This is a genomic window from Pseudomonadota bacterium (assembly GCA_034189865.1).
Taxonomy (GTDB): Bacteria; Pseudomonadota; Gammaproteobacteria; order UBA5335; family UBA5335; genus JAXHTV01.
The window spans coordinates 1-57,671 of record JAXHTV010000007.1 but is presented as its reverse complement, the minus strand read 5'-3'; the positions used below and the strand labels follow the sequence as shown (position 1 = coordinate 57,671).

Sequence of the window (57,671 nt, the reverse complement as noted above, 5' to 3'; positions counted from 1 at the left end):
TCTTGGCGCCGGGTGGGCAGGAACGGATGTATTCCGTTCTAAGTGGCTTGATTCGTCTTGAAGACACGGCCGAGTCCGGCGACTGGGTGTTGGTTCACGATGCGGCGCGTCCCTGTCTTCACCGCACCGATCTTGAACGGTTGTTGGCTTCCGCGGCGCCGGGTTTCGCCGGCGGCCTGTTGGCCGCACCGGTGGTTGACACGTTAAAACGCGCGGACGACGAGGGATGTGTCCGCGACACCCTGTCCCGCACTGGCATCTGGAGAGCTTTTACCCCTCAGATGTTTCCCTACGCCGAGTTGCGCGATGCATTGGAACGTGCCGTCGACGAACAATGGACAGTCACCGACGAAGCCTCGGCCATGGAACAAGTTGGCGGTCGACCTCATTTGGTGCCAGGCCGGGCGGATAACATTAAAATCACTTCCCCGGCCGATTTGGTGATGGCCGAGGCGATACACCGCAGCTGGGCTCAGCGGGGGGAACACTAAGTGCGTGTTGGTCACGGTTATGATGTCCACGCCTACGGGCCGGGTGACTGCGTCATTGTGGGCGGAGTGCGCATTCCTTACCCCCGAGGTGTTGTCGCCCATTCCGACGGGGATGTGGCCATTCACGCCCTTTGTGATGCTCTGCTCGGTGCTGCGGGGCTGGGCGATATCGGTAGCCATTTTCCGGACACCGATCCCAAGTGGCAGGGCGCTGACAGCCGGGATTTGCTCCGGCACGTGGTGTGGCTGATTGAGCAGCTGGGGCTGCAGGTCGGTAATGCAGATATCACCGTCATCGCCCAGGCGCCCAAGCTTAAGCCCCATATCGAACAAATGTGTGCGCATTTGGCCTCTGATCTCGGGGTCAGCACGACCCGTGTCAACCTCAAGGCCACCACCACCGAGCGTTTGGGTTTCATCGGCCGGGAGGAAGGTATCGCGGCGGAAGCGGTGGTGTTGCTCGTTGAGACCGGCAATGTCCGCTGAGTCTCCGGTTTCGGTTGTTGGGGGCGGCTCGCAGCCGTTGGCCTATGCCTGGGGCGGTCCGGTGGGACGAGGCGTGACACGACAGGTGCCGGAAGACTTTCTAGTGCAGGAAGTCTTGGCATTCGAGCCGGCGCAAAGCGGTCAGCACGTACTGCTCTTTATTCAAAAGCGTGAAGCGAATACCACTTGGTTGGCGGCCAAACTGGCCCGTGTGGCTGGCGTGCCGAGCGCTGCGGTGGGTTATGCCGGGCGGAAAGACCGCCACGCGGTGACCGAGCAGTGGTTCTCAGTTGATTTGGCCGGCCGTCCTGCGCCCGACTGGCACGCGGCTTTGTCCACGGAGACCGAAGGCTGTGCTCAAGTGTTGCAGGTTTTTCAGCACAATCGAAAGCTCAGGGTAGGCGCCTTGCGCGGCAATCGGTTCAACTTGCGTATACGCGACCTGGCCGCCGATGGCATCGCGTTGCAGCGGCGCTTGGAGATGATTAGCAAAGAGGGCTTTCCCAACTACTTCGGGCCCCAACGGTTCGGTCGTGACGGCAGCAATCTACAGCAGGCCCGCGCGCTGACCGCGCAATCTCGCCGTCCACGTCGCGCTGGACGGGGAGAGCGAACGATGGCCCTTTCGGCGGCCCGCAGTGAGATTTTCAACGCCGTGCTCGATGCCCGCGTGCGCTCCGGAAGTTGGAATCAGTCTCAAGCCGGCGATATCTTGCAGCTGGCGGGGCGGGGCAGTCATTTTCTGTTCGATTCTGAACAGGATGGCGAAGCGCTGGCACGACGGACCGCTGCGGGAGAGTTAAACGTCACCGGGCCCATGTGGGGCGCGGGTGAGCCACCGACAGACGGTGCCGTGAAGGAACTCGAACGTGCCGTGGCGGCTGATTATCCGGAATTGTGTGCGCTGCTGGCCGGCGAGGGAATGGCGCATCAGCGGCGCGCCTTACGCGTTTATCCCTCGGATTTGAAGTGGCAGATCGTCGATAGTGACGAGATGAATGTGTCTTTCTTCCTGCCCGCCGGCGCTTATGCAACGAGTTTGCTTCGCGAGTTGTTGGACACCGGCGAGCCGACGTTGGAGCGCGGTGAGGCGAAGGGTTTATGAGCGCCGCTTGAGCAGAACGTAAACGGCGCCAGTACCCCCATCGTGGGGGCGCGCGGAACAAAAGGCCAAGACCGCCTCGCAATGGGTAAGCCACGTGTTGAGCTTGTGCTTCAAAATAGCGCGTTGTTGCGGTGAGCGCAGTCCTTTGCCGTGAATGATACGAACGCAGCCCATCCGAGCGGTACAGGCCTCGTGCAGGAATTCGTTCACTGCTTGGCGCGCTTGGTGGCGGTTTAAGCCGTGCAGATCGAGCACGTCCTCAACCACGTATTGACCGCGACGAAGTTTTCGCAATGCGGTGCGTCGGATCTCAGGCCGGGCAAAAAACAATTCCTCGCCGGACTCCAGCTCGATATCAGTGGGCCCAAGTAGAGATTCCCGCAATGCGGCGGCTTCATCTTTGCGCGTAAAATGGGGCTCGGCGGTGGGCGGCGTGCGTCGAAGTGAGACGCGATCGTGTTTCAGTACACGAACATCCGACATCGCCTCGCGAAACAATTCGGCGTCTTTTGAGGACAGGTCGTTTTCGTCGTTCATGGACAATGCCTGTTTGCGTCTGTCGCCATGACGGCCGCCTGGCGATCTGATGCCATTCGACAAAACTAGGTGACTCGCGACCGGTTCGAGTATAGTTTTGCCTGGGCGACCCGGTGAAATTTCACGCCGCGCAGGACCTTATCATGCGCAGTCCCAGACTGTTCTGACCGGCGCGTTGACAGAAGGTTTCACGGTCAGCCAAAAGGTATCACGCTTCAGCTGGATTCAAAAAAGGAACACCGTGCGGATCTTGCTCAGTAACGATGACGGTTGCCAAGCTCGCGGGCTGCGGGTGCTGTGTGAGGGTTTGTCGGAAATCGCCGATGTGATCGTGGTGGCGCCGGACCGAAATCGAAGTGGTGCCAGTAACTCCCTCACCCTGAATCGACCCCTGCGCGTTCACGAAGGCCCGAATAACGTCAGTTGTGTGGACGGCACACCGACGGACTGCGTTCACCTCGCCATCACGGGCTTACTCGATGAGTTGCCCGACATGGTGGTCTCCGGCATCAATGCCGGTGCGAATATGGGGGATGACGTGCTCTATTCCGGTACGGTGGCTGCCGCCGTAGAGGGGCGGTTCCTGGGTCTGCCGGCCATTGCGGTTTCGCTGGTCTCCGAGAACCCATGTCACTACGAGACGGCGGCCGAAGTTGTGAAAAAGCTGGTGCTTCGCTTGCGCGTCAATCCGCTGCCGGCCGATACCATCCTCAATGTGAATGTGCCCGATTTGCCGATGGATCAAATTCGCGGCGTGGTGGCGACTCGCTTGGGACGCCGACACCGCGCGGAGCGCGTGATCAAGAGCCACGACCCGCGCGGCTTACCCATCTACTGGGTGGGTCCGGCCGGCGCCGAAGCGGATGCCGGGCCGGGTACCGATTTTCATGCCGTTGCCGACGCTGCCGTTTCCGTGACCCCGGTTCAGGTCGACCTGACCCAGTACACTGGTTTGGAGGCCGTGGCGGGTTGGCTGAAAGGGTTTGAGTTGTGAGCGATATTCGCTTGCAAGGGGTGGGGATGACGTCCCAGCGGACTCGGGCCCGTATGGTGCGACGCCTGGCCGAACGGGGAATCGGCGATGAGCGGGTGCTCGAGTTGATGGGGAACATGCCACGTCATTTGTTCGTCGACGAAGCGCTGGCCAGTCGGGCCTACGAGGATGTGGCGCTGCCCATCGGTTACGGTCAAACCATCTCCCAGCCCTATGTCGTGGCGAAGATGACAGAGACTTTGTTCGCCGGACATGCGCCCGAGCGGGTGCTCGAGGTGGGTACCGGATCGGCGTATCAGTCCGCGATTCTCTCTCAGCTTGTGCCTCGGGTCTTTACTGTAGAGCGGATTCCGGAGCTGTTCACGCAGGCGAAAATTCGCTTGAAGCGATTCGGCATCCGTAATGTGGTTTGTGGTCACAGTGATGGTCACTGGGGGTGGGAAGAAAATGCCCCCTACGATGGCATTCTGGTGACTGCGGCGCCGGAAGATCTTCCGCTCGCGCTGCTCGAGCAACTCACCGTGGGTGGCCGTTTGGTGATTCCGATTGGTGGAACGCAGGAGCAACAGTTACGGGTTATTCATCGCACTGGGGGGGCGTACGAGGAAGAAGTCCTTGAATCCGTCAACTTTGTGCCGCTAGTCGAGGGGTATTGATGAAGCTGTTTACCGGGTTGTACGAATGGACCGTACGTGCGGCGGGACATCGGCACGCACCGTGGTATCTCGGCGGGGTGAGTTTCGCCGAGTCTTCTTTTTTCCCCGTACCGCCGGACGTGATGCTGATCCCCATGGCGCTGGCGAAACCAAATCGGGCGTTACAATTCGCGTTGCTCACCACCATCGCGTCGGTGGCGGGCGGTCTACTGGGTTATATCCTCGGCCATTTCGCCTTCGACGCCTTGGCGCCATGGATCGAACGTATGGGGTACACCGAGAAACTGGAGCTCGTCCAAGAACTGTTTCGTACCTGGGGCGTTTGGGTGGTGTTCATCGCCGGATTCTCTCCGATTCCCTACAAGATGTTCACCATTGCCTCCGGATTTATGGGTATGGCGCTGTTACCTTTCATCGTGGCTTCCTTTATCGGCCGTGGCGCCCGGTTCTTTCTGGTGTCGTTTATCGTCGGAAGATGGGGAGCTGCGGTCGAGGGTTATATCAAAGACTACATGGAATTCATCGGTTGGGGCGTTGCGACGGTCCTGGTCGCGATGTATTTCGTGCTCTAACGGCCTCCGCTTGCGGTGGTGGCGAACTCGGGCCGCATCAGGCGTTGGATCACCGGCCTCTATCGTCCCGCCGGACTGATCGGTCTGTTCGCGCTGGTTTCGGTGGGATGCAGTACGGCATTGAATTGGCCCGATTCGCCCGGTCGCCCGCCGGCCCATCAAGGCCCGAGACCTGAATACCACACTGTCCAGAGCGGTGAGACGCTCTACGCCATCGCTTGGTACTATCAGTTGGACGCGCGCGATCTCGCGGCATGGAATTCATTGCACAATCCAGATCTGATTTATATCGGGCAACGTTTGCGCTTGTCGCGCCCTTCCGCTTCTTCCACCACCCGTCCCAGTTCGCCGAAAGCCAAGGCATCGTCGAAATCCGCTTCGGGAAGCACGTCCGTTGCGGCATCTTCGCCGGTGTGGCGTTGGCCGGCTCAGGGGCAGGTCGTTGAACGATTCAGTCAGGGGCGGGGCAACAAGGGCATTGATATCGCTGGTAAGGGCGGCAGTGCGGTGAGCGCGGCGGCCGACGGGCGTGTCGTCTACAGCGGTAGTGGACTAATCGGTTACGGTCAGCTTATTATCGTGAAACATAACAATCATTTTTTAAGTGCGTATGCATACAACCGCAAGTTGTATGTGGAGGAAGGAGACAAAGTGGTCGCTGGGCAGTTGATTGCCGAAATGGGGCTCGGCAACAATCAACAACCCATATTGCATTTCGAAATACGCGTGGATGGAGCCCCCGTTGATCCGCTGCGTTATCTACCGGCTCGTTAAACCATCGGGCTACTTGAGACCACTCATAATGTCTCTGCCGTAAGTCGTGACGCGGATATTCCGTGGACGGAGGACTCGACCGGGCGGAGCAGATTTTTAAAAAAATCTCGTATGTGTTGGCCGTCGTCGATCTATGGCGCTGGTCCTTCGCCTTTTCGTTTCGCCTTCACTTCTGTGGGTATCCCGTCCTTGTCAACGGAGAGGTTCGTCCTCAAGGAGCAGGCAATGACGGCGGGCAGGCCAGAGAAACTGACAGTCGATATTTCGGGAAACTTGGGCGAAAGCTGGGACGACAAAGAACAGCCCAAATTAGAAAATGAGGATTCCGGCAGCGGGAGCGGCGATTCGCCGGATTTGTCGGCGGAATCGGGCAGTGATTCTGAACAGAAAACGTCTTCCTGGGCGAATGAGATGGACGTTCAGATGGACGCCACTCGCCTTTACCTCAACGAGATTGGCTATTCGCCACTGCTGACGGCGGAAGAAGAAGTTTACTATTCCCGGCGAGCAAGACGCGGGTGTGAGGCATCCCGCCATCGCATGATCGAGAGTAATCTCCGTTTAGTGGTCAAGATTGCCCGGCGTTACATCAACCGCGGTTTGCCGCTGCTTGACCTGATCGAAGAGGGAAATTTGGGGTTGATCCACGCTGTGGGCAAGTTCGACCCGGAATTGGGGTACCGATTTTCCACTTACGCCACCTGGTGGATTCGCCAAACCATCGAGCGCGCATTGATGAATCAAACGCGCACGATTCGATTGCCAATACACGTGATCAAAGAAATCAACGTGTATCTGAGGGCCGCCCGAAAGCTCAGTCAAACTTACCATCGTACAGCGACCCCTGAAGAGATCGCCGAGATGGTGGACAAACCCCTCGACGATGTAAAACGGATGCTGACCCTCAACGAGCGTACGGCGTCCGTCGACGTCTCTCTGGGGGTTGAGGACGATCGCCCGGTGCTCGAGTCACTCGCCGACGAGAACAGCTATGATCCGTCCGAAGAGATACAGGATCACGATCTTCGCACCGTCTTATCCCGTTGGTTATCCCGGTTGCCCAAGAAACAAAAAGAAGTCGTGGAACGCCGGTTCGGTTTGAACGGCCGAGAGCGGGAAACATTGGAGCAAGTCGGCCGCGAAATCGGATTGACCCGCGAGCGGGTGCGCCAGATTCAAGTCGATGCCTTGAAAAGACTGCGGCAAATCATGGAGAGCGAAGGCCAAAACCAGGATATCCTGCTTGGCTGAGATGATGAAACATCAAGCGGGTGGTTCTGCCCGTCCCGATCGCGCTGTAGTTATTATGAAAGAATCAGCGCGGCAGTGACGTTCCGGCCTTCGGCCAACAGGATGTTATAGGTGCGGCACGCGGCATCGGTGGTCATGAGTTCAAACCCGATTCCGGCTCGATGAAATAGGGGAATGAACCGACAGGTGGGTGGTCGGGCTGTGATTCCCGCTCCCAAGATGACCACTTCCGGTTCCAGCGCCAAGATCGGGTCCATATCGCTCGCATCGATTGCGTCAAATGTTTGTGGACGCCAATCGGCCAGTAGGGTGTCGGCGTTGACGATCAACGAGCGACGGTAGACGGTCTCGCCAATGCGGATTTCACCGGGTGCGTAAGCGTTGACCCGGTGGCTGATGGTTCGGCTGTCCGAGTGCAGTTTCATCGTCATTCACAAGTTGACTGGATTACCCACAGTATAACGCCGGGCGATTGACAGTGGGTTCGACTCTTTGTACTTTGCCCAGTTTGCATCCCGATCGCTTCGTGAATGATCGGGATGTTGTTTGATCCACATGATCGGACGAACCCACCTTGATACACAGATTTCAACGCATACAACGTCTTCCGCCTTATGTTTTCAACATTGTCAACGAGCTGAAAGCGGCCGCCCGCGCTCGTGGTGAAGATATTGTCGATTTCGGAATGGGCAACCCGGATCAGCCCACGCCGCGGCATATTGTCGACAAATTGATCGAAGCCGCTCAGCGCGGGGACACTCACCGATATTCGCAGTCTCGCGGTATCCTCCGTCTGCGGCGGGCGATTTGTCATTGGTATCGAGACCGCTATCAAGTGGAACTGGATCCCGAATCCGAAGCTTTGGTAACCATCGGTTCCAAAGAAGGTCTGGCGCACCTGGCATTGGCAACAGTCGGCCCGGGTGATGTGGTCTTGGTGCCCAATCCGGCCTATCCGATTCATCCTTATGGATTCGTGATCGCCGGTGCCGACATCCGGCATGTACCCATGATTCCGGGCGGCGATTTTTTTGCTGAGCTCGAGAAAGCCATTCGAGATTCCTGGCCCAAGCCCAAAATGTTGGTTCTCAACTTTCCCGGCAATCCCACCACGGACTGCGTCGAGCTGGATTTCTTCGAGAAAGTCGTCGCCATTGCCCGTGAGCACAGCATCTGGGTTTTGCACGACATCGCATACGCCGATTTGTGTTTCGACGGTTACACCGCGCCGTCGATATTGCAGGTGCCTGGTGCGAAGGAAGTGGCGATCGAGTCCTACACGCTTTCAAAGAGCTACAACATGCCCGGTTGGCGGGTAGGTTTTATGTGCGGCAATCCCGTTTTGCTCCAGGCGCTCGCCCGTATGAAGTCCTATCTGGACTACGGGATTTTCACGCCCATCCAGGTGGCGGCCATTGCGGCGCTGGAAGGCCCGCAGGACTGCGTCGCTGAGATCCGAGAGATGTATCGTAAGCGCCGGGACGTCCTCTGCGAGGGCTTGAACCGGTTGGGCTGGGAGTGCGAAAAGCCCAAGGCGACTATGTTCGTTTGGGCGCCCATTCCCGAGCGTTTTCGGGAGATGGGGTCGCTGGAGTTCAGCAAAATGCTGCTCAAAGAGGCTAAGGTGGCGGTCTCGCCCGGCATCGGGTTCGGCCAGTATGGCGATGATCACGTTCGATTCAGTTTGATCGAAAATGAGCATCGTACCCGTCAGGCGTTGCGTAACATGCGTCGAGTACTCCGTTAGTCTCTACCCTGACGCTAATGATGGCTCGCGACTTGAGTTTTGTTCATTGAGGAGATTGGGCTTTTGCAGGCAGTGAATATCGGCCTACTGGGTCTTGGCACCGTCGGCTGCGGAACCGTGGATTTGCTTACGCGCAGCGCACAGGAAATCGAACGTCGTGCCGGCCGTCGGGTCATCGTGAAGCGCGCATCGGTCAGAGATCTGAACAAACCGCGTACTTGCACGATCGATGGGGCCGCATTGACCGAAGACCCCTATGCCGTCATCCGAGACCCCGAAATCTCGGTGGTCGTGGAACTGATGGGAGGGCTCGAACCCACGCGCACGCTTGTTCTTGAGGCCATCGCCGAAGGGAAACACGTGGTCACCGCCAACAAGGCGCTGATTGCGGAGCATGGCAACGAGATTTTTCAGGCGGCGCGGGATCGGGGCGTGATCGTCGCCTTCGAGGCGGCGGTCGGTGGCGGTATCCCCGTCATCAAAGCGATACGCGAGAGCTTGGCGGGCAACCACATTCAGTGGCTGGCGGGCATTATCAACGGGACGACTAACTTTATCCTGACGGAAATGCGGGATCGCGGCATGGATTTTTCCGATGCCCTCGCTGAAGCTCAGGCTCTGGGTTACGCCGAAGCCGATCCCACCTTCGATGTCGAAGGCGTTGATGCCGCCCACAAGCTGACAATCCTGGCGGCGATCGCTTTCGGTATCCCACTCCAGTTCGATCGCGTTTATACCGAAGGTATCGGTGCGATCGGCTATGAGGATATCGAATATGCCGCGGAGCTGGGCTACGCGATCAAGCATTTGGGCATCGCTCAGCGAACCGAAAGCGGCGTTGAGCTGAGGGTCCATCCCACCCTGATACCCCGCAAAGGTCTTTTGGCCAGTGTGGATGGGGTGATGAACGCCGTCTTGATTCATGGTGATGCCGCAGGGGACATGTTGTTCTACGGAGCCGGTGCCGGCGCGATGCCCACGGCATCGGCGGTGGTGGCGGATCTGGTGGATGTGGTTCGGGTTCTCAGTGCCGATCCGGAACATCGAGTTCCTTATTTGGGATTCCAGGATCATGCGATTTCACATACCGAGATTGTCCCCATGGAATCGGTGGAGGCGGCCTACTACTTGAGGCTGCAGGTTGAGGATCACCCGGGCGTGATGGCGGATATCACCCGCATCTTGGCCGAGCATGCCATCAGCATCGAGGCGATCCTGCAAAAACCATCCCAGAGCCCGGGTCAAGCGGAGTTGCCGGTCATCTTGTTGACCCACGTCGTTCGAGAAGGCCGCCTAGACGAAGCATTGAAGCAAATCGCGCAGTTGGTTTCGGTGTCCAAGCAAATTACCCGCATTCGGCTGCACGCGTTTCAATAACGGCGCCGACGGACTCACGTTTACGATCGGAGAACCACCCCATGGAATTTCATCCTCGCTACACTGGCTTGATCGAGCGCTATCGGGATCGGCTGCCACTGGCTGAGGATGTTCGCCCTATCAGCCTCGGAGAAGGTAATACCCCGCTGATTCGTTTGGACAACATCGAGCGCGATTTGGGTGGGCAACATCATCTTTACGTGAAATTCGAAGGTCTCAATCCCACCGGTTCATTTAAGGATCGAGGTATGACCGTGGCGGTCACCCAAGCGGTGGCCGAAGGAAGTCGCGCAATCATTTGCGCTTCCACCGGCAATACCTCGGCTTCGGCGGCGGCCTATGCCGCCCGCGCCGGGATCACTGCATTTGTCATTATTCCCGACGGCAAGATTGCCATGGGCAAGTTGGCGCAAGCGATGGCCCACGGCGCGGTGGTGATGCAGATTAAGGGGAACTTCGATGTGGGTATGCGCCTCGTCAAAGAGTTGGCGGATACCGCGCCGGTGACGGTGGTCAATTCCATCAACCCCTACCGGCTCCAGGGCCAGAAAACGGCCGCGTTCGAAATCGTGGAAGAGCTGGGCCGGGCGCCCGATTACCATTGTCTGCCGGTGGGTAATGCCGGGAATATCACGGCCTATTGGATCGGCTATACGGAACTCATGACCTCTCCCGGGCATAAAACCACCGAGGCCTGCGCCTTTTGTGGGGGGGGCTGTCAATTGACTCACGTGCCCATGGTGCAACATCGCCCCAGAATGGTCGGTTATCAGGCCTCGGGCGCTTCGCCCTTCGTCCAGGGGCATATGATCGACGCGCCGGAGACCGTAGCCACCGCCATTCGTATTGGCCATCCTCAAAGCTGGACGCAAGCGAACCTCGCGCAAACGGAATCCGGTGGTTGGTTCCGGGATTTCTCCGACGACGAAATCGTCACAACCCAGAAGTACCTGGCGGACCGGGAAGGCGTGTTCTGCGAGCCGGCGTCGGCCACATCCGTTTGCGGTGCGATCTCGGATATCAAGGCGGGTCGCATTCCGCCGGGCAGCACGGTGGTTTGCACGCTGACCGGACACGGCTTGAAGGATCCGGACATCGCCATCAACCGGTTGCAAAGTGAGATCTTGGACGTGGAGGCGAAACGCGAGGCGGTGGAAAGAACCATCCTCGATCGATTGGCCTAGAAGCGAGCCTCAGTCCATGGATGCACATCGTGTTGATGCCGCTTCGGTGAGGTTCCATCTCCCAGGCGTCTCCAGAATAGCAACGCCTCGCGCACGCTTGGTGTGTTTCGCCGGTTGTCGCCCGGTCATCGTGATATCGGGCCGAGATTCCGGCGTTCACGCCGGAATCTGAAGGGCGGCGCAATGGCGATCCATCTCACCGTTCTCGTGCCTGGCATCCTCGGTCCCGTCCGCGGCGTGCCGCAGGCTCATCTGCCGCTCGCGGAAGTGTTGCCGGCGCTCAGTCCCTGTTTGTGTCGTGCCAAACGTGCCGAGTTCCGGCCCCGATTGCTGGAGCCGGCCCTGTTCAAGTTGTTCGGCATCGGCTCCGGTGTGCAAGATCACTTGCCGGTGGCCACCTTGAGTTATCTGGGGGATTTTGGGCGAGCGGTGCCCGGCCCCGTGCTGCGTGCAGACCCCGTCAATCTTCAGGCGGGAACCGAAGGGATGGTGCTGTTTGACGAGACCGCGTTGAACTTGCAGGCAGCGGAGTCGCGGGCACTGGTGGAAAGCTATAACGCGGCGTTCGAGGGCGCCGGATATCGTTTGGAGATGGCCACGTCGGGGCGCTGGTACTTACATCTTCCCAGGCCCTTCCGCCTGGCAACCGAAAGTCTTTCCGCCGTCGTTGGTGATCGAATCGATCATTCGCAGCCCGCGGGCGAAGACGCCGTGATTCTTCAGACCATGCTCACGGAATGCCAGATGCTGTTCCACGACCATCCCGTGAACCGACTCCGCGCGGAAACGGGCCAGCGGGAAATCAACAGCCTGTGGTTTTGGGGTGAGGGTGAAGTTGGTCCGGCACCCCAGAAACGCTGGTCTCACGTCATCGGACCGGGCGGTTTCCTGTCCGGATTGGCGGATTTCACCGCCTCGTTGTGGCGTGAACCGCCCGCCGGGTGTGCCCAACTGAACTTTGATGACCTGGACGGCAGCGTCTTGTTGCTGCTGCCCCAGGTGAACCGGTTGGCTGCCCATGGCGATCTTGACGGCTGGTACGAGGCAGCTTCGTCCCTGGAGGAAACCTGGTTGATGCCATTGATGGCCCGGCTTCGCTCCGATCACGTCAAACGGCTGACCCTGATTCCGCTGGATGGCTATCGATATACCTTCCAGCGACGTCACTTAAGCGCTGTCTTGCGGCGCCTCGGTCTGTCCGACCGCTTGTTGAAGTTTCCCTGAATCGGCTGCTAACGCCCGTCGGCTGAGTTAAACTACGCGACTATTTTGACGTCGGCTTGTCGAATCGGCCGCCCGCGTCGATTGCGTAGTGACTGTTTCGAGGACTGACATCATGGAGCTTGCCGGCGTTAAAACAAGCTTGAAAGACCTGTCGCAACGTTTGCACGACCTGCGGAGGTATCTTTGACTACGATGCCAAGAAAGAGCGTCTGACTGAGGTCGAACGGGAACTCGAGGTGCCGGACGTCTGGTCCGACGCCGAACGGGCCCAGGCGCTGGGTCGTGAGCGCGCTCGACTGGAACACGTAGTGCTCACGCTTGAGCGGCTCGATGGCGCACTGAACGACGCCGGAGAGCTGTTGGAGCTCGCCGAAGTCGAAGATGATATGGCCACGGCGGGGGAGGTTGCCGCCGACGTCGAGGGGCTTGAGCGAGATATTGTCGGGCTGGAATTTCAGCGGATGTTTTCGGGCGAGCTGGACGACTCATCCTGCTTTCTGGACATCCAGGCCGGATCTGGCGGTACGGAAGCGCAGGATTGGGCCGAGATGCTGCTACGCATGTACCTGCGCTGGACCGAGAAGCACGAATTCAAAGCGGAGCTGCTGGAAGTTTCCGCGGGGGATGTAGCCGGCATTAAAAGCGCCACCGTGCGGGTTGAAGGACCTTATGCTTACGGCTGGCTTCGCACCGAAACCGGGGTTCATCGTTTGGTTCGAAAATCGCCGTTCGATTCCGGAAACCGTCGCCACACCTCCTTCGCCGCCGTTTTTGTGGCGCCTGAGGTGGACGACGATATCGAGGTTGAAATCAATCCGGCGGATTTGCGGATAGACGTCTATCGTGCCAGTGGCGCCGGCGGTCAGCACGTTAACCGTACCGAGTCGGCGGTTCGAATCACTCACCTTCCCACTGGCGTGGTCGTGCAGTGTCAAAACAACCGCTCGCAGCATCAAAACAAAGACACGGCCATGAAACAGCTCAAGGCCAAGCTCTACGAGTTGGAGCTGCAAAAGCGCCAAGAAAAGGCCCAAGTGCAAGAGGATTCCAAGGCGGATATCGGTTGGGGCAGCCAGATTCGGTCGTACGTACTGGATCAGTCGCGCATCAAAGACTTGCGTACCGGGGTGGAGAACAGTAACCCCCAATCCGTTTTAGACGGTGACTTGGATCCATTTATCGAAGCCAGTTTGAAACAAGCGCTTTAAAATCAGAGCACTCGAGACATCACCATGACCCAGGAATCGCAAGACGAAAACAGCCTGATCGCGCAGCGCCGGCTCAAGCTCCAGCAATGGCGGGAAAACGGGCAGGCATTTCCCAACGACTTCGAGCGGAACGCCCTATCGGGCGATCTTCTCCGCCGCTACGGCAGCTTGGAGAATGCCGAACTCGAAGCGGACCCGGTTCAGGTTCGCGTGGCCGGCCGGATTATGGCCAAACGGGTCATGGGGCGATCCAGTTTCGTTCACGTGCAGGATATGGCCGGCCGCATCCAGTTGTTCTTCCAACAGAACGCGTTGGGCGAAGCGGTTTACCGGGATTTCAAAACCTGGGATATGGGGGATATCGTCGGCGCGGAAGGGACCTTGTTCAAGACCAAAACCGGGGAATTGTCGATCCGTGTGTCCCAGGCGCGTTTGCTCACCAAATCCTTGCGGCCTTTACCGGAGAAATTTCATGGGCTGACCAACCAGGAGACGCGCTACCGTCAGCGCTACTTGGATCTGATCATGAATCCGCAAACGGGCGCTTTGTTTCGAACCCGCAGCGTGATCATTAACTTCATCCGGGCTTTTTTTGACGATCATGGGTTTATCGAAGTGGAAACCCCCATGATGCAGGTGATTCCCGGTGGCGCCACCGCCCGGCCCTTCATCACCCATCACAATGCCTTGGATATTCCGCTCTATCTTCGAATCGCCCCGGAGCTGTTCCTCAAGCGCCTGGTGGTCGGAGGATTCGAAAAAGTCTACGAGATCAACCGAAATTTCCGTAACGAAGGGGTCTCTGCGCGGCATAACCCCGAATTCACCATGTTGGAGTTCTATCAAGCGTACGCCGACTATCGCGATCTGATGGATCTGACCGAAGAGCTGCTGCGCGGTTTGGCATCGGTGGTCGTGGGTGGTTTTCAATTCGAGTACCAGGGGATGAGAATCGATTTCGGGCAGCCGTTTCGCCGGATGAGCGTCGCCGAAGCTGTTGCAGAGTTTAATCAGGATCTGGATATCGACCGGTTGCGGGACCGCGACTATTTGGTTTCAGCGTGTGATCACTTGGGCATTTCCGTCAAGCCCAACGTCGGCTGGGGTAAGTTACTGGTGGAGATCTTCGAGCACACGGTGGAGTCGCGGCTGGTCGATCCGACATTCATCACTGATTACCCGACTGAGGTTTCCCCGCTTGCGCGGGCCAAAAGCGCTGATCCTGAGGTCACCGAGCGTTTCGAGTTTTTCGTAGCCACCCGTGAACTCGCCAACGGTTTTTCGGAGCTGAACGACCCGGAAGACCAGGCCGAGCGCTTCCGGCGGCAAGTTGAAGAAAAGGCCGCCGGCGATGAGGAGGCGATGTTTTACGATGGCGATTACGTCACGGCCTTGGAATATGGTCTGCCGCCGACCGCCGGGGAGGGTATCGGGATCGACCGGCTGGTGATGTTACTGACCGATTCGCCGTCGATTCGGGACGTCCTGTTGTTTCCGCATATGCGCCCCGAGAGTTCTTGACGCTTCTCTAGGTTTTTATTCAGCCGAATAGGGTAGGTTTCCCACAACGATGGGCAGGCCGTTCGGAGACCCCGTGACGAGGTCGCTTCGGTTTGCGAGATCGATCTGCAAGACCGCCAGTATTTCGTGCCCACCATCGGGATGGGGTTGAGAGTCGATCACCTGTCCGACGGCCTGATCCTGGCCTGCCAAGTAGACCGAATCGGCAATTTTCGGCTGCTTGGTTCCGCGAACATGGGCCCGAATCATACGCCGTTTTAAGCCTCCCAAGTGTTTCACCCGGGCCACGATTTCCTGGCCTGGGTAGCAGCCTTTTTTGAAGCTCACGCCGCTGAGGGCGTCAAGGTTGAGCATCTGTGGAAGAAAACGCTCGGCGGTTTCGGGGTACACCGTCGGCACACCGCCCAGCACATCCAGCAATTTGTAGGGTGCCGGGCCGATGGGGGCGCAGCGGACATTCAGGCGATCCCAGACTTTTTTCATGGTTTCGAGTTCACCGAAAGCCTGAAATCGGTGATGAAGTCCGGGTATCCGCAACACACTCACATCCTCAAGCGTGGTCACTTGGTCGATCTCGCTGGGAATGGGGCTCACCGCGTGGCCGAGTTCCACGTCCATACTGGGGCCCGACATGCCGACCCGGACAAAGGCGTCCGAAGCATCTTCCAGCGTGACGTCGGCACGGAGAACATATTTGCGGAGGCGTTGTAACACCGGTTCCAGGTTTTGCCGGGGCAGCGCCATGTAGTACGTGTCGCCTCGCTTGAATAGCCGGAAGCTTGCCAATACGCGCCCTTTCGGGTCGCAGTACGCGCTGAGTTGGCTTCGGGTCTCGTCGACCATGCTGAGGTCGTTGGTGAATTGGCCTTGCAGGAAGGTCAGTGCGTCTTCACCGTAAGCGCTAATCAACCCCAAGTGAGAAAGGTCGCAAAACACATTACCCGTCATGACCATCCGGCGTTCGCGCTCGGGATTGCCGTAGTGGACGATGCGGTCATCTTCGAATTCCGCGCCGGCATCCACGAGAAACGTTTTCCAGTTTGGTTTCATGTATTCAGAACCTCTCCGAAATCGCGGGTCCATCGGGTGAGGGAAAACTCAACGGTACGAAGCACCATCTTAGGGTAACCGGGCCTTGGTGTCAGCCCGCCGGTGAGCGGTTCAGGTCGCTTCCAGGTTGCGCGCAATAGGCATATTCAGTATAAAAGGCGCCTGTGATTCCACGGGATGGATGATGGAACGACGCGACCCGCCACCGTCTGATCGGGGTCGAAAAAACCCGTCGGGCGAAAGCAAACAAAGGGCGGCCCAAAAGCCGAAGGAAATCGGTGGCCCACAGGGGCTGGAGCCGACGCGATACAGCGACTGGGAACGAAAAGGCCGCTGTATTGATTTTTAATCCGCGATTGCCTCGGTGGTAGGTGTGCAGGTCCCCCCGCTCAATGGACCTTATTCCCCGGGCAGCGGAAGATGACTCCTCGTTTCGGAACTTCTCGCCGTGGTTCTTGAAATCGCGCGAACGGACGTTCGCCCAGTCCCGAGTAATTTAACCTGGAGGTAAGCTGAATGGCTTCCGACAACAGGCCTCTTTCTCCCCATCTGCAGATATACCGTTGGTCATTGACCATGCTGCTGTCGATTCTGCATCGGGCAACCGGTGTGGCACTGACGGTCGGTACGCTCGTTCTCATCTATTGGCTGTGCGCATTGGCAGTTGGTCCGGAGGCTTATGCGACTGCGCAAGGCCTGCTGAGTTCGGGGCTGGGACAACTGTTGTTGTTCGGCTGGTCGGTTGCGCTTTTCTATCACCTCAGCAACGGCGTGCGCCATTTGGCCTGGGATTTGGGGTTTGGTTTCGAGAAAGAACAGGCCCGGCAGAGCGGAGTCGCCGTGTTGATAGCGACCGGAATCCTCACTTTTCTGGCCTGGACGTTAGGCCTCACCATCGGAGCGTAGTATGGACTCTCGGACGCCGATTTCCCGAGTCAACCATCTCGGTTCAGCCAAAGAAGGCGCGCATCACTGGTGGTTACAGCGTTTGAGTGGACTGGCGCTGGTTCCCCTGTTGCTATGGTTCGTCGTGGCCCTGGTCTCCGTGGCCGGTGCCGATTATCCGATCGTGGTTGAGTGGATTTCTCGGCCTCACGTGACGGTGTTCATGGTGATACTGATCGCCTTGGTTTTCTACCACGCTCAGCTCGGTGTGCAAGTCATTATCGAAGACTACGTTGACATCGAGTGGATCAAAATCGCTTCTTTGATCGCAGCCAAGTTTGCGCTGACTCTGCTCGGCGTGGCGGGTATTTTGGCCGTTCTTAGAGTTGCTTTCGGAGGCTGAAGCTTCATGACCAGTGCCTACAAGATTATCGAACATCAATACGACGTCATCGTTGTGGGGGCCGGGGGAGCGGGACTCCGAGCCACCTTGGGAATGGCGGAGAAAGGCTTATCGACGGCTTGTCTGACCAAGGTTTTTCCCACCCGCAGCCATACCGTGGCAGCGCAGGGCGGTATGAGCGCCGCGCTGGGGAATATGGGCGAGGACGACTGGCGCTGGCATATGTACGACACGGTCAAGGGTTCGGACTGGCTGGGAGATCAGGACGCCATTGAATACATGTGCCGTGAAGCAGTGCCGGCGGTCGTGGAACTGGAGCACTACGGGGTGCCGTTCTCGCGCACCGAAGACGGCAAAATATATCAACGACCCTTCGGCGGGATGACCACGCGGTTCGGCGAGGGCACAGCCCAACGAACCTGCGCCGCCGCCGACCGAACCGGGCACGCCATCCTACACACGCTTTACCAGCAATCGCTCAAGCACCACGCCGAATTTTTCATCGAGTATTTTGCCCTTGACCTCATCATGGACGAAGAAGGTGTCTGTCGCGGCGTCACGGCATGGAACTTGGCAGACGGCACCATTCATCGATTCCGCGCCCATATGACGGTCTTGGCCACTGGCGGTTACGGTCGTAGCTACTTTTCTTGCACCTCCGCGCACACCTGTACGGGCGACGGCAACGGCATGGTCCTTCGAGCCGGACTGCCGCTTCAGGATATGGAGTTCGTGCAGTTTCACCCCACCGGCATTTATGGCGCGGGCTGTCTGATCACGGAAGGGGTTCGCGGCGAAGGCGGTTATCTGACCAATTCCCAAGGCGAGCGTTTTATGGAGCGCTATGCTCCGAACGCCAAAGACTTGGCTTCCCGCGATGTGGTCAGCCGGGCCATGACCATCGAGATTCGAGAGGGCCGAGGTGTGGGCGCGGAGAATGACCACATTCACCTGCATCTGGAGCACCTGGGTCCGGAAGTGATCAACGAGCGGCTACCGGGGATTGCCGAGTCGGCAAAGATCTTCGCCGGAGTGGACGTCACGCGTGAGCCGATCCCTGTGCTTCCTACCGTTCACTACAACATGGGCGGTATTCCGACCAACTACCACGGGGAAGTGGTGACCTTGAAAGATGGTGATCCCGACTGCGTGGTGCCCGGGCTGATGGCCATTGGCGAGGCGGCCTGTGTGTCCGTTCACGGTGCCAATCGTCTCGGTTCCAACTCGCTGCTGGATATCGTCGTGTTTGGCCGGGCCGCAGCGCTGCGTTGTGCCGAGTTGATCAAGCCCGGGCAGCCCCATAAGACCCTGCCGGCGTCGGCCAGCGAACTGGGCATCGAACGGCTGGATAAGATGCGGGACGCCAAAGGCGAGCGCCCGACGGCCGATCTCCGGTTGGAAATGCAACGGGTGATGCAAAACTATGCGGCCGTGTTTCGAACGGGCGATGTTTTGCAGGAAGGCGTGGAGAAGATTGCGGAAACCTGGAAGGGTTTTGATCAGATCGGCGTGAGTGATCGTGGCCTGATCTGGAATACCGATCTGGTCGAGACGCTTGAGTTGGAGAACTTGCTGGGGAACGCCGTGACGACCATGAACGCGGCCAGCAACCGGCAAGAGAGCCGCGGTGCACATGCGCGGGAAGATTTTGCCGAGCGTGATGACGAAAACTGGCACAAGCATACGCTCATTTGGCAGGAGGGTAACGGTCAGACCCGCATCGATTATCGGCCCGTTCACATGTACACCTTGACGGACGATGTGGACGTGATTCCACCCAAACCCCGGGTGTATTGAGGCGATCAAACGAACCGTATCCGTAGGGTGGGCGCTGCAGGCCGGCGCCCACAAAGGTCCTGAACTTCCGGGACGAAGGCGAGGTTGATTAAGAATGGCGCAATTCAAGCTTCCTAAAAACTCTGTCGTCGGCAAAGGCAAACACCATCCGGCCCCGGCGACGGCCAAACGGACGAAGCAGGTACAGGTATATCGATACGATCCCGAGGACGGGCACAATCCCCGTGTCGATACCTACGAGATCGATCTCGACGATTGCGCGCCTATGGTGCTTGATGCGCTCATCAAAATTAAAAACGAGATCGATCCCGGATTGACCTTCAGGCGTTCCTGTCGCGAGGGCGTGTGCGGCTCCTGTGCCATGAACATCGATGGGACCAACACGCTGGCATGTACCAAGCCGATCGATGAAATCGAAGGGGTCGTCAAAATCTATCCGCTGCCGCACCTGTCGGTGATCAAAGACCTGGTGCCGGATCTGACCCATTTCTACGCCCAGTACGCGTCGGTGGAACCTTGGATGAAGACCGACACGCCGGCACCGCCGGATCGAGAGCGTCTACAATCCAAGGAAGACCGTGCCGACCTCGACGGGCTATACGAGTGTATCCTGTGTGCGTGTTGCTCCACCTCGTGTCCCAGTTATTGGTGGAACGATCGCTACTTGGGTCCTGCGGCGCTGTTGCAAGCCTATCGCTGGATTGCCGACAGCCGCGACGAGGCAGTCGGCGAGCGTTTGGACGCCTTGGAAGATCCGTTCAAACTGTATCGCTGTCATACCATCATGAACTGCACCAACACCTGTCCGAAAGGGCTGAATCCGGCGAAAGCCATCGCCGAGATCAAAAAGCTGATGGTGCTTCGCCGCTAAACGGCGATTCTCTCGCAGAGTTCGTATCATGGCCGATCACCGGGCGCGCATGCGGTGGCGTTGTCGACGGGGGATGAAAGAGCTTGATCACTTGTTACTCGAATTTCTCGAGCGGCATTTGGATGAGCTGTCCCCGCCCGAGCAATCCGCGTTTGAATCGTTGCTAGAGCTCCAGGACCCGGAGTTGGTGGGCTATCTTCTCGGCGCAGAGCAACCTACCGACCCGGTTATGGCTGATGTCGTTAGACGGATTCGCGGCGACGCGTGATTTCTATCTTCGTCCTTCGCGCTGGCTGACTGTGGGGCTTGCCGGTGGGTACGGTCTGGCGCTGATATCAGCCTGGGCCGTTTTGCCTTTCCAGGTCGCTTTTGTGGTCTCGTCGCTCATCCTCGTGAGCGCGGGCTTGTTTCTTCGTAACCATTGGATGAGTGGCCGGGTCACACGTTTGACCCATCTTGAGCGTGGTGAATGGTCGCTGACACAAGCCGCCGGTCGGCAATGTGTCGGCCGGCTGATGCCAGGTGCATTTATTACCCGGGGACTGGTCATTTTGCGATTCCGGTGTGGTTTGACCAGCCGCCATGTCATCGTTCTTCCGGACAGCCTGCCTTGGCCTTTGCGTCGTCGCTTGATTGTTCGCGTGCGTTTTAGCTGACGCCGCCGGGGCGGACCTAAGGCCGTTCGCTCCACCATGTGGTGGTGTGGCGGGTTCCGGCAAAGTTCTCCGGAATCAGGACACTGATTTGGGGGGCATCACTGGGTTCGCGGTAGTCCAGCGTGTAATGCAAGCCACGGCTCTCACGCCGGGATAACGCACAGCGCACGATGAGATCCGCCACTTGCGCCAAGTTCCGAAGTTCCAGTAAGTCACGGCTCACACGGAAATTACCGTAATAGTCCGCGATTTCGCTCCGGAGCAGCTGAATTCGGCGCTGTGCCCGCTGCAGTCGTTTGGTGGTTCGGACGATGCCGACATAATCCCACATAAAGGTGCGCAGCTCGTCCCAATTGTGTGTCACCACCACTTCTTCGTCCGAATCGGTGACGCGACTTTCATCCCATGGTTTAAGGGTCGGTGCCGGCGCGATGTTCCGCAGGTGTCGGCCGATGTCTTCCGCTGCGGAGGTGCCAAACACTAAACATTCCAGCAAAGAGTTGCTGGCCATGCGATTGGCGCCGTGTAATCCGGTGTAAGCGGTTTCCCCAACGGCGTAGAGGCCCTCGAGGTCGGTTCGGCCATAGGTATCGGTGACGATGCCACCGCAGGTGTAGTGTGCGGCAGGAACGACCGGCAGCGGCTCTTGCGTGATGTCGAAGCCCAGTTCCAGGCATTGGGCGTGGATGTTCGGGAAATGCTGTCGGATGAACTCGGCGCTCTTGTGGCTGATGTCCAAGCCCACATGGGCGATGCCCAGTCGCTTCATCTCATGATCGATCGCGCGCGCGACGATATCTCGAGGCGCCAATTCACCCCGGGGATCGAAGCGCTGCATGAAGCGGCTTCCATCGGGCAAAATGAGCCGCCCGCCTTCACCCCGCACCGCTTCGCTGATGAGAAACGAGCGGGCGGCTTGAGTGGGTGCGCCGGGTAGATAAAGACAGGTGGGGTGGAACTGCATGAATTCCATGTTGGCCACGCGACAACCGGCCCGCCAAGCCACGGCGATGCCGTCGCCGGTCGAACCGTCCGGGTTGCTGGAGTAGCGGTAAACTCGACTGGCGCCGCCGGTCGCCAGGACGGTAAATTTCGCCGCGATCGGTTCCACCTGGCGATTTTCGTGATCGTAGACATAAGCGCCAAGGCAGCGAGGCGGGAAAAATCCGGGCCTTCCGTGCGTGATCAGATCAACGATGACGCGGTTTTCCAATAAGGTGATGTTAGGATGCGAGTGCGCCCGCTGCTGCAGCGTATCTGCGATGGCCGCCCCGGTGGCATCCGCGGCGTGAACAACCCGCCGATGGCTGTGGCCACCTTCGCGAGTTAAGTGAAATGAGGAGCCATCGACGTGCTCGTCTTCCGACTTTCGAGTGAACGGGACGCCCAGATCAGCCAGCCACCGGATGGCGGCCGGTCCCCGTTCGACGGTGAATCGCACCGTCGATTCATCACACAGTCCGGCGCCGACGTTCAGCGTGTCCTGGACGTGAGCATCAAGGGAATCTTTGGCATCCAGAACTGCGGAAATACCGCCTTGGGCGTAAGCGGTGCTGCCAGCCGACAGACCTCCTTTGGATAGCACGGTGACGCGACAATGGTCGGCCAGCCGGAGAGCAAGTGTCAGCCCGGCGGCGCCGCTGCCTACGACCAACACGTCGGTCGACGGGTATTGCATAGATCGTCCTGTGGGAGATTGCTACAATCGGCGGCCAAACGAGCATACCGATCTGTGACCGATTGCGTGCATAACCGCAATACTATAACTGTTCGGGTTGTTTGGTGGCGAACTTACCCCAACCGGGCTTGTCTAGCGAATAGGCGGTTTAGTTGCGGGCATGAGGAGAAATGCCCGCATGGGCAAATTGAGTGTAGATCAGGAACTGGTGGAACGCGTCAAACAGGGCGACAAGGCAGCGTTCGATATTCTCGTACGAAAGTATCAGAACAAAGTCGTGAAGCTGGTATCACGCTACGTGCATGAACCCAGCGATGCCTACGATGTGACCCAAGAGGCATTCATCAAAGCCTATCGGGCGATTCCATCGTTTCGTGGCGACAGCGCCTTTTATACGTGGCTGTACCGCATCGCAATCAATACTGCCAAGAATTTCCTGGTGGCGCGCGGGCGTGCACCCGTCATGACCGAATCCGAGACGGGCGGCGACGGAAGCGGGGTGGACTTGGCGAACCAGTTGACTGAGATCGACACGCCAGAGGGATTGGTTTTAACCGATGAGATCAAGCAAACGGTCATCGATGCCATTGAGCGCCTGCCGGAAGACCTCCGAACGGCAATCATCCTTCGTGAGCTGGAAGGCATGACATATGAAGAAATCTCGGAAGCAATGGATTGTCCCGTCGGTACGGTGCGGTCCCGTCTGTTTCGTGCCCGAGAAAGTATTGATAAAGAGCTTCGTCCGTTAATGGACTAACAGTTGGCGAGCACAAGAGGTAATGGGGAATGCCAGACAAGGCAGCGCATCAAACAGGATCGGAGCGACAGGTTGGAGACGACCTGTCAGCGGGTATGGATGGCGAATTGGCGCCGACTGAGCAGCGGTTTTTCTGTCGTCGGCTGATTCGAGATGAGTATTCGCGAAAACAGTTCGAAAGATACCATCTCATTGGCGATGTGATTCGTAATTCGCTCCCCGAGCGGGTCAATCCCGATTTGTCGGCGAGCATTATGCGGGCGATCGAGAATGAATCCCATGTGCCCTCGCGTGAATTAAGCTGGGTTTCGATGGCTTCAGGCTTCGCTGTGGCGGCTTCTTTGGTGGCAGTGACGTTTTTCGTGACCTTGCAATCGGGAACGAGCATTACACCGGAGCCAGTGGTCGCGCCTCTCGGGCCGGTCGCCGTCGTGGAAACAACCCCCTCGGAGACTCCTCCGGCGGTACCAACCACTGTAGCCGCACAAGTGCCGGCGGTGGAGACCCAGCCAGAGGAAGCCGTGGTAGCAGATGCGGGCAACCGGTTGCAGCGGGCCCGAGAGCGCATGGACGAACGCCTAGACAGGTTGTTGGCCAGTCACAATGAAGGGCTGGTAGATGCCGGACAGCTTGGCATGTTGCCCTACGTCCGCGTAGTGGACTCCCGGTATGAGCTCACGGCTGCCAGCGCAAGATGATTGCTAGAGCGGCCCTCGTAGTGATTTATGCGCTACTGAGTCTCCATTCCGTCACTTATGCCGACGAGCAAGCTGAGCCGGGGCCCGCCTGGTTGGGTCGCATGGTGCAAGCGGCTGATGAGCTGAGTTACGAAGGCGTGTTTGTTTTCGTCAAGGACGGCGTTCTGGAGGCGGCCAGGGTGATCCATCGCGGGAGCGAAGGCCATCGTACCCGGATTGTTTCGCTGAACGGTGAGCTCCGTGAAATTCATCGCGTCGAGGGGCGAGTCATCCGGTATTTTCCCGCACGCGGGATCATGGTGGAGGGTGCGCGGGGGTTTCCGCCGTTTTTCTCCGGTTGGCCCAATAACGTAGAGCGAGTTCTCGCACACTATAAGCTCCACGACGAAGGCCCTGACCGAGTCGCCGACCGGCCCTGTCAACGCACCGCCGTGGTGCCGAAGGACGAGTATCGATTCGGTTATCTGCTTTGCCTGGATCGGGATACCGGGTTGTTATTGGATGCCCAGATGATTGACGATCGTCGTTTGGTTCGACAGCAGGTGATGTTCGCCCAGCTACGAATCGGCGGCGTGACGGACGACTCTGACTTCGAGCCGAATGTGGACGAGTCGCAGCTCAAAAAGCATCCGCATGTCGGAACGTCGGCGATGCCGCCCCCAGATGACGTGGTACGGTGGTATGCTGCCGAACTTCCCCCTGGCTTCGAGACAATGATGCACGGCATACGCCGGCATCCGGACGTGGATCACGATGTCCAACAAGTGGTTTATAGTGACGGTTTGACGGCTATTTCCGTCTTCGTGAGCCCGATTCTGGAGGACGGAGACGTCTTTACCGGAGAATTCCAAAAGGGTTCGGCCAATGCTTATGGTTTCGTGGTCGAAGGCCATCAGATCACCGTCGTCGGTGAAGCGCCTTATCCCACCTTACGATTGATTGGTGAATCCATGCGACAGGGAGACATGGCCGATTGAGTCAGCTCACCGCACTCGCCTACGTCGTATCCACCGAGGACGGGTGGGCAACGGTTCAACCCATTGCAAATAGTGAACTGTGCGGTCGATGCGCCGCGGGTGGAGGTTGCCTTTCCTGGCGACTTGCCGTTAAGGGATCGACGGTATCGACCCGGGTGCGGAATACCATCGCGGCCCGGCCCGGTGATCATGTCATGCTCGCCATCCCGGCGCGACCAGTGGAGAACCATGCGCTGTTTGCCTTTGGATTGCCCTTGTCCGGCTTCTTCGCCGGTTTGCTGTTGGCGCAATCACTTCACGGCGGCGATGGGTTTTCCGGTGGTGGGGCCATGGCAGGTCTGTTTGCGGGATGGCTTGTCGCGCGTTATCGGTTGCGCCGTCCACAGGGTGAAGCGCCATTAGGGCCTATGACGATGCGCCGGCTTGAAACAGCGAGGCCCAGTTGCTCGGTAGCCTCGAATGTTTCGGGCACCGAGCGAGGTTTACCTTAATCGCCGCTTTCCTTGACCCCGCCGTTTTTGAGAGTATGCCGCCCGGACATGGCATGAGCCGATCACTTCGAGGGTGGGTCATGCTCCATCCCTGCGTGATTCACTCAAGGTTCCGAAACTGAGTATGGCCATCGAATTCACGATTTATGGTCGACCCGGGTGTCATTTGTGCGATGTACTCACGGCCGATTTGGCGGCCTTGCTTGAGGGTATGGATCCCGTTGTTGTGCGCCACGTGAACATCGATGGTGTACCGGACTTGGTGGCCCGCTACGCGCTGCGAATACCGGTCTTGGCGGTCGGGGAAGAAGAACTCTCGGAATATCGACTGGATGAGCCGCGAGTTCGGGAATTCCTCGCGCGTTTCGTCAACGAGGCAGGGTAGCCCCCGGTGCCGCTGCCGGTTCGGATTGATATGTTCCGCCGGGCTGGAATTTCGGGATTGAAATCGACATGACACTAACCGTGTGGCCCGCGTAGAATTTCAAGGCTCACAATTAACAGCAAAGCCGAATGCAGCAATTCATCCGCAACTTTTCAATTATTGCCCACATTGATCATGGCAAATCGACGCTAGCCGATCGGTTAATCCAAATATGTGGTGGTCTCAGCAACCGCGAGATGCAAGAGCAAGTCCTCGATTCGATGGATTTGGAGCGCGAGCGCGGAATCACCATTAAGGCCCAGTCGGTGACGCTTCAGTATGCCGCGGGGGACGGAAACACCTATCAGTTGAATTTTATCGACACCCCCGGCCACGTCGATTTCTCGTATGAGGTATCGCGTTCGCTGGCGGCGTGTGAGGGGGCACTGTTGGTCGTCGATGCCGCTCAAGGCGTTGAGGCACAGAGCGTTGCCAACTGCTACACCGCCATCGAGCAGGGACTGGAAGTGGTTCCGGTGTTGAACAAGATCGATCTGCCTCAGTCCGACCCGGATCGGGTCATTCAGGAAATCGAAGACGTGATCGGTCTGGAAGCCACCGACGCTGTTCGTGTGAGCGCCAAGACGGGCGAAGGTGTCGATGAGCTGTTAGAGGTGATTGTTAAGAAAATCCCGCCGCCCAACGGAGATCCCGAAGCACCGCTGCAAGCTTTGATTATCGATTCCTGGTTCGACAATTATGTTGGCGTGATCTCGCTGGTCCGGGTGGTTTCCGGACGCCTGGCGGTGGGTGAAAAAATGCAGGTCATGTCTACCGGACGTGCCCATATCGTAAATCGTCTTGGGGCATTTAGGCCCAAACCGGCCGATCAGCGGGCCTTGGAAACTGGCGAAGTCGGCTATGTGATTGCCGGAATCAAAGAAATCGACGGCGCACCGGTGGGCGATACGTTGACCCATGTCGACCGGCCTTGTGCGTCTCGATTGCCCGGATTCAAGGCGGTGCAGCCCCGGGTTTTTGCCGGATTGTTCACCGTCAGCTCCGATGATTACGAAGATCTGCGCGAGGCGCTGCAAAAACTCAGACTGAATGATGCCGCGCTTCATTTCGAGCCGGAAACTTCCAGTGCGTTGGGATTCGGTTTCCGCTGCGGTTTTCTCGGTATGTTGCACATGGAGATCGTTCAGGAGCGCCTTGAGCGCGAATACGACCTGGACCTGATCACCACCGCGCCCACGGTGATTTACCAAGTGGTAACCACCGCCAGTGAAACCATTGAGGTGGATAATCCCACCAAACTGCCGCCCGTGAACGAGATTGAGGAAATCCGCGAGCCGATTATTGCGGCCAGCATTCTATGTCCGCAGGAGCATGTCGGAGCGGTCATCACGCTGTGCGAGCAACGGCGGGGCACGCAAAAACGCCTCCAATATCTCGGCAGCCAAGTGTCCATCGAGTATGAACTGCCGCTGAGTGAAGTCGTTTTGGATTTCTTCGATCAGCTCAAGTCGGTTAGCCGAGGATTCGCCTCATTCGACTATCGCCTGGAACGTTTCCAAGCCGCCGATCTGGTCAAGTTGGATTTGTTGATCAATGGCCAACGCGTTGATGCGTTGTCGGTGATTGCCCACCGGGATCAAGCGCAGAGCCGTGGTCGGCAATTGGCGGAAAGAATGCGTGAGTTGATTCCAAGGCAGATGTTCGAAGTCGCCATACAGGCGGCGATCGGCAATCACGTCGTCTGCAGAACCAACGTAAAAGCGTTGAGAAAGAACGTCACGGCCAAGTGCTACGGGGGCGACATCACCCGTAAAAAGAAACTATTGGAAAAGCAAAAAGCCGGTAAGCGACGGATGAAACAAATCGGTCGTGTGGAAGTGCCACAGGAGGCATTTCTCGCTGTGTTGGACGTCGGTAAAAAATCCAGTTAGCAGCGGGCGAATGGGGAGTATCTAAGGAGAACATATGCACGCTGATTTTTCGCTTTTGCTGGTGGTGCTGACGCTGATAACGGGGGTTCTGTGGGGACTTGATAAGTTTCGATGGGAACCCCGCCGCCAGCGCGAAGCCGAGGCGTCCGATCAGCCACCGGAGGAGCCCTCCACGCTGGTCGATTTCGGTCGCAGCTTGTTTCCTGTCGTGCTGGTGGTTTTGCTCGTTCGGTCGTTTGTGGTCGAGCCGTTTCGGATTCCCTCCGCCTCGATGGTGCCGACCTTGCTCACGGGCGACTTTATCCTGGTGAACAAATTTCGGTACGGAATTCGTCTACCGGTATCGAATATCGAAATCCTGGAATGGCGGGAACCGGAGCGTGGTGACGTGATGGTATTCCGTTTTCCCGAAGATCCCTCAAAAGATTTCATCAAGCGGGTGGTGGGCTTGCCGGGCGACGAAATTGCCTACCGGGAGAAACAGGTCTTTATAAATGGGGAGCCAGTGCCGATGACAAGGCTGGGCCTTTATACAGGAACTGGTGCGCCGCGAATCGCCCGCGCGTGGCGCTACCGGGAAGATTTGCCCGGAAACGCCCACGAAGTGTTGCTCACCTCCGGTCGGCCGTCCCTTGAGAGCGTGCAACGGGTACCGGAAGGTCATTACTTCGTGATGGGTGATAATCGGGACAACAGTGATGACAGTCGCCGCTGGGGCATGGTTCCTGAAGCCAATCTGGTGGGCAAAGCGGTGGTCATCTGGATGAACTGGGATCACAACAAGGGTCTGCCTGGGTGGTCCCGCATCGGACAAATCATCGACTAATTTTAGTTGGATGTGCACGGCAGTGCCGCGGGAACCAAGCGATTGACCAGCGAAGGGTGAATTCAATCATGATTCGGCAAAAAGGTATTGGCATCCCCGGCATAATGGCATTGATTGTGGTCGTCACGTTTTCCGGCTATACCGCTTTTCTTTTGCTACCGATTTATTTGGATTACTTGAAAGTCTCGTCGTCAATCCAATCGTTGACTGAACTGCCGGAAACCGAGGACTTGTCGCCAAGAAACGTTCGGGACCTGATATTGCGCCGTTTTCAGATTAATCAGGTCAGTCATGTCGGCAATAGCGATCTGGTTATCTTCCGTGAGAACGATTCCACCGTCGTGCAGGCGGATTATGAAGTTCGAACCCCATGGTTCTGGAATATCGATCTGGTGCTCAAATTCTCCGAAGAGGTTGAGGTCGGCGGTCGTTGAATACGCGTACGGACATATTGCAAGATCGTTTGGAATATCAGTTTCGCGATGCTCAATTGCTGGAAAGCGCGCTCACCCATCGCAGCTTCAGTCGGCGAAACTACGAGCGACTGGAATTCTTAGGCGATGCGGCTCTTAATTTGGTGATCTCGCAGGCGTTGTTCGAGCGTTGTCCGGATCTGGCCGAGGGTGATCTCAGTCGTATGCGAGCGACGTTGGTGAAGGGTGATACCCTGGCGCAGATTGCGCAGGAACTCGATCTGGGGCGATTTCTTCGTTTGGGTGCTGGTGCCCGCAAGACGGGCGGTTTTCGGCGAAAATCTATCCTGGCCGATGCCATCGAAGCCGTCATAGGCGCTGTTTACCTTGATGGTGGGTTTCCCGCGGTTTCCGGTTTGATCGCGCGATTGTTCACATCGCGCTTGGAGAATCTACCGTCGGTCGATGACCTCAAAGATGCCAAAACCCGCCTTCAGGAATATCTGCAGGGACGGGGCGTCCCGGTGCCGCGATACGAAGTATTGGAGGTCACCGGCGCCGATCACGAGCAGCAGTTTCTGGTGGCCTGTCATATCGACAATACGGATCAGTCCTACACCGGGCAAGGACGCAGCCGTCGGCAGGCCGAACAACGCGCTGCCGAGTCCGCTTATCAGGTGCTGTCCGGCCATGAATAATACCTTCGTCTCGACGGCATCCGCTTACCGCAGTGGGTTCGTGGCGTTGGCTGGCCGACCCAACGTGGGAAAATCCACCCTGGTCAATCGGGTGGTGGGTCAGAAGATCAGCATCGTCACACGGAAACCGCAGACCACACGTCATCGTATTCATGGCATACACACGCGGCCCGACGGACAGATCGTTTTCATCGATGCGCCCGGTATTCACCAATCCGGCGGGCGGGCCATCAACCGGGAAATGAACCGGGCGGCCCTCGCTGCGCTCGATGAAGCGGATCTGGTGTTGTTTGTGGTGGACGCCGAGCGTTGGACCCCGGAAGATCAAGCCGTGGTTGAGCGTCTGCGGCACCATCCGCATCCGGTGGGACTGGTGGTGAATAAGGTCGATCGCATCAAGCCCAAGCAAAAGTTATTGCCGCTTTTGGACTCGCTTTCTCGCAAGATGGATTTCGCCTTCGTGGTGCCGTTATCGGCACAACGCGGGGACAACATCGACGCGCTAGAGCGCGAAATCCTGGCACATTTGCCTACAGGCGAGCCGCTGTTTCCCGAGGAGTACGTCACCGACCGCAGCGAGCGGTTTTTGGTCGGCGAGCTGATTCGGGAGCAGCTCATGCTGCATCTTCACCAGGAAATTCCCTACGCGTTGACCGTGGAAGTCGAATCGTTCAAACGCTCGGACAAGGGCGTCGATATCGGCGCGGTGATCTGGGTGGAACGGGATAGCCAGAAAGGCATGGTCATCGGGGCGCAGGGGCAAAGCTTGAAGCGCATCGGTCGAGCGGCCCGGCTGGCCATTGCGGAAAACCTGGGTGAGTCGGTGCATCTCGAACTCTGGGTCAAAGTGAAAGAAAACTGGACCAACAACCCCGGCGCGTTGGAAGCCTTTGGCTACGACGGAACCTGAGCCGTGACCCGCGTTGATTTGCAGCCTTCCTACCTGCTGCACAGCTATGCTTACCGCGACACCAGCTTGATCGTCGAACTCTTGACTCGCGAGCATGGCCGTATGGGCTTGGTCGCGCGCGGGGTGCGGGGTCCTAAATCGCGCTGGCGCCCGCTTTTGCGGCCATTCGGGCCGTTACTGTGTTCCTGGATGATTCGGGGCGAGTTGGGGCAGCTCACCGGTGTGGAAAGCGGGGCAGTGTTGCCGGCCTTGCAAGGGGATCGGCTGTACTCCGCTTATTACATGAATGAGCTGTTGCTGCGTCTGCTCCGGCGTCAAGATTCCTGTCCGGGGGTTTTCGATCAGTATGCGCTGGCCATCGGTCGGCTGGCTGCCGCGTCGGAGCCCGACACCACCTTGCGAATGTTCGAAAAACATCTGCTTCAGGAATTGGGATTCGGTCTGGTGTTGGAACACGAGGCGGGCAGTGATGCACCCGTTCGCAGTGACCGGTGGTACCGGTATGATGTGGAGGCCGGGCCACGTCCCAGCACGGGTCGTGGCGAGTCCGACATCCCCGGGAGCTGTCTGCTGGCGCTTGCGGAGGAGGCATTCTCCACCGGCGAACAGAGAGAGTACGCAAAACGGCTGCTACGCCGGGTGTTGGCGCACCATTTGGGCGGCGAGCCCTTACGAAGCCGACGTGTGATGAGTGAGCTGCTCACAAAGCGCTCTTCTGCCGAACGGAAAGAATCAGAATGAATACGACCCAACAACCCATTCAGCTGGGTGTCAACATCGACCACGTGGCCACGCTGCGCCAAGCCCGGGGTACCCGATATCCCGACCCGGTGCACGCCGCACTGATGGCCGAACACGCCGGCGCCGATGCCATTACGGTGCACTTACGCGAAGACCGTCGCCACATTCAGGAGCGCGATGTTCGGTTGCTTTTGGAGACAATACAGACCCGAATGAACCTGGAGTTGGCAGCAACCGATGAGATGGTCGCCTTCGCCACCCAGGCCCGGCCGAGCGACTGTTGTCTGGTGCCGGAACGGCGAGATGAGCTCACCACCGAAGGGGGTCTGAACGTCTTGGCTCAATTGAGTTCGCTCAGCAAAGTCTGCGATCGGCTCATGGCGGCCGGAATTCGCCTCTCGCTATTCGTCGACGCCGAAGAGAAGCAGATCCAGGCTTGCGCTCAGTTGGGTGTCCAGGCCATTGAGTTGCACACCGGCGGCTATGCCAATGCTGCGACCCGAGCGCAACGGTCTGAGGAACTGATTCGGCTCAAACGCGCGGCGGAACAAGCGGCGGCGTTGGGCTTGACGGTTCATGCCGGTCACGGCCTGCATTACCACAATGTGTCGCCGGTGGCGGCGATTACCGAGGTGGTGGAGCTCAACATCGGCCACGCCATTGTGGCGCAGGCGATTTTCGATGGGTTGGCCCAAGCCGTCAGGGAGATGAAACGGCTCATGTTGGCAGCACGGCCGATGCCATGATCCGTGGCGTCGGCACGGACATCTGTAGCGTCAAACGCCTGGAGCGCGATCTGGCCCGTTTGGGTGATGGGCTGGCGCGTCGCATTCTGCATCCCGACGAGTGGGAGGACTTCGCCGCCCATCGTTTCCCCGCCCGTTTTCTGGCCAAACGGTTTGCCGCCAAGGAAGCCGTCGCCAAAGCCTTGGGTACCGGTTTTCGCCATGGCATGGGACCGCGCCATATCCGGATAGACCATGACGCGGCCGGCAAGCCCATTGTGGTGTTGGAAGGGCCGGCGGCCCATCTGCTGGCCCGGATCGAAGCCAGCGTGGTCCATGCCACGATCAGCGATGAAAAAGAATACGCCGTGGCCTTTGTCGTGATCGAATGACGGCCGCTGCGGCGTCTGTTTTTAGGGCGCCGTTTGGCGGTTTTGATACGGGCGCAGGAATTGGTCGATTTCCCGGTTCAGACGCGCCAACAAATAGCTCACCTCGCCCTCTTCGCTGCCGCCTTGGTTTAACTGGTTTTCCAATACGAAGGCCGCTTCTTTAATGGCCGACAAGCCGCAGAATGCCGCGGATCCGTGGATCAAATGCACCTGGTCGATCATCTGGCTGAGATTCTGCTCGCCGTAGGCCTGGTTCATCAGGTCTTGTTGTTGCGGGAGATCTTCCAGCAACATCTCTAACACTTCGGCATCCATCAAAGGCGAATCGCCTGTCAGTCGCTTGCCGGACTGTGGCCGGTCGTTTTCGAGGTGCTCAGCAGCACGGTTGTCAGCGGTCTCGCGGCAAAGCCGGGTCAGGCATTCGACGATGGCGGCTTCCTCAATGGGCTTGACCAGGCAGTCGTCCATGCCGGCCTGCCGGAAGCGGCGCCATTCTTCGGGAATCGCGTTGGCGGTGACGGCGATCACGGGTGTGTGGTGGCCCGCGGGCTCGAGTTGCCGGACGTGTTTGACGGCGTCGACCCCGCTCATGACGGGCATGTGCACGTCCAGTAGCAGCGCGTCGTAGTGGGCCTCGCGGAACTTGGCCACGGCCGCCTCGCCATTGTCCACCTCATCGACTTTCGCGCCGTGTCGGCTCAGTAGTGTCGACAACAGCCGCAGATTAACCCGGTTGTCGTCGGCTACCAGCAGGCGCAGACCGGCCAACGCGGGCATCTCTGCGCTGACAGCGCTGATGGTTTCGTCGACGCAGGGATATGTTTCGGCGTCGGTCATTTCGCAGAGGGTGTCCAGCAACTTGTTGCGATTGATCACCTTGGGAAGACTGGACGCCGCGCCCAGATCCCGCAGCCGAGCGTGGACGCTCCGGTCGACCGAGTTCGCCAGCGTAATGACTCGTTGGCGCTGATCGTGCAGCCATGTCAGAAGCTCGGTGGTGGGGCCTTCTGTCAATTGCGCGACGGCCAGGCCAATCACGACGAAATCGTAGTGTCTCTCTTGCGCTTGGCCGATCAGCTCCCGAATATCGGTTGCGCTATCGGCCTCCGTGACGTCGACCCCCCATTGCTCAAGCAAATGGCTGATGGCCAGGCAAGACAGATGGTTCGCGTCGTAGACCAGTGCTTGCCGGTGCGGTAACGCCGGCTGCAGGGATGTCTGTTCGGGCTGTCGGTCCTCGACGGGCAGGCGTTCCAGTGGCAACGTGAACCAAAACTTGGACCCTTTCCCCGGCGTGCTTTCGAAGCCGATTTGGCCGTTCATGGCGTGCAAGAAGCGCTCGGTGATGTACAGACCCAGTCCGGTGCCTTCAAAGCGGCGGGTAAAACGGGTGTCGGCCTGACTGAACGCCTGGAAGATACGACTTTGGTGCTCGGGTTCGATCCCGATCCCGGTATCGCTGACGGTGACTTTGATGGTGACTTGGTCCTCCGACTCGTCGTGGACCATGATTCGAACGGTGACTTGTCCTTCGTTGGTGAATTTCACGGCGTTGTTTAAGAGGTTGGTCAAAATCTGCCGCAAGCGTAGGGCATCGCCGGCCAATTGCAGTGGGACGTCCCGGTAGACCAGGCAGACCAATTCCAAGCCCTTCTCGAAGGCCAACGGCGCCAACAGCCCGACGGTTTCGTCTACCAGTTCCTTGAGGTTGAATGGGCCGTGGTTGATCGTGAGCTTGCCGGCTTCGATACGGGAGAAATCCAGGATATCGTTGATGATGCTGAGCAGATTCTTGGCCGAATTCTCGATGATCTGTACGTATTCGCGCTGTTCTTGATCCACTTCGGTCTGGGCCAGCAGACGGGTGAAGCCCACCATCCCGTTCACCGGGGTGCGAATTTCATGGCTCATATTGGCCAGAAAGCGCGATTTAATCTGGCTGGCTTCCTCGGCGCGGCGTCGGGCCAGGTCGAGCTCGACGTTTTTGATTTCCAATTCCTCGAGTGTGGTGCGCAATTCCGCGTTGGATTGGTAGATTTGTCCCTGCAAGTCTTGGCGGCTGACCAACAACGATTCCGCCATGGCATTGATGCCTCGTTCCAGGGTGCCGAGCTCACCGCCAGACTGTTCGGGTACGCGGCGGGTGAGTTGGCCGCGGCGGAAGCTGCGAACGGCCCGGGTGAGCCGCAATATCGGGATGATGATGTCCCGGCTGGTGCTGAGCGCCAGCAGATAGCTCACCAGCAGGCCCATGGCGGTGATCAGAAGCCCGTTGAACAGCACCTCCATCTGCCGCGTTTGGGTTTCCGACCGGGAGAGCACCACATCGACTCGACCCGGTGCCTCGCTGGTGGGGAATTGGATGGGCCGGGAAAACACACTGGTGCCAAGCCCTGGTTGTCGCAACAGGTATTCCAGCCAACTGGACTCATCCGGGACCTGAGGTATGTTGTTGTCGTTGTGCGCGTCGACCAGGATCTTGCCACCGGGACTGAATACCACCACGGAGAACACCGTGGGATTGGCCAGTGCGATTTGCGTGGCATGCTCCACCAGCGCCATATCTCCACTGCGGATCGCGTACTCGGCCGTGCCGGCCACGTCTCGCGCTAGGGTTTGCCCACGCTCCTCGTGCGCCTGGTCCAAATCCTGAATGCGAACATTGATGAGATAGAAACCCACGATCATGGCAATCAGTGCCGGCGGTACCAAGGCCAGCAGCAGCATTCGATCGCGAATTCCCCAGCTTTTTAGCACGACGCTCCAATCTCCTCGGTGAGTTGTGGCGCGCGGTTAACCGGCGCCGTGTTGTTTATCGTCACAATTGTGAAAATTATATGGGAAATTTGATACTTAGGCGCTCGGTCGGTGCTGCTCGTGTCGGTTGATGCTCTGATGCATTACAATCGCCGCATGGAATTTCCAACCGTAGAAGCATTTGTCGGTAATACCCCGTTGGTCCGTCTGCAGCGGCTCGGCCGCGATACCGGTTGCACCTTGCTGGTGAAACTGGAGGGCAACAATCCGGCCGGCTCAGTCAAGGATAGACCGGCCTTGAGTATGATCCGCCATGCCGAGCAGCGCGGTGAAATCCAGCCTGGGGATGTGCTGATTGAGGCCACCAGCGGTAACACCGGCATCGCCCTGGCTATGGCCGCGGCCATTCGCGGTTACCGTATGGTGCTGATCATGCCCGAGAGCGCCAGCAAAGAGCGCGTGGCCACCATGAAAGCCTACGGAGCGGATATTCGCCTGGTCTCTGCCGAGTCGGGCATGGAAGGGGCGCGTGATTTGGCCGAGCAATTAGTGGCGCAAGGCGAGGGAAAAATCCTCGATCAGTTTGCCAACCCCGATAATCCCCGCGCACATGAGGAAGGAACCGGCCCGGAAATCTGGCGCGACACGGGCGGCACCGTCACTCACTTTGTCAGCTCAATGGGTACCACCGGCACGATCATGGGCTGCTCACGTTACTTGAAGGCCCGAAACCCGGCTGTCCAGGTCGTTGGCGTGCAACCGGCCGACGGCGCCAGCATTCCGGGAATCCGGCGCTGGCCCGAAGCGTATTTGCCGAAGATATTCGATGCCCGGAAAATCGACCGAATCGTTGATATCGACCAAGCCGCAGCCGAGGAAACCACGCGGCAGTTGGCGGCACAGGAAGGTATCCTGGCCGGCGTTTCTTCGGGCGGCTGCGTGGCGGCGATGCTGCGAATCGCGGCCGAGACGCAAAACGCCGTGGTTGTCGGCATCATCTGCGACCGGGGGGATCGTTATCTGTCCACCGGCGTCTTTCCCGTTTAGGACCCGATTGACCGGACGGAACCGAATAGATCATGAATGTCATTGCTTTCGACATCGAGACTGTGCCAGATCTCGATACCGGGCGACGTTTGTACGACGTACCCGATTTGTCCGACGAGGACGTAGCGCGGATCATGTTTCACCAACGGCGGCAAAAGACCGGTCAGGAGTTTTTGCCGCTGCACCTGCACCGCGTCGTGGCCATATCCATCTGTTTGCGCCGAGGCGATCAGTTCAAGGTGTGGTCGTTGGGCGAGCCGGATGCGCCCGAGCGCGAGCTGGTTTCGCGTTTTTACGATGGCATTGACAAGTTTTCCCCCACCATCGTGTCGTGGAACGGCAGCGGCTTCGATCTGCCCGTGCTTCACTACCGCTCGCTCTTGCATGGCGTTCAAGCCCCGCGCTATTGGGAACTCGGTGACGAGGACACGGCTTTTCGATGGAACAACTACCTGGGCCGTTTCCACTGGCGGCACACCGATTTGATGGACGTTTTGGCGGGTTATCAGGCGCGTGCCAACGCCCCGTTGGACGAAGTCGCGGTGATGCTGGGTTTGCCGGGCAAGATGGGTATGCGGGGCGACAAGGTTTGGGATGCCTTTCTGGCCGGGGAGGTCGCCGCCATTCGGGATTACTGCGAAACGGACGCGCTAAATACCTACCTGATTTATCTGCGGTTCCAGCTCATCCGGGGTGATCTCGATCCCGCCGGCTATCAGCGCGAATGCGCCTTGGTGAAAGCCCAGCTGGTGGAGGAGAACAAGCCTCACTTCCAGGCGTTTCTGGCGGCCTGGGACGACGCCGACGACAAAGCAGGGGACGTGAACTGAGTAACATGTCGCGACGCCAAAGACGCAACCGGCTGCCGCCCGATCCGGTTGTCGTGCAGGTGAGCGGTCTGAGCCACGAAGGTCTTGGGATCGCCGCCGTTGAGGGCAAAAAGGTTTTTATCCATGGCGCCTTGCCCGGCGAGACGGTGCGCTACATCACCACCGGCCGGCGCCGGGATTTCGATCAAGGCGACGTGGTGGAGGTGCTGGAGCCCTCGCCCGACCGCGTGGAACCGCGCTGTGAGTTTTTCGGCCGATGCGGCGGCTGTTGTTTGCAACACCTCTCGCCGCAGGCGCAGCTACGCGAGAAGCAACAGCACTTACTGGAAGGACTCAAACGCTTAGGGCAAGTGGAGCCCGATGAGGTTTATGAACCGCTGCTGGGGCCGCACTGGAACTACCGCCGCAAGGCCCGGCTGGCCGTTAAGCAGGTGCACGGCAAAGGCCGGGTACTCATCGGCTTTCGTGAACGTCGCTCGCCTTACGTGGCGGATATGACGCAATGCGAGGTGTTGGATGCCCGTGTGGCGAGCTTGTTGCAGCCGCTATCGGCGCTGGTGGGCGGGTCGAGCATTCCTGACCGCATACCCCAAATCGAGGTGGCTGCGGGCGACGAGCACGTGGCGCTGGTGTTTCGCGTGCTCACCGAGCCGACAGAGGACGATCGTAGCGCATTCCAGGCGTTCGGCCGCGACCATAACGTTCAGATTTACCTGCAACCGGGCAGGCCGGATGCGTTGGTCCCGCTGGAGCCGGACTATCCGCCGCTGTGTTATGAGTTGCCATCGTCAGATGTCACCATTGGCTTCTCGCCGACCGACTTCACGCAGGTCAATGCGCAGATCAATCGTCAGATGGTGGCGCGTGCGCTGGCGTTGCTGGATTGCTCCACTGATAGTCGGGTGTTGGAATTGTTTTCGGGGCTGGGGAATTTCACGCTACCCATCGCCCGCCGCGCAGGGCACGTGGTCGCCGTGGAAGGAGACAAGGCCCTGGTGGCGAAAGGCCAGGAGAACGCGGCGCGAAATGGCATCGAGAATGTCGAATTCCACTATGCTGATCTTTACGATTCAGCTCAATTGCAGAACCCTGTTTGGATGAACGGGGGATTCGACGCGGTATTGCTGGACCCGCCGCGAAGCGGCGCGCGGGAGGTATTGCCGCTGGTGACGCAATCGGGCGCAGCGCGCGTGGTTTATGTGTCCTGCCACCCGGCGACCTTGGCACGCGATGCACAGATTCTGGTGCATGAGTTGGGTTACCGTTTGGCCGGCACAGGGGTGATGGATATGTTTCCCCAAACCCATCATGTTGAAGCCATCGCTTGTTTTGAGCGGCATTAGATTTTGACTACAGACCACGGACTTGCACCGTTATGGGTATAGAAATTGAGCGTAAGTTTCTGGTTTCAAATGATAACTGGCGATCTTCCATCACCTCGCACCAGGAGATGGTGCAGGGTTACCTGAATCTGGAAGGCAACAGCGTGGTGCGGGTGAGAATTGCCAGCAACCGTGCCTGGATCAACATCAAAGGTGCCACCATCGATATCCGCCGTCGGGAATACGAATACCCCATTCCCATCGACGATGCGCGGGAGATCATGGACCATCTGTGTGCCGGTCCGGCCATCGAAAAGCGACGTTATTACGTGCCCATCCGCGGGCATGTTTACGAGGTCGATGAGTTTCTAGGTGCGAACGAAGGCCTGGTGGTGGCCGAAATCGAACTTTCGGACGAACGGGAAGCATTCGAGCGTCCCGAATGGTTGGGGGCGGAAGTCAGCCACGATCCGCGCTACCTGAACGTTTCCCTGGTCAGGCATCCCTACAGCGAGTGGACGGCCTCGGAGCGCAATCGGTGAAGAACGGTTCGCGCCGTATCGAGGTGAGCATTCCGGACCAAAGCCTCACCCTATGGCAAGGTACCGAGGTGCTACGGCAATATAGCGTTTCCACAGCCGCCAATGGGCCGGGCGAACAGGCGGACAGTTACTGTACCCCCCGCGGAGCTCATTACGTTCGGGCGCTCATTGGGCGTGATGCGCCGCCGGGTGCAGTATTCGTTGGCCGACGTTTTACCGGGGAGATCTACAGCCCCAGTCTCGCTCGCGCCAACCCCGGCCGAGATTGGATTTTGACGCGGATACTCTGGCTTTGCGGGCGGGAAGTGGGCAAAAATCGCCTGGGGCGGGTGGATACATTTCGGCGCTATATCTACATCCACGGCAGCCCGGACGAATTGGCCATGGGCGAGCCCGGCTCCAAAGGTTGCATCCGCATGCGCAACGGCGATGTGATCGAACTGTTCGACCTGGCATATCCCGGCATTCCATTGACCATTCACGCAAACTGAATTCAACAACATGACCCAAGCGCGCGATCCCGGTCCGCTCATGATCGATTTTCACAGCACCCGGCTGGATGCCGAGGAGCGTGAACTGATCCAGCATCCTTTGGTGGGCGGCGCCATATTGTTCAGCCGCAACTACGAGTCCCCAGGTCAGCTGGAGTCCATGGTTCAGTCACTGCGTGCGCAGCGTTCCAACTTGTTGGTGAGCGTGGACCAGGAGGGCGGTCGGGTGCAGCGCTTCCGGCATGGTTTTACCCGTCTTCCGCCCCTGGCCGTTTTGGGTGATGCCTTGGATTCCCAAGCTGACGAGGCTCTGCCGATGGCCGGCGATTTGGCTTGGCTCATGGCCAGCGAGCTGCGTGCACGGGGAGTGGACTTAAGCTTTGCCCCGGTGTTGGATCTGCGCGCCGGAAACGAAGAAGTGATTGGCGACCGGGCCTTGCATGCCGATCCCGCCGCCGTCGTGACCTTGGCTCAGGCGTATCTCGCGGGCCTGCGTGAGGCAGGCATGGCCGGCGTGGGCAAACATTATCCCGGACACGGCAGCGTGCGGGGGGACTCCCACACCGAGCTACCGGTGGACGAGCGCGATTTCGACACCATTTGGGCGCATGATTTGTACCCTTACCGAAAACTCCTCGAGTCCGGCGAGCTGGCCGCCGTGATGACGGCTCATGTGGTTTACACCCAGTTCGATCCGCGCCCGGCCAGTTTTTCGGTGCGCTGGATTGGGGAAATCCTGCGCCAGAGGATCGGCTTTGCCGGCCCCGTGTTTTGCGATGATCTTTCCATGGTCGGGGCGACGGGCTTTGGCGATATGAGAACGCGGGCAATGGCGGCTTTGGAAGCGGGTGTGGACATTCTTTTGGTGTGCAACGATCGCGCGGGCGTTATTGAACTGCTCGATGGCCTGGATTGGCGATCGGATAGCCGATTTCGTGATTGCATGGCCCGGCTGCGCGGTCGGCCGGTTGTGGCCGATGCCGCCAACCGCCGGTCGCGCGCCCTCCAAAGCCTGGCCCGGCTTCGTCAGTTGAAATCAGCAGGGGAGGAAACCGCGTGACCCACGTCAGCGATGAGCTTGCGGCCGAAGCTCGCCAAGTGATGCGCACCGCAGACTGCATCCACACCGCCGAGGCCGTCGATGAAGCGCTGGCTGCCATGGCCCAGGCCGTGAGCCAGGATTTGTCCCAGGCCAACCCGGTGGTGTTGTGCGTGATGACCGGCGGCTTGTTCGCCACCGCCGGTTTGCTGACGCACCTGGATTTTCCCTTGGAGCTGGATTACCTCCATGCCACGCGCTATGCCGGCAATACCACCGGGGCGGGTTTGTCCTGGCATGCCAAGCCCAAAACCGCGATTAAGGGGCGGCATGTGCTGATCGTGGATGACATTCTGGACGAAGGAATTACCCTTGCCGCTTTGCGGGATTGGTCCACCGAGCAGGGGGCCGTGAGCGTGCGCACCGCCATATTGTGTGAAAAGCGCCACGATCGGAACGCGCTCGGCATCAAGGCGGACTACCTGGGCCTGACCGTGCCGGATCGATACGTGTTCGGCGCTGGCATGGACTACCGGGGTTATCTGCGCAACGTGCGCGGCATCTACGCCCTGGCGGAATAGATTGATCTCACTTCAGCAGCGGGTTTAGGCCATGAGTGAAGAAATACAAACCGCCGTGATCGGCGGCAGCGGATTGACGGAATTGAAAGGTTTGCAAGTGGTCGCCAAACGCGAGGCCGCCACTCCCTACGGTACGCCGTCCGCGCCGCTGTATATCGGCGACTTTCACGGCCATCCGGTGGTTTTTCTGGCGCGCCATGGGGTGCGGCACAGCCTGCCGCCTCATCAGGTCAACTACCAAGCCAACCTGTGGGCGCTACATTCCGTGGGCGTAAAACAAGTGTTTGCCGTCGCCGCCGTGGGCGGCATTCATTCGGACTTGGGGCCGGGACAACTCGCCGTGCCCGACCAACTGATCGACTACACCTGGGGGCGCGCCCACAGCTTTTCGGACGTAGACGACGTCAGCCACATCGACTTCACTCATCCCTATACCCCCAAACTGCGGGACCGGCTGCTACTCGCCGCCAAACAGGCCGGCGTGGAAGTGTTGGAGCACGGTACCTACGGCGTGACCCAAGGTCCGCGCCTTGAGACCGCGGCGGAGGTTCGTAGGCTACGGCGGGACGGCTGCGACATGGTGGGCATGACCGCCATGCCCGAAGCCGCTTTGGCTCGGGAACTGGAAGTGGACTACGCGAGCCTGGCCGTATCGGTTAACTGGGCGGCCGGCGCTGGTCCACAGGGCAGCGACATCCATGCTGAAATTGAAGAAACCCTCTCCGAAGGCATGGCCAAGGCCCGAGCCATCCTCGCCCAAGCCCTAAAACTCGCAACGCACCTCGAATAACACGTGGGCGATTGATTCCGTCTCCGCGAACGCATTGATCCGCGTCGGCCACAGAACGAAAGCCGATTAACCGATCGCTTGGTCTCATTTGAATTCGAAGCCCAATACCTGCCGCTTCCGGGCCACGTTCCCCATTGCATCGACCTGAAGGTTATCTCTGTAGACGCTGAGGCGGCGACTTGGCCGGCGTAAACGGGTGGAACGACAGGAGGAACGCTGCTTTTTGCCGTCGGGCGGATGCGCATGTTAGGCAAGATCAAATGAAAGTATTTGCAAGTTGCCGCAAAGATCGGTTGGCGCTATCAGGTTTTGGCGTTGAAGAACTAGTCGAAAAAATCCCAAGGCCACGTGGCCCGCGTCCCACTCGCGTCAATGCGGTTCGGAAGTTATCCGTTAAGTGAAACGGGAAGCTTTTGCTTTGCAACCACGACCTTGTTTCGACCTTCGTTTTTTGCCGCATAAAGTGCGCTATCCGCTTTCTTGAGTAAGTCATTCATGTTGGCGATTTCGGCATCAGGGTAAGAAGCAACACCCAGGCTGGCGGTCACCCTGATACTCATGCCATCGATGCGGATTTTATTATCCGAAAACGCGCTACAGATACGCTTCGCAATTTGTGCTGCGATAATCTGTGGGGTGTCCGGCAGCAACAGGGCGAACTCTTCACCTCCATATCGGCCCACTTCGTCATACTTACGGGCATTGGCCATAAGGATTTTTGCCGTTTCTTCCAGAACGAAATCACCCACATGATGGCCGTATACGTCGTTAACTTTCTTAAAAAAATCAAGATCGATCATAATGCAGGACAAGGTGCCTTGCCTGCTTTGGGCTTTCTCGAATTCGTTTTGCATGCGGCTTAGAAAATAATTTCTACTCGCAAGACCGGTCAGTCCATCCTTAGTGGACATATCCTGATAGAGTTGTTCGCGTTTACGCCACCGAATGGTGACTGTTGCGGTGATATAGCTGAACAAAAAAGTCCCGCCAGCCATTGTCAATCTGGCCTGGTGCCAAGGTTGCCATGGGTCCTCGTCGATATACGGCAAGTGCTCGAATAAGGGGGCGTGGGGAACCGTACCGCTGAGATCCAAAAAAACCATGAAGAAAAACATGGCGGTCGCTAAGAAGTATGTCTGCATTAAAACGCGATGATTTTGTAGCGGCAAACTCAGGGTGAATCCAAGCAAAAGCATCAATACACCGTCGATGTAATAGGTGCCTGCCAGAAAGCTTGGGATTAATACACTCAATGCCCAGCTATAGGATACGAAACGCCAAAATAGCGGCCATTGTTCGGTTTGTTTTCTAATTCTCAGGGCCGCCCCTATAAAAAACACCAGACCCAGAAAATGCAGGCAATAGATGCCGAGATACCAAAATACAACGGGGCGATTCAGTGCGATGGGTGCTGTTTCGGGGAAATAGTGTTGAAGATACAGGCCGTAGGCGATAACACTGCCGTATATCAGGGGTACAAAGAGACTAATCAGCGCGAGAAAGATCGTCCGGTCGATATAAGTCCAGTCAAGGGGGCTGCTAATAAGATAAGCAGGACCTTTTCGGTTTGATTTTCTTGGTAAATTTGCCTTCTTCAATTCCATAGTGCTATGGCCAAGATTAACTGAGTAATACCTGATGAATGTTCAGTCATATTGTCATTTGACCATGGTTCTGATGAGGGGTTTATTTAAGCATTTTTTTCAGTTGTTTTCTTCTTCAAGGATTAGCCAGTCGTTGCCTTTGTCAACGGACACAAAACAGCTTGACACATTCGGTGGATACGGATCGATTGGCTTACGGGTTTATTTCCGCCGTTCGGGCGCGCTTAACATTCTAGCGAGCGGTGACCCCCACGCGCTGGCCATTCAGTGGATTCGTCCTAGGCTGGGTCGACTCGAGTCGAGTCGGTGCCATGGCAGGCTCTTTGAATGGGCGATTCCCCACGATCAGTCGCCCCCCCCATCTCTGATCGTCTTTTTATAGTATAGACGACAGGTTAGCCTCGCCGGTCCGCGTTACCGGAGATCTCACAACACGCCCCGCGGTGGTCGCGGGGCGTTCATCGATGTTCCCATCGCTGGCCGGCGGGCGATTTTTCGTGATGGGTTGGGTTGGTCTGGCTACCGTCGACCTGGCCGTGACCGCCACTACGGCATTGTTTGCTCGCCGGTCTTCACCGGCTGTGATCTTTCGTCTGGCGTTGCGGTTGTCCCGGCCGTGGTCAGTAGGCTATCGCGGTCGATCTTCATCAGCGCCTCGGTGACGTAGTCGGCGATTTCGAAGTAACCCGGGTGCGGAGAGGCGTGCACGATATATCTCTCGTTTTGCTGATAAAAATCGTATCGCGTGTCGGCTTCGGCGCCACTGAGGGTCAGGCTAAACACCGGTTGCTTGTGTTCTAAACCACTGGAGTTCTCGACCGGCGCGATCACCCGCAGGTTTTGCAGCCGGTTTCGAAGCTGGTTCGCCGTGTCGGTGTCGATTTCCTGCTCGGGCTCTGCCCCTTCGAGCGTCCAACTAGTGTCCTGCCGGCGCAGCACAAAGCCGTCCCCGGCGATACGAGTGATCTCGCCGGTCGGCTGGAGCAGGCCTTTGTCAAACCAGTCCTTCGGGTCGCTTGTGGCTTGGAAGTTGCTGAACTCGATGGCGTAGACTGCATCCTGGCCTGCTTTTCGGGCGTGCACTTGGCGGAACCCCGGCGAGGTCCCCAGGAACAGCTCCTGCAGCACGGTATCGCCCTGGAGAAAGACCAGACGCCGCTGGAAGTTGTCGTTGCCGACCTCGAATCGGTCCACGCTACCGGCGGTGGTGGTGACCGGCCATGTCAGTTCAATCGTCGAGAGTTGATCGATCAAGCCGGTCCGTTTCGATTCGTCCACCGGCAAGCCGTGGTAGTCCGGGAGCTTCCATCCGTTCTCCGATTTGCGTAGCAAAGCTGTTTGGCCCTCGCCTTCGATCCGAATGCCATCAATCGCATCGGTGCTCAGTTCCAGCAAGGGTGTGGCGGCGGCGGGAGTGTCCCTGGAACCGCTCTCACGCCACGAAAACCCCGCCACAAGTAGGATTTGCAGTACGAAAACACCGGTTAATACCACAATCGCTTTACGCATACTCACACCTCCGCATTTGCCAACAGTTGTCGATAGGCTGCCATACGGCGGCTTTTCCGACGTCGATGCACCAGAGCGACAATGGCAATGCCCGCCAGGGCAAAGGTGTAGTTCAGGTATTCCAGGAATCGTTGTTGATCACGCTCCATGGGCGGTAGTGTGCGATTGAAATGGCCACGGCCGCGAATCGAGAGCAGGCCGGTGTCTTCGACGGACCATTCGACGGCGTTGGCAATCATTTGGGTCGCGTTCAGATACTCTGTGCCGCTGGTGGCCCCGGACAGGTTGATCACCTGATCGGCCAGAAATTCGTTGGATGAGAACACGATCAACCGTGCCGATTCGGCGGATTTTTCGATCACGCCGCTGATGGTCGCCGGGTTGTCCGGCACGGTTTCCGTCGCTATGGAGGCATCGTTCTGGGCCGAGGACTCATCCGCCAAAAGTGGTGAGGGGCGAGCGGCAAAATACGATTCGAACCGACCTTGTGTCAGCACCCCCAGGGTATGGGGGCCGCGTTCGCCTTGCGGTTGATAGTCGGCGCGCCCTTGGGTGTCCAGCCGGGGCATCACGTCCAAATCGGTAGAGCGCCACGCCTCGGCGGAGCTGTGCATCAATTCCACCCAGTTCCGCTGCGCCGGGGCTTGTGGGTCGATCTCGATGGGCGAGGCCCAGGCCATGGTGATTTGGGGCAGGCTGGAGACAATGGGGTGGTCCGCATTGAGTCCTTCGCCTCGTACGTCGACAAAGTAGGGGTAGTCCAGCATAGCCATTTCCTGGAAGCTGAAATCACCCACGTTCCGGGTGACCGGCAGCGGAAATGCGGCGTTGCGAGGGTCCATTACCCATGCTTGCGGCATGGCCAGGCCATGGTGAGCCAGCCAGTCGGTGAGCCCGCTGTCATACTCCGTGGCGACCAGCCGTTGATTGCCCAGTTCAACAGCCACCGGCGCCGTCGCGGCAATCACGGTGCCGCCTTGCATCAGGAATTGATCGATGGCGAACAGTTGCGTGTTGTCCAACGATTCCGGGGCAACCAGCAGCAATACATCGGCCTCGAGTGGTACGCGGCCACTGGTCAGGTCGGTTTCGCTGAGATTGAAATTCTCACTGAGCACCGTTCTCAGTTGGTTGAACTGGCGGGCTCCGCCCCCCATGCCGTATTGCATCATGGCCGGATCGGCCGGCGGCGTGACCAGGGCAATCGTTTTCAGGAAGCCGCTGGCAAAGCGCATCAGGCCGTTGTCCATCAGCCGATCGAACGCTTCCACGCTGAGGTCTTCGGGCAGGGGCAGTTGGACGATTTGCTTGCCGTTGCTCAGTGTCATGTAAAAGTAGAACTGTTCGGTATCGAACAAGCTCGTTGCCATGGGCATGAAGCCGTAGTCTTCTTCGATTTGCCGGGCGATGGCACCGCCGTTCTGAGCCGGGTCGAGCCATTGCACGGCAAGTTTCTCACGTGCTTCCGGGTTGAGTTCGTTTAGGTAGGAACGCACGGTCGATTTAAATTTCACCAGTTGCTCCGGCAGCCGGGAATCGTCCGACGCGTAGAAGGTCAGGGTCACGCCCTCAGGCAGGCTCCCGAACAAATCGCCTCCGGAGCGAAAGCTCGAGACCACCTTCTTAACGGCCCGGGTGATGTCGTATTCCGGGTTGCGCAGCTGTACATCCACATCGGCTTCGCCGCGGACTTTGATTTCGATGAGATCGGAAAAACCGAGCACCTGGTACTGATCGCCGTACTCAATGAGTACATCGAAATAGGAGTTAACGAGTGAGGACTGATACTTATCCGCTACCTGCAAAGGCACCGGTCGGATGCCATAACGCTTGTTCGCTTCGTCTTCCAGGTTCGGTTCACTGGCAGGATCGACGATTTCAGCCCGGACACGGTCACCGCCGACGGCAGCGTATTCCCGTATCAAGTCCTGAAGCTGTGGGGCCAGTGGCGCCAAAAGGGGGTGGGTCTTAGCGCTGAAGTAACCGCGAATCAGCAAGGGTTCTTCGAGCTGTGCCAGCTGTTCCCGGGTCGTTTCGGACAAAGAATAGAGTCGGCCCTCCGTGAGGTCCCAGCGCAGGTTGGGCAACTCGGTCAGCCACGCGTTGGCCAGCAACGCATTGGCGACCAATAAGCCCGCCAGCGCCCGCCAGCGTCGGTGGTGCACCGAGCGGGTGCCGGACGACCAGCGCAATCGCTCAAGCGAGAAGACGTTCAAGGTGAGAAAAGCGGTGGTGATGCTGAGATAAAAGTAGAGATCACCCAAATCAAGCACGCCCCGGGTGATGGAATCGAAGCGTGAACCGCTGCCCAGCGAACGCAATAATTCGCCGGGACGATTGTCGAGAAAATCCGTAAGCAGGTTGGCGCCCAGCAGGTAGAACACACCACAGACCAGTGTGGTCAAGATCAGGCTGACAATCTGACTGTCGCTGCGCGCACTGACAAACAAACCAATACTGAGATAGGCCGCGCCCATCAGCACTGTGGCGAGATAGGCCGCAGCGACTGGACCCCAATCCAGGTTGCCGATCCAAGCCACCGTGAGCGGCAGGGGCGCGGTCAAAATCAGGGCCAGTAGCAGCAAACTCAGGCAAGCGACGAATTTACCCAGCACAAAGCGGGTAGTACTCACCGGCAGGGTGAGGACGAATTCCAGCGTGCCCGTGCGTCGTTCCTCACTCCACATGCGCATCGTCAGAGCGCCCGAGAGGAAAATCAACAACACCGGCATCCACTCGAACAATGGCCGAACATCGGCAATGTTCCGGGCGAAGAACGCGTCCACCCAGAAAAACACAAACAGCGTAATCGCTGCGAAGGTGGCTAAAAAAAGATAAGCAATCGGCGAGGAGAAAAAGAGCGTGAGCTCTTTTCCTGCAATGCGACGAATATCTTGATCAAGCCGCATGGAAGAGATCCTCCTTGGCATTTGCTTCGCGGAATACCGTTTCCAGGTCCCGTTGTTCCCTGGCCAGTTCGAATAGTTTCTGTCCGCCGCCGATCAGGCGCTGGGCGACCTCGGCGGCTGCTATTTCGGTTTCGCTGCCCGTTACCTGCAGCCGATGACGATATGCAGAGCCGGTGTTTTCCGTACCGAGGCGTTGGACGCCTTCGCAGCCGGCCAGCAGCGCATCCACGCGTTCGCTGTCAGCGTCAGTGCATAGGCGGAGTTGGTTGCTTTGGCGCAAAGCCTCCAGTCGTTCGTTCACCACCAAACGGCCGTTGCGAAGAATCAACGCCCGATCGCAGATGGCGTCGACCTCCTGCATGATGTGAGTGGAGAGGATCACCGTGGCCTGCGCCGATAAGCTTTTGATCAGCTCCCGCATGTGCTGCGTTTGGGACGGGTCCAGCCCGTTCGTGGGCTCATCGAGAATCAGTAGCTTGGGTCTGTGGAGTATGGCTTGTGCCACCCCCACCCGTTGCTTGTAGCCGCGTGAGAGGGTGGCGATGGGCTGCAGGGCCTTGTCTGTCAGATCCGTTTCCATCATGGCCCGGCGAATGGCAGGTCCACGGCCGGATGGCTTGAGTCCCCGCATGGCGGCGGTGAATTGCAGGTAGTCCGCTACCGTGAGTTCCGCGTAAACCGGCAGGCTTTCCGGCAGGTAGCCGAGCCTCGCTTTGATGTCCGGGCCGTGTTCCGGCCACGTGAGTCCGTCGATATGGATGCGGCCGCCGCTGGGTTCAAGATAGCCCGTGAGCATCTTCATGATCGTGGTTTTTCCGGCGCCGTTGTGGCCAAGCAGCCCCACAATCTCACCCTGGCCGATTTCGAAAGATACTCCGTCTACCGCCGTGAAATCACCGTAGCGGCGGCTTAAACCTCGCACAGAAATCACTGGGATCTCCTTTTGATTCACTCAGCACCCGGCCGATGGCCGATGATTCCCGTGCCTGATTATATGGGTCTTGGCCCGTTGCGTGGAACGACGGCGCGCGGGCGGCTGATGGTTTCCATGCCCCGACGATTGTCATAGACGAACCGACGAATTAAAGGTTCCTTCTGGCAGGTTGAAAAGCAGAGTTGCTGCGCAACAACGCCCGCGTCCTTTAGCGCTTCGTTTTCGCAGTTTACCGGCGCGATACAAGTCGCCATGCGTGGGTATTGGGCGGGTAGAAAATCTAATCAGTCTTTTGGGTGAAAGAAACTGGGGTTATTGCCGATATTGGTGGTTACTAGAGCTAAACATTGTTTTCGATTGTACTTTGCTCTTCGATAACGGTTGTGTTCTTTTTTGAGCAAATTGACGCCAGATTGAACAACCAGGCGATGGAAACGTAGTTGCTTAGTGATGGCCATGGTCTTGGGTGGCGTGATGTTAACCATTCGTTAGCGCCATTGAAAGTCGATGGGGTCCCCCAGTTGGACGTCGATGATCAAGTTAGGCTACCAGGCGGCCGATAAAAACGCATGGATCGGTGTGCTGGTTATCTGAAGCAGTCGTGGCCGGATGATCGTTGTTCCACAGCATCTTATTTGGTGTTAGGAGAGGTAGTGTGAGGCGAACCGACAGAACCCTCCTTGAGCAAATGCGGGTCAGCGACGTTGAGATCCAAAATCGCATGGATCTGTTGGGTCTTACATTCGAGGCGCTTGAGCAACTCTATGGAATGAAAGAGTTCATTGAGAGCCGTATCGACCTGATTGTTGATGAATTCTATGATCGCCAGACCTCAATCGACGAAATTTCGCTGTTGATTGGTGACGCCGACACCCTCCAAAGGTTACGAACGGCTCAGCGGAACTACATTGTCGATTTATTCTCGGGGCGCTATGACCGCGAGTATGTCAATAATCGCTTGCGGATCGGTATGGTCCACAAGCGAATCGGAGTTGAACCGAAGCTTTACCTCTCGGCCGTTCGGAGCTTAAAAGAACTATTGATTCAACAGCTCGATACGGCGATCGAGGATCGGCAGCGCTTTCGGTTTCTCGCTGAAACGTTGGATCGGCTCATCTATTTCGATACGACTTTGGTGTTTGATACCTATATCGACAGTTTGGTCGGCGAGATCGAAACCGCGCAGAAGCGCACCGAGATCTACGCTAAAAGCCTCGAAGAGAAGGTGGCTCAGAGAACCCGGCAACTTGAAGATCAAGCTAAACGTGATCCGTTGACCGAGCTCTACAACAAAAGGGCCATGCACGAGATGTTGGCGCGGGAAATCGCTGTGGCCAAACGACGCCAAACCCCTTTATCGATGATCTACATTGATGTGGATTGTTTTAAGGAAATTAATGACAAGTATGGCCACGTCAAAGGCGATGAAGTGTTGAAAAATCTCGCCTGCTGTCTGCGAGCCAACATTCGGGAGGTCGATATCCCCTGTCGATACGGCGGTGATGAATTCTGTGTGATCCTGCCGGATTGCCATCTGGGTAACGCAGAGCTTCTTGGTCAGCGGATCGTAGAGGCTTGCAGCGAGTGCGGTCCGGCATGCAGTCTCAGTGTCGGCCTGGCGCAGACCGGACCTGAGCAATTTGTCACCGGCGACGAGCTAATCCGTTTGGCGGACGACAAAATGTACTCGGCCAAGAGAGACGGTGGCCTAAAAATCCGTTGCTGATGGCCGATTTTCGGCCATGCCCGGTTGCGTCGCGGGAGCTCGTGAAGGTGGTTACCGGGTCAATGGGAATAGCGAGTGGGTTTGTCCAAGGAGTTTCGCGATCTGGCCCGGTGGCAACGGTTTGCTGAACAGGAACCCTTGACCCTCTTCGCAACCGCCGCGACGGAGAAATTCTAATTGCTCCGAAGTTTCGATACCCTCCGCGATGACCCGCATTCCCAGCCGTTGCGCCATCCCGATCACGGTCTCGGTAATGGTAATGTCGTTTTGGTCCTTCGGGACGCCATCGATAAATGATCGGTCGATTTTCACGAAGTCACAGGGAAACGCCTTCAGATAGCTTAGGGAGCTGTATCCTGTTCCGAAATCATCGATTGCGATGCTGATGCCACGGGCGTGGAGTTCGCCGAGTATGGTTTTCACCCGTTCGGGGTTTTCCATCATCATCGTTTCGGTGATTTCCAGTTCCAGCCATTGCGGCGCCAAGCCCGTTTCGGCCAGAACCGCTTCGATTTTTTCTACCAATCCGGGTTCCCGGAATTGACGCGCCGAAAGGTTCACTGCAACCCGAACGGGCGGATGCCCCAATCGTTGCCATTGTGTGGCTTGCCGGCAGGCTTCGTATAGCACCCATTCGCCGATCACGCCGATCAGTCCCGTGGTCTCGGCGATGGGGATGAATGTGGCCGGGCTGACCAGGCCAGACTCAGGATGTGTCCAGCGCAGCAGCGCTTCGGCGCCGATGATTCTGCCGGTAGACAGGTCCACAACCGGCTGAAAGAGTAGATGAAACTCATTGCGCTCCAAGGCGTGGCGCAGGTTGTTCGCAAGTACCAAATATTCATGGGCCTTGGCGTTGATATCGGCAGAGAAGAACCGGTAAGTATTCCTCCCTTCCTTTTTAGCCAGGTACATGGCGGCATCGGCATTCTTGAGCAACGTGAGCGGCTCTTCGCCATCGTCGGGGTAGATCGCCAAGCCGACGCTGGCTGAAGTGAACAGCTCGTAGCTCGGTTGTAAATGAGGCGTCGATAAGGCCGTTAGTACTTTCTCCGCCACCCGGGCGGCGTCCGTTGAGCTTGTCAGGTCCCCCAGCAGCATTCCGAACTCGTCACCACCTAAGCGGGCGACGACATCTGTGCCGCGCAACGATTCGCTCAAGCGTTTTGCGACACTGCGCAGCAATTCGTCTCCGGCGCGGTGCCCCAGCGAATCGTTGACGGCTTTGAACTGATCCAGGTCCAAGAACATCAGCGCAAACGGCTTTCCGTTACGCTTGGAGCGGGAAATCGCCGTGTTGACGTGGCACTCGAACATGGCGCGGTTCGGGAGGTTGGTCAAGCTGTCATGGTGCGCCAAATGTTCCAGGCGTTCCTCGTATGCCTTGAATTTCGAGACATCGCTAAACACCCCAACAAAATGCGTAATACGATCTTGTTGGTCCCGGACGGCGCTGATGGCCGTTAGACTTGGGTACGTTTCACCGCTTTTTCGTCGGTTCTTGGTTTCTCCTTGCCAATAACCGTCGCGCTCGATCGCAAGGCGCACCTCTTCTGTCGAAGGTTGGTCGGCATCGTCGGCCCAGAGTTCGAGGGGACTGCGGCCGACAAACTCGGCTTCCATATAGCCGGTGATCGAAGTGAACGCGCGGTTTGCGGATATTACCGACAAATCAGGCGTGGTGATCACCGCGGCTTCTGCGATGTTTGCCAACGCGTTGGCGGATAAGCGTAATCGTTCTTCCAGACGGCGAAGCTGGGTAAGATCGTTCATCATGGCCACGACCGCGACGATTTTTCCGTCCAGTACGATGGGCACGTCGGTGATGGCCGCCTCGACATATTCTCCATCGCGGTTGCGTCCGCGGGCCACCAGCGGCGCGGGCGTTTTGCCGCACGCCGCCTCCTTAAAATGTTCAAAGGAGGCCTGGAGGTCACTCGGATGGACGAGTTCGGCGAAAGACTTTTTTCGCAGCTCGTGCATATTGATCCCTAAACGGTCGAGGACCGCTTGATTGCACGAGAGAATTTCACCCGCCGGTGAGAAAATCATCACGGGGTGAGGGCTTTGATCGAAGATGGCGCGGTAATAGGCTTCACTCTCGACTGCTTTGGCCAGAGCGTCGCATTGTTGGGTTACGTCTCGACCGACGCCGATCATGTGTTTGAGTTGGCCGTGCGGATCGAGGATCGGGACGACGTGAAACTCAACGTACTGCTTAGCCCCGTCGTCCTGGGTGCGCACCAGACGAGTCTGCGCCGGGCTGCCTTGAGTTATCAGCGTTCGGAATCGTGTGCGAGTCGCATCGCCAAAATAGGATTTCAGAAACTGGCTGACCGGTAAGCCGACGATGTCCTGGGGGTGTTTACCGAGAAATTCGCCAAACGCCTGATTGACAAATTCGATTCGCGGTCCAGAGTCGGTGCCGATTCCGCCGTCGGTTATGACGACGATGTCCGGTAAAGCGTTTAGGACCTTATCTAGAATGACCTGGGGACCAATGGTCTCACCGTCTTCTGTTCTCTGTACGTGATAATCCATGGCATATTCGTTTGGTGGTGCGAGTCTTCTAGATCGGCGTGGACCGATCTCAATTGATTGCGACGACAGAGACGACCGGACCATGTGTAGATATCGACCGATGTTCAGTGATATTGAACGCGAAGGTTAGGTGGTGGGGTACAGTATCCCATTTGGATCGTCGGCGACGGATGCGTGGCAGGAGATCTTCTCTGCAATTCAGCGATCGGCCGCCGGTCGTTTCTCTTGGCCGGTTGGTTCGCCTCTTGGCTGTCAGGCGGAGCTCGATCGATCGGGGCGCAGGCGATGGCCACTATTCACACACCCTTGGCGTGATCACCGATGCGATTGAACCTTCAATTGGTGTGTGGTAATGGCGCTGTGTCCGCGACAATATGTCGCATTTTTTTTTAGAAGCAGTGGATGTATATTAGTGAAGAGTGATTTAGTGATTACCAACAAATTCGCGTCACAAAACAATCACAATAGTCAGGACGCAAATTGAGAGTAACAGGTGTTATGACTGATTCAGTAATTCCACCGGTTGCGTTTAAAAAGGAGGAGTGATGAATACTCAAGTTAATGACCAACCCGTCAAGGCGGGTTTCTGGGCATATGCGCGATTCTACGCTTTGCCCACTTTAGGGATTGCTGCCTGCGTGGCAATGATCTTGGGCGGTGCTGCCATGTGGCAGGTGACTATCGCGTTTGTGGTTGTGTTCTTTGTCGGCGATATGCTCCTGGGCGATGATGATCGCGAATACGAGTATGCTCGCCCGGGCATTTTCTACGGGATGATGTACTCGGTCGTACCGATTATTGTTGTCGCGTTTTTGCTCTTTTGCTGGGTGATTCGCCAAGCCACGGTGCCAGGCGATTTTCTCGGGATAGCCGCCTTCGTCGAGAGCATTTTCGGGTACGACATGATCGCTGCCCACGCCAACAATACGTGGTTTGACTATCTCGGCGCCACGGGCGCGTTGATCGTGGCGACCGTAAATGGCGCCATCGTGATCGGTCATGAGCTAACCCACCGGACAGAGCAGCCTTTTTCGTTTTTCATGGGCCGGCTGGGCGAAGCCTTCAGCATGATGACCTACTTCTCCATCGAGCATCCCTATGGACACCATGCGACGGTGGCGACGTCGGCTGATCCGGCCACGGCGGTGCGCGGTGAGAGTTTTTACCACTTCGTGTGGCGCTCCATTATCGGTCAGTACCGGAATTGCTGGCGGTTGGAAGCCGATCGTTGCCGAAAGATCGGCGCGGCTCCTTACGGTTGGCGCAATCGTTTGGTGAGAAGTTATGCCATGGAAGCGGCGATTGTGCTGTTCGCTTTCTGGGCCGCTGGTATTCTCGGCGTGGTGTTATTCCTCATCAACGCCTTGGCCGTGCACGTGGTACTAGAATTGGCCAACTACACGGAGCACTACGGTTTGGTCCGTGATCCGGCAGATCCTGTTCAACCGCGTCATTCGTGGAACACCAATAACCGGGCGACCTATTGGTACACGGTGGCCATCGGTCGGCATTCTCATCATCACGCCGACGCCAGTGTGGAGTTTTGGGATCTGAAACCCTACAAAGATGCGCCGATGTACGCGACCGGTTACATCACAGCGTTCTTGATCGCCTTGGTGCCGCCGTTGTGGTACCGCATTATGACGCCGAAGCTGCTGGAGTGGGACGCCCACTGGGCGAATGACCGTGAGCGCGAACTGGCGCGGGAAGCCAACGGAAAAAGCGGTATTCCCGCCTTAGTCGATGCAGCTCGACAAGGGCCCGCTAACCCGACCCAGAAAGCGCCCGCTTAAAACCCGAAGAAGAACGCCGTCCGTCAGGGCGGCGTTCGATTTTCTAAGCGCGCTCCCCCCCACCTACAGCTATATGTGCTGGCGATACCCCGCAGTGGGTCGTTAGGCCGTCCGAGACTCGTTACTGACCCTCGACCGTCGCTTTTCTGCAGACGGCAGGGGAATGCGTGAATGTTACTAGACAAGGCCACGGCTTGGAGGGTGATCCCGATGAAAAATCGTCTTGGATACTTTTTGCTTATGGCGGCTGGCGTCACCGGTTTTGTCGCACCGGCCGGTGCGGATCCGTTGATGCAGCGTGCGCAGCAGGTTTTCGAGCCTATTCCACTCTCAGCGCCTGCGCTTCCGAACAATCCGGCGACACCGGCCAAGGTGAAGCTCGGCAGCATGCTTTACTTCGAACCGCGTTTGTCCAAGGCACACAATGTCAGTTGCAACACCTGCCATCAAATCGGTTTAGCTGGCGCGGACAGCCGACCGACATCCATCGGGCACGAAGCCCAGCGCGGCGGCCGAAACGCACCGACGGTTTTCAATGCAGTGTTCAATATCGATCAGTTTTGGGATGGCCGGGCAAAAGATCTCGAAGAACAGGCGGGCGGCCCGATTATCAATCCCATCGAAATGGGGATGACCGAGACCGACGCGGTGGCCCAACTGAAAGGCATTCCAGGCTATCACGATGCTTTTCAGCAGGCGTTTCCCAGCGAGGCGGATCCGATCAATTACGCCAATATCACCAAGGCGATCGCGGTTTTTGAGGCGACTCTCATCACGCCCAAGGCACCTTTCGATCAGTACTTGCGAGGCGACGCGAACGCCCTGGCCAGCGATCAAAAGGCGGGGTTGGAACTTTTTCTGGATAAAGGCTGCGGTGCCTGTCACGGTGGTCTCAATATGGGGGGGCGGATGTACGCTCGCTTTGGCGCGGTCAAGGACCCGGGCGTGGATCTGCTGCCGCCCGCGGACAAGGGACGCTACGAAGTGACCCACAGCGCCGGCGACGAGTTCGCATTTAAGGTTCCGAGCTTGCGAAATATCGCGCTGACGGCGCCTTATTTTCATACCGGACGCATCTGGGATCTAGAACAAGCGGTGACCGTGATGGCGGAAAGCCAATTGGGCATGCAACTGTCGGAAGATGAAGTGAGCAAAATCGCGGCTTTCTTGATGAGTTTGACCGGGGAACAACCCCAGGTGACTTACCCGATATTGCCACCCAGTGTCGCGACTACGCGTCCGCCACTGCCCTGACCTACCTGTCGATACAGAAAAACGCCGCTCAGTCGAGCGGCGTTTTCGTCAGTGAATAAGGCGGAATCGCGACACGAGCGCCGTGCCGGCTCGCCTAAGCTTCGGTTACGGGTATTTTGCCGATTTTGGCCTGCCACACTTTGGGCGCTGTGTGGTGTACCGACTCCCCTGCGGCATCCACGGCCACGGTCACGGGCATATCCTCGACCTCGAACTCGTAGATCGCCTCCATGCCCAGTTCGGGAAACGCCTTGACTTCGGCTTTGCGGATCGCCTTGGAGACGAGATAAGCAGCGCCACCGACCGCCATCAGATATACCGCCCGGTGATCGCGAATGGCGTCGATTGCCACGCGACCGCGTTCCGCCTTCCCGATCATGCCGAGCAGGCCGGTTTGTTCCAGCATCGTCCGGGTGAATTTGTCCATGCGGGTGGCTGTCGTGGGACCGGCCGGACCGACGACTTCTTCCCGCACCGGATCGACGGGTCCAACGTAGTAGATGAAGCGGTTGGTGAAATCCACCGGCAGTTTTTCGCCGTTGTTGAGGAGATCCACCATTTTCTTGTGGGCCGCATCCCGCCCGGTCAGCATTTTGCCGGAGAGTAACAGGCGGTCGCCGGATTTCCATTGGCTGACATCCTCCGGGGTGAGGGTGTCGAGATTGACCCGCCGGGCGTCGGAAACCTCTCGGGTGATTTCCGGCCAGTCTTCGAGTTTGGGGGGTGTCAGTTCGGCTGGGCCCGACCCGTCGAGCACAAAGTGTGCGTGCCGGGTGGCGGCGCAATTGGGAATCATGGCTACAGGCAAGTTGGCGGCATGGGTGGGATAGTCCCGGACCTTGACATCCACTACGGTCGTCAGACCACCCAGCCCTTGGGCACCGATACCCAGTGCGTTGACCTTATCGAATATTTCCAGACGCAATTCCTCGGCCCGGTTACTTGGGCCACGGCTGATCAATTGCTGAATATCCACCGGGTCCATCAGCGATTCCTTGGCCAGTAACATGGCTTTTTCCGCTGTCCCGCCGATGCCGATGCCCAACATGCCTGGCGGGCACCATCCGGCCCCCATGCTCGGCACCGTTTTGAGGACCCAGTCCACAATAGAATCGGAGGGATTGAGCATCACGAATTTGGATTTAGCTTCGGAGCCACCGCCCTTTGCGGCCACTTGAACATCGATCGTATCGCCCGGAACGATTTGGGTGTGAATGACCGCCGGAGTGTTGTCGCGCGTGTTCTGGCGTTTTCCGGCCGGGTCCGACAGGATGGAGGCCCGCAAAACGTTATCCGGGTGTTGATAGGCGCGGCGGACACCTTCGTTCACCATCTCCTCAAGGCTCAGCGTTGCATCATCCCATTGCACATTCATGCCGACTTTCATGAACACCGTGACAATGCCCGTGTCCTGGCAGATGGGCCGATGACCTTCCGCACACATGCGGGAATTGATCAGGATTTGCGCCATGGCGTCCTTGGCCGCCGGGTTTTCTTCCCGCTGGTAGGCTTCGTGGATTGCGTGGATGAAATCAAGCGGGTGATAGTAGGAGATGAATTGCAGCGCGTCGGCGATACTGTGAATGAGATC

The 57,671-nt window shown here is 58.0% G+C and carries 55 protein-coding genes and 1 pseudogene (1 of these 56 running past the window's edge); 45 read left to right on the top strand and 11 right to left on the bottom strand.

The window, feature by feature from the left end:
* The 3 genes in view from ispD to SVU69_05310 are tightly spaced (each overlapping or abutting the next) and all read left to right on the top strand, a layout consistent with a single transcriptional unit that may run on beyond the window.
* Positions 1-491: the 3' portion of a 2-C-methyl-D-erythritol 4-phosphate cytidylyltransferase gene (gene ispD, locus SVU69_05320; GenBank protein ID MDY6942417.1), read on the top strand. The gene continues 220 nt to the left of window position 1, outside the view; 491 of the gene's 711 nt are visible here — the last part of the coding sequence; the start codon falls outside the window, past its left edge; the stop codon is at positions 489-491.
* On the top strand, positions 492-977 hold the full coding sequence (gene ispF, locus SVU69_05315; protein MDY6942416.1) for a 2-C-methyl-D-erythritol 2,4-cyclodiphosphate synthase: 486 nt from the start codon (positions 492-494) through the stop codon (positions 975-977). It abuts the gene before it with no gap.
* Positions 967-2,082 (top strand): tRNA pseudouridine(13) synthase TruD, encoded by a 1,116-nt coding sequence (locus SVU69_05310; protein MDY6942415.1) that lies wholly within the window; start codon positions 967-969, stop codon positions 2,080-2,082. The genes ispF and SVU69_05310 overlap by 11 nt, the downstream gene beginning before the upstream one ends.
* Here the strand turns inward: SVU69_05310 and SVU69_05305 are convergent.
* Complete coding sequence (locus tag SVU69_05305) at positions 2,077-2,619, bottom strand: Smr/MutS family protein (GenBank protein MDY6942414.1); 543 nt, start codon at positions 2,617-2,619, stop codon at positions 2,077-2,079. The two genes, SVU69_05310 and SVU69_05305, sit on opposite strands and share 6 nt — an antisense overlap.
* Before the next feature lie 241 nt (positions 2,620-2,860).
* Here SVU69_05305 and surE point away from each other — a divergent pair, with 241 nt between their 5' ends.
* The 5 genes from surE (at position 2,861) to rpoS (ending at position 6,866) form a co-directional block, all read left to right on the top strand.
* The gene (gene surE, locus SVU69_05300) at positions 2,861-3,613 is read left to right on the top strand and encodes a 5'/3'-nucleotidase SurE (protein MDY6942413.1); all 753 of its coding nucleotides are present in this window, start codon (positions 2,861-2,863) and stop codon (positions 3,611-3,613) included.
* A gap of 26 nt (positions 3,614-3,639) precedes the next feature.
* The gene (locus SVU69_05295) at positions 3,640-4,269 is read left to right on the top strand and encodes a protein-L-isoaspartate(D-aspartate) O-methyltransferase (protein MDY6942412.1); all 630 of its coding nucleotides are present in this window, start codon (positions 3,640-3,642) and stop codon (positions 4,267-4,269) included.
* On the top strand, positions 4,269-4,841 hold the full coding sequence (locus tag SVU69_05290) for a YqaA family protein (protein MDY6942411.1): 573 nt from the start codon (positions 4,269-4,271) through the stop codon (positions 4,839-4,841). The genes SVU69_05295 and SVU69_05290 overlap by 1 nt, the downstream gene beginning before the upstream one ends.
* A gap of 18 nt (positions 4,842-4,859) precedes the next feature.
* A complete protein-coding gene (locus SVU69_05285) occupies positions 4,860-5,615 on the top strand; it encodes a peptidoglycan DD-metalloendopeptidase family protein (GenBank protein ID MDY6942410.1) in 756 nt (251 codons plus the stop codon).
* Positions 5,616-5,840: 225 nt separating this feature from the next.
* The gene (gene rpoS, locus SVU69_05280) at positions 5,841-6,866 is read left to right on the top strand and encodes an RNA polymerase sigma factor RpoS (GenBank protein MDY6942409.1); all 1,026 of its coding nucleotides are present in this window, start codon (positions 5,841-5,843) and stop codon (positions 6,864-6,866) included.
* A 53-nt stretch (positions 6,867-6,919) separates the two neighbouring features.
* Here the strand turns inward: rpoS and SVU69_05275 are convergent, their stop codons facing one another.
* A complete protein-coding gene (locus SVU69_05275) occupies positions 6,920-7,291 on the bottom strand; it encodes an MTH938/NDUFAF3 family protein (GenBank protein ID MDY6942408.1) in 372 nt (123 codons plus the stop codon).
* Positions 7,292-7,440: 149 nt separating this feature from the next.
* On the opposite strand from SVU69_05275, the pseudogene alaC reads away from it, so the two are divergent.
* From alaC to lysS, 6 genes and pseudogenes are all read left to right on the top strand, one after another.
* Positions 7,441-8,689 (top strand): annotated as a pseudogene (gene alaC / locus SVU69_05270) (alanine transaminase).
* Positions 8,677-9,990 (top strand): homoserine dehydrogenase, encoded by a 1,314-nt coding sequence (locus SVU69_05265; GenBank protein ID MDY6942407.1) that lies wholly within the window; start codon positions 8,677-8,679, stop codon positions 9,988-9,990. Before alaC ends, SVU69_05265 begins: the two are co-directional and overlap by 13 nt.
* Positions 9,991-10,031: 41 nt before the next feature.
* The gene (gene thrC / locus SVU69_05260) at positions 10,032-11,174 is read left to right on the top strand and encodes a threonine synthase (protein MDY6942406.1); all 1,143 of its coding nucleotides are present in this window, start codon (positions 10,032-10,034) and stop codon (positions 11,172-11,174) included.
* A 183-nt stretch (positions 11,175-11,357) separates the two neighbouring features.
* A complete protein-coding gene (locus SVU69_05255; protein MDY6942405.1) occupies positions 11,358-12,398 on the top strand; it encodes a hypothetical protein in 1,041 nt (346 codons plus the stop codon).
* Between the two features lie 112 nt (positions 12,399-12,510).
* Positions 12,511-13,606, top strand: a protein-coding gene (gene prfB / locus SVU69_05250) for a peptide chain release factor 2 (protein ID MDY6942404.1) whose coding sequence is annotated in 2 segments (ribosomal slippage) — positions 12,511-12,582 and positions 12,584-13,606 — 1,095 coding nt in all. Because the reading frame shifts where the segments join, the coding sequence is not laid out codon by codon here.
* A 24-nt stretch (positions 13,607-13,630) separates the two neighbouring features.
* Positions 13,631-15,127, top strand: coding sequence for a lysine--tRNA ligase (gene lysS / locus SVU69_05245; protein ID MDY6942403.1), 1,497 nt, complete (start codon positions 13,631-13,633; stop codon positions 15,125-15,127).
* A 15-nt stretch (positions 15,128-15,142) separates the two neighbouring features.
* On the opposite strand, the gene SVU69_05240 is transcribed toward lysS, so the two are convergent.
* A complete protein-coding gene (locus tag SVU69_05240) occupies positions 15,143-16,177 on the bottom strand; it encodes a folate-binding protein (protein MDY6942402.1) in 1,035 nt (344 codons plus the stop codon).
* A 181-nt stretch (positions 16,178-16,358) separates the two neighbouring features.
* Between SVU69_05240 and SVU69_05235 the strand changes: the two genes are divergently transcribed.
* The 7 genes from SVU69_05235 to SVU69_05205 all read left to right on the top strand — a co-directional run bounded on the left by SVU69_05235 (position 16,359) and on the right by SVU69_05205 (position 20,789).
* Positions 16,359-16,526: a DUF1674 domain-containing protein gene (locus SVU69_05235; GenBank protein ID MDY6942401.1), complete on the top strand. Its 168-nt coding sequence runs from the start codon at positions 16,359-16,361 to the stop codon at positions 16,524-16,526.
* Between the two features lie 167 nt (positions 16,527-16,693).
* Entirely contained in the window at positions 16,694-17,083 is a 390-nt protein-coding gene (gene sdhC / locus SVU69_05230; GenBank protein ID MDY6942400.1) for a succinate dehydrogenase, cytochrome b556 subunit, read from the top strand.
* Between the two features lies 1 nt (position 17,084).
* Positions 17,085-17,465: a succinate dehydrogenase, hydrophobic membrane anchor protein gene (gene sdhD / locus SVU69_05225; GenBank protein MDY6942399.1), complete on the top strand. Its 381-nt coding sequence runs from the start codon at positions 17,085-17,087 to the stop codon at positions 17,463-17,465.
* Between the two features lie 6 nt (positions 17,466-17,471).
* Positions 17,472-19,262 carry a succinate dehydrogenase flavoprotein subunit gene (gene sdhA / locus SVU69_05220; GenBank protein ID MDY6942398.1) on the top strand — a complete coding sequence of 597 codons (1,791 nt, stop codon included), beginning with the start codon at positions 17,472-17,474 and terminating at the stop codon, positions 19,260-19,262.
* A 94-nt stretch (positions 19,263-19,356) separates the two neighbouring features.
* Positions 19,357-20,133 (top strand): succinate dehydrogenase iron-sulfur subunit, encoded by a 777-nt coding sequence (locus tag SVU69_05215; GenBank protein MDY6942397.1) that lies wholly within the window; start codon positions 19,357-19,359, stop codon positions 20,131-20,133.
* Positions 20,134-20,161: 28 nt separating this feature from the next.
* Complete coding sequence (locus tag SVU69_05210; GenBank protein ID MDY6942396.1) at positions 20,162-20,401, top strand: succinate dehydrogenase assembly factor 2; 240 nt, start codon at positions 20,162-20,164, stop codon at positions 20,399-20,401.
* On the top strand, positions 20,370-20,789 hold the full coding sequence (locus tag SVU69_05205; GenBank protein MDY6942395.1) for a protein YgfX: 420 nt from the start codon (positions 20,370-20,372) through the stop codon (positions 20,787-20,789). Before SVU69_05210 ends, SVU69_05205 begins: the two co-directional genes overlap by 32 nt.
* Positions 20,790-20,805: 16 nt before the next feature.
* On the opposite strand, the gene nadB is transcribed toward SVU69_05205, so the two are convergent.
* A complete protein-coding gene (nadB, locus tag SVU69_05200; protein ID MDY6942394.1) occupies positions 20,806-22,467 on the bottom strand; it encodes an L-aspartate oxidase in 1,662 nt (553 codons plus the stop codon).
* 178 nt (positions 22,468-22,645) lie between these two features.
* Here nadB and rpoE point away from each other — a divergent pair, with 178 nt between their 5' ends.
* The 13 genes from rpoE (at position 22,646) to acpS (ending at position 32,411) form a co-directional block, all read left to right on the top strand.
* Positions 22,646-23,224: an RNA polymerase sigma factor RpoE gene (gene rpoE, locus SVU69_05195; GenBank protein MDY6942393.1), complete on the top strand. Its 579-nt coding sequence runs from the start codon at positions 22,646-22,648 to the stop codon at positions 23,222-23,224.
* Between the two features lie 29 nt (positions 23,225-23,253).
* Complete coding sequence (locus tag SVU69_05190; GenBank protein ID MDY6942392.1) at positions 23,254-23,922, top strand: sigma-E factor negative regulatory protein; 669 nt, start codon at positions 23,254-23,256, stop codon at positions 23,920-23,922.
* On the top strand, positions 23,919-24,899 hold the full coding sequence (locus SVU69_05185; protein MDY6942391.1) for a MucB/RseB C-terminal domain-containing protein: 981 nt from the start codon (positions 23,919-23,921) through the stop codon (positions 24,897-24,899). The genes SVU69_05190 and SVU69_05185 overlap by 4 nt, the downstream gene beginning before the upstream one ends.
* Entirely contained in the window at positions 24,896-25,390 is a 495-nt protein-coding gene (locus SVU69_05180) for a SoxR reducing system RseC family protein (protein ID MDY6942390.1), read from the top strand. The genes SVU69_05185 and SVU69_05180 overlap by 4 nt, the downstream gene beginning before the upstream one ends.
* Positions 25,391-25,514: 124 nt before the next feature.
* Positions 25,515-25,775, top strand: a complete 261-nt coding sequence (locus SVU69_05175; GenBank protein MDY6942389.1) for a glutaredoxin family protein — start codon at positions 25,515-25,517, stop codon at positions 25,773-25,775.
* 128 nt (positions 25,776-25,903) lie between these two features.
* Positions 25,904-27,706, top strand: coding sequence for a translation elongation factor 4 (lepA, locus tag SVU69_05170; protein MDY6942388.1), 1,803 nt, complete (start codon positions 25,904-25,906; stop codon positions 27,704-27,706).
* Positions 27,707-27,740: 34 nt separating this feature from the next.
* On the top strand, positions 27,741-28,532 hold the full coding sequence (gene lepB / locus SVU69_05165; GenBank protein ID MDY6942387.1) for a signal peptidase I: 792 nt from the start codon (positions 27,741-27,743) through the stop codon (positions 28,530-28,532).
* Between the two features lie 68 nt (positions 28,533-28,600).
* A complete protein-coding gene (locus SVU69_05160; protein MDY6942386.1) occupies positions 28,601-28,966 on the top strand; it encodes a DUF4845 domain-containing protein in 366 nt (121 codons plus the stop codon).
* The gene (rnc, locus tag SVU69_05155; protein MDY6942385.1) at positions 28,963-29,643 is read left to right on the top strand and encodes a ribonuclease III; all 681 of its coding nucleotides are present in this window, start codon (positions 28,963-28,965) and stop codon (positions 29,641-29,643) included. The genes SVU69_05160 and rnc overlap by 4 nt, the downstream gene beginning before the upstream one ends.
* A complete protein-coding gene (era, locus tag SVU69_05150) occupies positions 29,636-30,553 on the top strand; it encodes a GTPase Era (protein MDY6942384.1) in 918 nt (305 codons plus the stop codon). The genes rnc and era overlap by 8 nt, the downstream gene beginning before the upstream one ends.
* 3 nt (positions 30,554-30,556) lie before the next feature.
* Positions 30,557-31,294, top strand: coding sequence for a DNA repair protein RecO (gene recO, locus SVU69_05145; protein MDY6942383.1), 738 nt, complete (start codon positions 30,557-30,559; stop codon positions 31,292-31,294).
* A complete protein-coding gene (gene pdxJ / locus SVU69_05140) occupies positions 31,291-32,040 on the top strand; it encodes a pyridoxine 5'-phosphate synthase (protein ID MDY6942382.1) in 750 nt (249 codons plus the stop codon). The genes recO and pdxJ overlap by 4 nt, the downstream gene beginning before the upstream one ends.
* Positions 32,037-32,411, top strand: coding sequence for a holo-ACP synthase (gene acpS, locus SVU69_05135; protein MDY6942381.1), 375 nt, complete (start codon positions 32,037-32,039; stop codon positions 32,409-32,411). The genes pdxJ and acpS overlap by 4 nt, the downstream gene beginning before the upstream one ends.
* A 21-nt stretch (positions 32,412-32,432) precedes the next feature.
* Here acpS and SVU69_05130 read toward each other — a convergent pair whose 3' ends face one another.
* Positions 32,433-35,168, bottom strand: a complete 2,736-nt coding sequence (locus tag SVU69_05130) for a response regulator (GenBank protein MDY6942380.1) — start codon at positions 35,166-35,168, stop codon at positions 32,433-32,435.
* A 156-nt stretch (positions 35,169-35,324) separates the two neighbouring features.
* On the opposite strand from SVU69_05130, the gene cysM reads away from it, so the two are divergent.
* From cysM to SVU69_05090, 8 genes are read left to right on the top strand one after another with little or no spacing between them, the layout of a single operon-like run.
* On the top strand, positions 35,325-36,215 hold the full coding sequence (cysM, locus tag SVU69_05125; protein ID MDY6942379.1) for a cysteine synthase CysM: 891 nt from the start codon (positions 35,325-35,327) through the stop codon (positions 36,213-36,215).
* 32 nt (positions 36,216-36,247) lie between these two features.
* Entirely contained in the window at positions 36,248-37,045 is a 798-nt protein-coding gene (locus SVU69_05120) for a 3'-5' exonuclease (GenBank protein MDY6942378.1), read from the top strand.
* A gap of 5 nt (positions 37,046-37,050) precedes the next feature.
* The gene (gene rlmD / locus SVU69_05115) at positions 37,051-38,388 is read left to right on the top strand and encodes a 23S rRNA (uracil(1939)-C(5))-methyltransferase RlmD (GenBank protein MDY6942377.1); all 1,338 of its coding nucleotides are present in this window, start codon (positions 37,051-37,053) and stop codon (positions 38,386-38,388) included.
* A 32-nt stretch (positions 38,389-38,420) separates the two neighbouring features.
* Positions 38,421-38,909 carry a CYTH domain-containing protein gene (locus tag SVU69_05110; protein ID MDY6942376.1) on the top strand — a complete coding sequence of 163 codons (489 nt, stop codon included), beginning with the start codon at positions 38,421-38,423 and terminating at the stop codon, positions 38,907-38,909.
* The gene (locus tag SVU69_05105; GenBank protein ID MDY6942375.1) at positions 38,906-39,400 is read left to right on the top strand and encodes a L,D-transpeptidase; all 495 of its coding nucleotides are present in this window, start codon (positions 38,906-38,908) and stop codon (positions 39,398-39,400) included. Before SVU69_05110 ends, SVU69_05105 begins: the two co-directional genes overlap by 4 nt.
* 10 nt (positions 39,401-39,410) lie before the next feature.
* A complete protein-coding gene (gene nagZ / locus SVU69_05100) occupies positions 39,411-40,460 on the top strand; it encodes a beta-N-acetylhexosaminidase (protein ID MDY6942374.1) in 1,050 nt (349 codons plus the stop codon).
* Complete coding sequence (locus tag SVU69_05095) at positions 40,457-41,020, top strand: hypoxanthine-guanine phosphoribosyltransferase (protein ID MDY6942373.1); 564 nt, start codon at positions 40,457-40,459, stop codon at positions 41,018-41,020. The genes nagZ and SVU69_05095 overlap by 4 nt, the downstream gene beginning before the upstream one ends.
* A gap of 31 nt (positions 41,021-41,051) precedes the next feature.
* A complete protein-coding gene (locus SVU69_05090) occupies positions 41,052-41,810 on the top strand; it encodes an S-methyl-5'-thioinosine phosphorylase (GenBank protein ID MDY6942372.1) in 759 nt (252 codons plus the stop codon).
* Positions 41,811-42,196: 386 nt separating this feature from the next.
* Here the strand turns inward: SVU69_05090 and SVU69_05085 are convergent, their stop codons facing one another.
* The 4 genes from SVU69_05085 to SVU69_05070 all read right to left on the bottom strand — a co-directional run bounded on the left by SVU69_05085 (position 42,197) and on the right by SVU69_05070 (position 48,763).
* Positions 42,197-43,414: a GGDEF domain-containing protein gene (locus SVU69_05085; protein MDY6942371.1), complete on the bottom strand. Its 1,218-nt coding sequence runs from the start codon at positions 43,412-43,414 to the stop codon at positions 42,197-42,199.
* 546 nt (positions 43,415-43,960) lie between these two features.
* A complete protein-coding gene (locus SVU69_05080) occupies positions 43,961-44,923 on the bottom strand; it encodes a DUF4340 domain-containing protein (protein MDY6942370.1) in 963 nt (320 codons plus the stop codon).
* Positions 44,924-44,925: 2 nt separating this feature from the next.
* Positions 44,926-47,832, bottom strand: a complete 2,907-nt coding sequence (locus tag SVU69_05075; GenBank protein MDY6942369.1) for a Gldg family protein — start codon at positions 47,830-47,832, stop codon at positions 44,926-44,928.
* Positions 47,822-48,763, bottom strand: a complete 942-nt coding sequence (locus tag SVU69_05070; GenBank protein MDY6942368.1) for an ABC transporter ATP-binding protein — start codon at positions 48,761-48,763, stop codon at positions 47,822-47,824. Before SVU69_05070 ends, SVU69_05075 begins: the two co-directional genes overlap by 11 nt.
* Positions 48,764-49,421: 658 nt before the next feature.
* Between SVU69_05070 and SVU69_05065 the strand changes: the two genes are divergently transcribed.
* Positions 49,422-50,492 carry a GGDEF domain-containing protein gene (locus SVU69_05065; protein MDY6942367.1) on the top strand — a complete coding sequence of 357 codons (1,071 nt, stop codon included), beginning with the start codon at positions 49,422-49,424 and terminating at the stop codon, positions 50,490-50,492.
* A gap of 51 nt (positions 50,493-50,543) precedes the next feature.
* Here SVU69_05065 and SVU69_05060 read toward each other — a convergent pair whose 3' ends face one another.
* The gene (locus SVU69_05060) at positions 50,544-53,033 is read right to left on the bottom strand and encodes an EAL domain-containing protein (protein MDY6942366.1); all 2,490 of its coding nucleotides are present in this window, start codon (positions 53,031-53,033) and stop codon (positions 50,544-50,546) included.
* 545 nt (positions 53,034-53,578) lie between these two features.
* Here SVU69_05060 and SVU69_05055 point away from each other — a divergent pair.
* Positions 53,579-54,826: an alkane 1-monooxygenase gene (locus SVU69_05055; protein MDY6942365.1), complete on the top strand. Its 1,248-nt coding sequence runs from the start codon at positions 53,579-53,581 to the stop codon at positions 54,824-54,826.
* Positions 54,827-55,036: 210 nt separating this feature from the next.
* Entirely contained in the window at positions 55,037-56,080 is a 1,044-nt protein-coding gene (locus SVU69_05050) for a cytochrome-c peroxidase (GenBank protein MDY6942364.1), read from the top strand.
* Between the two features lie 94 nt (positions 56,081-56,174).
* Here SVU69_05050 and SVU69_05045 read toward each other — a convergent pair.
* A partial coding sequence (locus SVU69_05045) for a fumarate hydratase (protein MDY6942363.1) occupies positions 56,175-57,671 on the bottom strand: 1,497 nt, incomplete at its 5' end.

What these genes read in the sequence shown, in the direction of transcription:
- SVU69_05310 (MDY6942415.1), top strand. Translation starts at nt 967, where the DNA reads ATGTCCGCTGAGTCTCCGGTTTCGGTTGTTGGGGGCGGCTCGCAGCCG.
- SVU69_05305 (MDY6942414.1), bottom strand. Translation starts at nt 2,619, where the DNA reads ATGAACGACGAAAACGACCTGTCCTCAAAAGACGCCGAATTGTTTCGC.
- SVU69_05295 (MDY6942412.1), top strand. Translation starts at nt 3,640, where the DNA reads ATGACGTCCCAGCGGACTCGGGCCCGTATGGTGCGACGCCTGGCCGAA.
- SVU69_05290 (MDY6942411.1), top strand. Translation starts at nt 4,269, where the DNA reads ATGAAGCTGTTTACCGGGTTGTACGAATGGACCGTACGTGCGGCGGGA.
- rpoS (MDY6942409.1), top strand. Translation starts at nt 5,841, where the DNA reads ATGACGGCGGGCAGGCCAGAGAAACTGACAGTCGATATTTCGGGAAAC.
- SVU69_05275 (MDY6942408.1), bottom strand. Translation starts at nt 7,291, where the DNA reads ATGAAACTGCACTCGGACAGCCGAACCATCAGCCACCGGGTCAACGCT.
- thrC (MDY6942406.1), top strand. Translation starts at nt 10,032, where the DNA reads ATGGAATTTCATCCTCGCTACACTGGCTTGATCGAGCGCTATCGGGAT.
- SVU69_05255 (MDY6942405.1), top strand. Translation starts at nt 11,358, where the DNA reads ATGGCGATCCATCTCACCGTTCTCGTGCCTGGCATCCTCGGTCCCGTC.
- lysS (MDY6942403.1), top strand. Translation starts at nt 13,631, where the DNA reads ATGACCCAGGAATCGCAAGACGAAAACAGCCTGATCGCGCAGCGCCGG.
- SVU69_05240 (MDY6942402.1), bottom strand. Translation starts at nt 16,177, where the DNA reads ATGAAACCAAACTGGAAAACGTTTCTCGTGGATGCCGGCGCGGAATTC.
- SVU69_05235 (MDY6942401.1), top strand. Translation starts at nt 16,359, where the DNA reads ATGATGGAACGACGCGACCCGCCACCGTCTGATCGGGGTCGAAAAAAC.
- sdhC (MDY6942400.1), top strand. Translation starts at nt 16,694, where the DNA reads ATGGCTTCCGACAACAGGCCTCTTTCTCCCCATCTGCAGATATACCGT.
- sdhD (MDY6942399.1), top strand. Translation starts at nt 17,085, where the DNA reads ATGGACTCTCGGACGCCGATTTCCCGAGTCAACCATCTCGGTTCAGCC.
- sdhA (MDY6942398.1), top strand. Translation starts at nt 17,472, where the DNA reads ATGACCAGTGCCTACAAGATTATCGAACATCAATACGACGTCATCGTT.
- SVU69_05215 (MDY6942397.1), top strand. Translation starts at nt 19,357, where the DNA reads ATGGCGCAATTCAAGCTTCCTAAAAACTCTGTCGTCGGCAAAGGCAAA.
- SVU69_05210 (MDY6942396.1), top strand. Translation starts at nt 20,162, where the DNA reads ATGGCCGATCACCGGGCGCGCATGCGGTGGCGTTGTCGACGGGGGATG.
- SVU69_05205 (MDY6942395.1), top strand. Translation starts at nt 20,370, where the DNA reads ATGTCGTTAGACGGATTCGCGGCGACGCGTGATTTCTATCTTCGTCCT.
- nadB (MDY6942394.1), bottom strand. Translation starts at nt 22,467, where the DNA reads ATGCAATACCCGTCGACCGACGTGTTGGTCGTAGGCAGCGGCGCCGCC.
- rpoE (MDY6942393.1), top strand. Translation starts at nt 22,646, where the DNA reads ATGGGCAAATTGAGTGTAGATCAGGAACTGGTGGAACGCGTCAAACAG.
- SVU69_05190 (MDY6942392.1), top strand. Translation starts at nt 23,254, where the DNA reads ATGCCAGACAAGGCAGCGCATCAAACAGGATCGGAGCGACAGGTTGGA.
- SVU69_05185 (MDY6942391.1), top strand. Translation starts at nt 23,919, where the DNA reads ATGATTGCTAGAGCGGCCCTCGTAGTGATTTATGCGCTACTGAGTCTC.
- SVU69_05175 (MDY6942389.1), top strand. Translation starts at nt 25,515, where the DNA reads ATGGCCATCGAATTCACGATTTATGGTCGACCCGGGTGTCATTTGTGC.
- lepA (MDY6942388.1), top strand. Translation starts at nt 25,904, where the DNA reads ATGCAGCAATTCATCCGCAACTTTTCAATTATTGCCCACATTGATCAT.
- lepB (MDY6942387.1), top strand. Translation starts at nt 27,741, where the DNA reads ATGCACGCTGATTTTTCGCTTTTGCTGGTGGTGCTGACGCTGATAACG.
- SVU69_05160 (MDY6942386.1), top strand. Translation starts at nt 28,601, where the DNA reads ATGATTCGGCAAAAAGGTATTGGCATCCCCGGCATAATGGCATTGATT.
- era (MDY6942384.1), top strand. Translation starts at nt 29,636, where the DNA reads ATGAATAATACCTTCGTCTCGACGGCATCCGCTTACCGCAGTGGGTTC.
- pdxJ (MDY6942382.1), top strand. Translation starts at nt 31,291, where the DNA reads ATGAATACGACCCAACAACCCATTCAGCTGGGTGTCAACATCGACCAC.
- acpS (MDY6942381.1), top strand. Translation starts at nt 32,037, where the DNA reads ATGATCCGTGGCGTCGGCACGGACATCTGTAGCGTCAAACGCCTGGAG.
- cysM (MDY6942379.1), top strand. Translation starts at nt 35,325, where the DNA reads ATGGAATTTCCAACCGTAGAAGCATTTGTCGGTAATACCCCGTTGGTC.
- SVU69_05120 (MDY6942378.1), top strand. Translation starts at nt 36,248, where the DNA reads ATGAATGTCATTGCTTTCGACATCGAGACTGTGCCAGATCTCGATACC.
- rlmD (MDY6942377.1), top strand. Translation starts at nt 37,051, where the DNA reads ATGTCGCGACGCCAAAGACGCAACCGGCTGCCGCCCGATCCGGTTGTC.
- SVU69_05110 (MDY6942376.1), top strand. Translation starts at nt 38,421, where the DNA reads ATGGGTATAGAAATTGAGCGTAAGTTTCTGGTTTCAAATGATAACTGG.
- nagZ (MDY6942374.1), top strand. Translation starts at nt 39,411, where the DNA reads ATGACCCAAGCGCGCGATCCCGGTCCGCTCATGATCGATTTTCACAGC.
- SVU69_05090 (MDY6942372.1), top strand. Translation starts at nt 41,052, where the DNA reads ATGAGTGAAGAAATACAAACCGCCGTGATCGGCGGCAGCGGATTGACG.
- SVU69_05085 (MDY6942371.1), bottom strand. Translation starts at nt 43,414, where the DNA reads ATGGAATTGAAGAAGGCAAATTTACCAAGAAAATCAAACCGAAAAGGT.
- SVU69_05080 (MDY6942370.1), bottom strand. Translation starts at nt 44,923, where the DNA reads ATGCGTAAAGCGATTGTGGTATTAACCGGTGTTTTCGTACTGCAAATC.
- SVU69_05075 (MDY6942369.1), bottom strand. Translation starts at nt 47,832, where the DNA reads ATGCGGCTTGATCAAGATATTCGTCGCATTGCAGGAAAAGAGCTCACG.
- SVU69_05060 (MDY6942366.1), bottom strand. Translation starts at nt 53,033, where the DNA reads ATGGATTATCACGTACAGAGAACAGAAGACGGTGAGACCATTGGTCCC.
- SVU69_05055 (MDY6942365.1), top strand. Translation starts at nt 53,579, where the DNA reads ATGAATACTCAAGTTAATGACCAACCCGTCAAGGCGGGTTTCTGGGCA.
- SVU69_05050 (MDY6942364.1), top strand. Translation starts at nt 55,037, where the DNA reads ATGAAAAATCGTCTTGGATACTTTTTGCTTATGGCGGCTGGCGTCACC.